Source organism: Haladaptatus rarus (assembly GCF_054177585.1).
Map to the genome: position 1 here is coordinate 55679 of NZ_JBPEHG010000015.1, position 57671 is coordinate 113349.

General features: G+C 59.0%; 52 protein-coding genes (2 of these 52 running past the window's edge). 19 read left to right on the plus strand and 33 right to left on the minus strand.

Annotated elements, in window-relative coordinates:
* On the minus strand, positions 1-2540 hold the 5' portion of the coding sequence (locus tag ACR3FE_RS22575) for a PAS domain S-box protein (protein ID WP_458209991.1). 1459 nt of this gene lie to the left of the window's left edge; only the first 2540 of its 3999 coding nucleotides appear in the window; its start codon is at positions 2538-2540; the stop codon falls past the left edge of the window.
* A gap of 1274 nt (positions 2541-3814) precedes the next feature.
* Here ACR3FE_RS22575 and ACR3FE_RS22580 point away from each other — a divergent pair.
* Positions 3815-5851: a bacterio-opsin activator domain-containing protein gene (locus ACR3FE_RS22580; RefSeq protein WP_458209993.1), complete on the plus strand. Its 2037-nt coding sequence runs from the start codon at positions 3815-3817 to the stop codon at positions 5849-5851.
* 57 nt (positions 5852-5908) lie between these two features.
* Here ACR3FE_RS22580 and ACR3FE_RS22585 read toward each other — a convergent pair whose 3' ends face one another.
* The gene (locus tag ACR3FE_RS22585) at positions 5909-6247 is read right to left on the minus strand and encodes a DUF8159 domain-containing protein (protein ID WP_458209994.1); all 339 of its coding nucleotides are present in this window, start codon (positions 6245-6247) and stop codon (positions 5909-5911) included.
* A 132-nt stretch (positions 6248-6379) separates the two neighbouring features.
* On the opposite strand from ACR3FE_RS22585, the gene ACR3FE_RS22590 reads away from it, so the two are divergent.
* A complete protein-coding gene (locus tag ACR3FE_RS22590; RefSeq protein WP_458209995.1) occupies positions 6380-6781 on the plus strand; it encodes a BTB/POZ domain-containing protein in 402 nt (133 codons plus the stop codon).
* Between the two features lie 53 nt (positions 6782-6834).
* Here ACR3FE_RS22590 and ACR3FE_RS22595 read toward each other — a convergent pair whose 3' ends face one another.
* The 4 genes from ACR3FE_RS22595 to ACR3FE_RS22610 all read right to left on the minus strand — a co-directional run bounded on the left by ACR3FE_RS22595 (position 6835) and on the right by ACR3FE_RS22610 (position 12291).
* A complete protein-coding gene (locus ACR3FE_RS22595) occupies positions 6835-7851 on the minus strand; it encodes a cytochrome b/b6 domain-containing protein (protein WP_458209996.1) in 1017 nt (338 codons plus the stop codon).
* The gene (locus ACR3FE_RS22600; RefSeq protein WP_458209997.1) at positions 7848-8315 is read right to left on the minus strand and encodes a hypothetical protein; all 468 of its coding nucleotides are present in this window, start codon (positions 8313-8315) and stop codon (positions 7848-7850) included. The genes ACR3FE_RS22595 and ACR3FE_RS22600 overlap by 4 nt, the downstream gene beginning before the upstream one ends.
* Positions 8312-8962 (minus strand): 4Fe-4S dicluster domain-containing protein, encoded by a 651-nt coding sequence (locus ACR3FE_RS22605; RefSeq protein WP_458210084.1) that lies wholly within the window; start codon positions 8960-8962, stop codon positions 8312-8314. Before ACR3FE_RS22605 ends, ACR3FE_RS22600 begins: the two co-directional genes overlap by 4 nt.
* A gap of 65 nt (positions 8963-9027) precedes the next feature.
* Complete coding sequence (locus ACR3FE_RS22610; RefSeq protein ID WP_458209999.1) at positions 9028-12291, minus strand: molybdopterin-dependent oxidoreductase; 3264 nt, start codon at positions 12289-12291, stop codon at positions 9028-9030.
* Between the two features lie 254 nt (positions 12292-12545).
* On the opposite strand from ACR3FE_RS22610, the gene ACR3FE_RS22615 reads away from it, so the two are divergent.
* The gene (locus ACR3FE_RS22615) at positions 12546-14669 is read left to right on the plus strand and encodes a hydrogenase iron-sulfur subunit (RefSeq protein ID WP_458210000.1); all 2124 of its coding nucleotides are present in this window, start codon (positions 12546-12548) and stop codon (positions 14667-14669) included.
* 6 nt (positions 14670-14675) lie between these two features.
* Positions 14676-15308, plus strand: coding sequence for a TorD/DmsD family molecular chaperone (locus ACR3FE_RS22620; protein ID WP_458210001.1), 633 nt, complete (start codon positions 14676-14678; stop codon positions 15306-15308).
* Positions 15309-15332: 24 nt separating this feature from the next.
* Here the strand turns inward: ACR3FE_RS22620 and ACR3FE_RS22625 are convergent, their stop codons facing one another.
* From ACR3FE_RS22625 to ACR3FE_RS22635, 3 genes are read right to left on the minus strand one after another with little or no spacing between them, the layout of a single operon-like run.
* The gene (locus ACR3FE_RS22625) at positions 15333-15566 is read right to left on the minus strand and encodes a hypothetical protein (RefSeq protein ID WP_458210002.1); all 234 of its coding nucleotides are present in this window, start codon (positions 15564-15566) and stop codon (positions 15333-15335) included.
* On the minus strand, positions 15559-15843 hold the full coding sequence (locus ACR3FE_RS22630; RefSeq protein ID WP_458210003.1) for a hypothetical protein: 285 nt from the start codon (positions 15841-15843) through the stop codon (positions 15559-15561). The genes ACR3FE_RS22625 and ACR3FE_RS22630 overlap by 8 nt, the downstream gene beginning before the upstream one ends.
* Positions 15840-15989: a hypothetical protein gene (locus ACR3FE_RS22635; protein ID WP_458210005.1), complete on the minus strand. Its 150-nt coding sequence runs from the start codon at positions 15987-15989 to the stop codon at positions 15840-15842. Before ACR3FE_RS22635 ends, ACR3FE_RS22630 begins: the two co-directional genes overlap by 4 nt.
* 188 nt (positions 15990-16177) lie before the next feature.
* Between ACR3FE_RS22635 and ACR3FE_RS22640 the strand changes: the two genes are divergently transcribed.
* Positions 16178-17410, plus strand: a complete 1233-nt coding sequence (locus ACR3FE_RS22640; protein WP_458210007.1) for a DUF7405 family protein — start codon at positions 16178-16180, stop codon at positions 17408-17410.
* Here ACR3FE_RS22640 and ACR3FE_RS22645 read toward each other — a convergent pair.
* The 6 genes from ACR3FE_RS22645 to ACR3FE_RS22670 are packed head-to-tail and all read right to left on the minus strand — an operon-like array spanning position 17407 to position 20948.
* Positions 17407-17565 (minus strand): hypothetical protein, encoded by a 159-nt coding sequence (locus ACR3FE_RS22645; protein ID WP_458210009.1) that lies wholly within the window; start codon positions 17563-17565, stop codon positions 17407-17409. The genes ACR3FE_RS22640 and ACR3FE_RS22645 overlap by 4 nt on opposite strands.
* A gap of 47 nt (positions 17566-17612) precedes the next feature.
* Entirely contained in the window at positions 17613-17951 is a 339-nt protein-coding gene (locus ACR3FE_RS22650) for a hypothetical protein (protein ID WP_458210010.1), read from the minus strand.
* Positions 17948-18091, minus strand: coding sequence for a hypothetical protein (locus ACR3FE_RS22655; protein ID WP_458210012.1), 144 nt, complete (start codon positions 18089-18091; stop codon positions 17948-17950). The genes ACR3FE_RS22650 and ACR3FE_RS22655 overlap by 4 nt, the downstream gene beginning before the upstream one ends.
* Positions 18088-18351, minus strand: coding sequence for a hypothetical protein (locus tag ACR3FE_RS22660; protein ID WP_458210014.1), 264 nt, complete (start codon positions 18349-18351; stop codon positions 18088-18090). Before ACR3FE_RS22660 ends, ACR3FE_RS22655 begins: the two co-directional genes overlap by 4 nt.
* Before the next feature lie 45 nt (positions 18352-18396).
* Positions 18397-19164 (minus strand): DUF7124 domain-containing protein, encoded by a 768-nt coding sequence (locus ACR3FE_RS22665; RefSeq protein ID WP_458210016.1) that lies wholly within the window; start codon positions 19162-19164, stop codon positions 18397-18399.
* On the minus strand, positions 19161-20948 hold the full coding sequence (locus tag ACR3FE_RS22670) for an aldehyde ferredoxin oxidoreductase family protein (protein WP_458210018.1): 1788 nt from the start codon (positions 20946-20948) through the stop codon (positions 19161-19163). Before ACR3FE_RS22670 ends, ACR3FE_RS22665 begins: the two co-directional genes overlap by 4 nt.
* 124 nt (positions 20949-21072) lie before the next feature.
* On the opposite strand from ACR3FE_RS22670, the gene ACR3FE_RS22675 reads away from it, so the two are divergent.
* Both ACR3FE_RS22675 and ACR3FE_RS22680 read left to right on the plus strand, forming a co-directional pair.
* Positions 21073-22323: a M20 family metallopeptidase gene (locus ACR3FE_RS22675; protein ID WP_458210020.1), complete on the plus strand. Its 1251-nt coding sequence runs from the start codon at positions 21073-21075 to the stop codon at positions 22321-22323.
* Between the two features lie 241 nt (positions 22324-22564).
* Positions 22565-22861 carry a hypothetical protein gene (locus tag ACR3FE_RS22680; protein ID WP_458210022.1) on the plus strand — a complete coding sequence of 99 codons (297 nt, stop codon included), beginning with the start codon at positions 22565-22567 and terminating at the stop codon, positions 22859-22861.
* Positions 22862-22911: 50 nt separating this feature from the next.
* Here the strand turns inward: ACR3FE_RS22680 and ACR3FE_RS22685 are convergent, their stop codons facing one another.
* The gene (locus ACR3FE_RS22685) at positions 22912-23397 is read right to left on the minus strand and encodes a protein-tyrosine phosphatase family protein (protein WP_458210023.1); all 486 of its coding nucleotides are present in this window, start codon (positions 23395-23397) and stop codon (positions 22912-22914) included.
* A 26-nt stretch (positions 23398-23423) separates the two neighbouring features.
* Positions 23424-23894 carry a DoxX family protein gene (locus ACR3FE_RS22690; RefSeq protein ID WP_458210025.1) on the minus strand — a complete coding sequence of 157 codons (471 nt, stop codon included), beginning with the start codon at positions 23892-23894 and terminating at the stop codon, positions 23424-23426.
* A gap of 163 nt (positions 23895-24057) precedes the next feature.
* Here ACR3FE_RS22690 and ACR3FE_RS22695 point away from each other — a divergent pair, with 163 nt between their 5' ends.
* Positions 24058-25251 (plus strand): acyl-CoA dehydrogenase family protein, encoded by a 1194-nt coding sequence (locus ACR3FE_RS22695; protein WP_458210027.1) that lies wholly within the window; start codon positions 24058-24060, stop codon positions 25249-25251.
* 54 nt (positions 25252-25305) lie between these two features.
* Here the strand turns inward: ACR3FE_RS22695 and ACR3FE_RS22700 are convergent, their stop codons facing one another.
* Entirely contained in the window at positions 25306-27270 is a 1965-nt protein-coding gene (locus ACR3FE_RS22700; RefSeq protein ID WP_458210029.1) for a 3-hydroxyacyl-CoA dehydrogenase/enoyl-CoA hydratase family protein, read from the minus strand.
* Positions 27271-27895: 625 nt separating this feature from the next.
* On the opposite strand from ACR3FE_RS22700, the gene tbsP reads away from it, so the two are divergent.
* The 3 genes from tbsP (at position 27896) to ACR3FE_RS22715 (ending at position 29486) form a co-directional block, all read left to right on the plus strand.
* Entirely contained in the window at positions 27896-28717 is an 822-nt protein-coding gene (gene tbsP, locus ACR3FE_RS22705) for a transcriptional regulator TbsP (protein WP_458210030.1), read from the plus strand.
* 105 nt (positions 28718-28822) lie between these two features.
* Complete coding sequence (locus tag ACR3FE_RS22710; RefSeq protein ID WP_458210032.1) at positions 28823-29134, plus strand: hypothetical protein; 312 nt, start codon at positions 28823-28825, stop codon at positions 29132-29134.
* A 67-nt stretch (positions 29135-29201) separates the two neighbouring features.
* The gene (locus tag ACR3FE_RS22715; RefSeq protein WP_458210033.1) at positions 29202-29486 is read left to right on the plus strand and encodes a hypothetical protein; all 285 of its coding nucleotides are present in this window, start codon (positions 29202-29204) and stop codon (positions 29484-29486) included.
* Between the two features lie 769 nt (positions 29487-30255).
* On the opposite strand, the gene ACR3FE_RS22720 is transcribed toward ACR3FE_RS22715, so the two are convergent.
* Complete coding sequence (locus ACR3FE_RS22720) at positions 30256-30381, minus strand: hypothetical protein (RefSeq protein WP_458210034.1); 126 nt, start codon at positions 30379-30381, stop codon at positions 30256-30258.
* 152 nt (positions 30382-30533) lie between these two features.
* The gene (locus tag ACR3FE_RS22725; RefSeq protein WP_458210035.1) at positions 30534-31694 is read right to left on the minus strand and encodes a CaiB/BaiF CoA transferase family protein; all 1161 of its coding nucleotides are present in this window, start codon (positions 31692-31694) and stop codon (positions 30534-30536) included.
* A gap of 77 nt (positions 31695-31771) precedes the next feature.
* Between ACR3FE_RS22725 and ACR3FE_RS22730 the strand changes: the two genes are divergently transcribed.
* The 3 genes from ACR3FE_RS22730 (at position 31772) to ACR3FE_RS22740 (ending at position 34915) form a co-directional block, all read left to right on the plus strand.
* Positions 31772-32608, plus strand: coding sequence for an amidohydrolase family protein (locus ACR3FE_RS22730; RefSeq protein ID WP_458210037.1), 837 nt, complete (start codon positions 31772-31774; stop codon positions 32606-32608).
* A gap of 135 nt (positions 32609-32743) precedes the next feature.
* Positions 32744-33187: an ester cyclase gene (locus ACR3FE_RS22735; RefSeq protein WP_458210039.1), complete on the plus strand. Its 444-nt coding sequence runs from the start codon at positions 32744-32746 to the stop codon at positions 33185-33187.
* A 129-nt stretch (positions 33188-33316) separates the two neighbouring features.
* Entirely contained in the window at positions 33317-34915 is a 1599-nt protein-coding gene (locus ACR3FE_RS22740) for a class I adenylate-forming enzyme family protein (protein WP_458210040.1), read from the plus strand.
* 59 nt (positions 34916-34974) lie between these two features.
* Here ACR3FE_RS22740 and ACR3FE_RS22745 read toward each other — a convergent pair whose 3' ends face one another.
* The 3 genes from ACR3FE_RS22745 to ACR3FE_RS22755 form a co-directional block, all read right to left on the minus strand.
* Complete coding sequence (locus ACR3FE_RS22745) at positions 34975-35784, minus strand: twin-arginine translocation signal domain-containing protein (protein WP_458210041.1); 810 nt, start codon at positions 35782-35784, stop codon at positions 34975-34977.
* Positions 35785-36330: 546 nt separating this feature from the next.
* A complete protein-coding gene (locus tag ACR3FE_RS22750) occupies positions 36331-37212 on the minus strand; it encodes a universal stress protein (RefSeq protein ID WP_458210043.1) in 882 nt (293 codons plus the stop codon).
* Positions 37213-37330: 118 nt separating this feature from the next.
* Positions 37331-38656: a sodium:calcium antiporter gene (locus ACR3FE_RS22755; protein WP_458210045.1), complete on the minus strand. Its 1326-nt coding sequence runs from the start codon at positions 38654-38656 to the stop codon at positions 37331-37333.
* 333 nt (positions 38657-38989) lie between these two features.
* Here ACR3FE_RS22755 and ACR3FE_RS22760 point away from each other — a divergent pair, with 333 nt between their 5' ends.
* Both ACR3FE_RS22760 and ACR3FE_RS22765 read left to right on the plus strand, forming a co-directional pair.
* Positions 38990-39925 carry an NAD-dependent epimerase/dehydratase family protein gene (locus ACR3FE_RS22760; protein ID WP_458210047.1) on the plus strand — a complete coding sequence of 312 codons (936 nt, stop codon included), beginning with the start codon at positions 38990-38992 and terminating at the stop codon, positions 39923-39925.
* Positions 39926-40186: 261 nt separating this feature from the next.
* Positions 40187-40639 (plus strand): hypothetical protein, encoded by a 453-nt coding sequence (locus ACR3FE_RS22765; RefSeq protein WP_458210049.1) that lies wholly within the window; start codon positions 40187-40189, stop codon positions 40637-40639.
* Between the two features lie 470 nt (positions 40640-41109).
* On the opposite strand, the gene ACR3FE_RS22770 is transcribed toward ACR3FE_RS22765, so the two are convergent.
* The 7 genes from ACR3FE_RS22770 to ACR3FE_RS22800 all read right to left on the minus strand — a co-directional run bounded on the left by ACR3FE_RS22770 (position 41110) and on the right by ACR3FE_RS22800 (position 50413).
* Complete coding sequence (locus ACR3FE_RS22770) at positions 41110-42513, minus strand: glucoamylase (protein ID WP_458210051.1); 1404 nt, start codon at positions 42511-42513, stop codon at positions 41110-41112.
* Positions 42514-42666: 153 nt separating this feature from the next.
* Positions 42667-44220, minus strand: coding sequence for a SagB/ThcOx family dehydrogenase (locus tag ACR3FE_RS22775; RefSeq protein ID WP_458210052.1), 1554 nt, complete (start codon positions 44218-44220; stop codon positions 42667-42669).
* A gap of 72 nt (positions 44221-44292) precedes the next feature.
* Positions 44293-44691, minus strand: coding sequence for a DUF488 domain-containing protein (locus ACR3FE_RS22780; protein ID WP_458210054.1), 399 nt, complete (start codon positions 44689-44691; stop codon positions 44293-44295).
* Between the two features lie 101 nt (positions 44692-44792).
* On the minus strand, positions 44793-46238 hold the full coding sequence (locus ACR3FE_RS22785; RefSeq protein ID WP_458210056.1) for an MATE family efflux transporter: 1446 nt from the start codon (positions 46236-46238) through the stop codon (positions 44793-44795).
* A 113-nt stretch (positions 46239-46351) separates the two neighbouring features.
* Positions 46352-46651 carry a hypothetical protein gene (locus ACR3FE_RS22790; protein ID WP_458210057.1) on the minus strand — a complete coding sequence of 100 codons (300 nt, stop codon included), beginning with the start codon at positions 46649-46651 and terminating at the stop codon, positions 46352-46354.
* Between the two features lie 240 nt (positions 46652-46891).
* A complete protein-coding gene (locus ACR3FE_RS22795) occupies positions 46892-48181 on the minus strand; it encodes a polysaccharide deacetylase family protein (RefSeq protein ID WP_458210058.1) in 1290 nt (429 codons plus the stop codon).
* Positions 48182-48703: 522 nt separating this feature from the next.
* Complete coding sequence (locus ACR3FE_RS22800; protein ID WP_458210060.1) at positions 48704-50413, minus strand: formate--tetrahydrofolate ligase; 1710 nt, start codon at positions 50411-50413, stop codon at positions 48704-48706.
* Positions 50414-50557: 144 nt separating this feature from the next.
* On the opposite strand from ACR3FE_RS22800, the gene ACR3FE_RS22805 reads away from it, so the two are divergent.
* Entirely contained in the window at positions 50558-50845 is a 288-nt protein-coding gene (locus ACR3FE_RS22805; RefSeq protein WP_458210061.1) for a hypothetical protein, read from the plus strand.
* A gap of 33 nt (positions 50846-50878) precedes the next feature.
* On the opposite strand, the gene ACR3FE_RS22810 is transcribed toward ACR3FE_RS22805, so the two are convergent.
* Together ACR3FE_RS22810 and ACR3FE_RS22815 are read right to left on the minus strand one after the other, a co-directional pair.
* A complete protein-coding gene (locus ACR3FE_RS22810; protein ID WP_458210063.1) occupies positions 50879-51643 on the minus strand; it encodes a geranylgeranylglyceryl/heptaprenylglyceryl phosphate synthase in 765 nt (254 codons plus the stop codon).
* Between the two features lie 181 nt (positions 51644-51824).
* Entirely contained in the window at positions 51825-52547 is a 723-nt protein-coding gene (locus ACR3FE_RS22815) for a fumarylacetoacetate hydrolase family protein (RefSeq protein WP_458210065.1), read from the minus strand.
* Between the two features lie 131 nt (positions 52548-52678).
* On the opposite strand from ACR3FE_RS22815, the gene ACR3FE_RS22820 reads away from it, so the two are divergent.
* Entirely contained in the window at positions 52679-53845 is a 1167-nt protein-coding gene (locus tag ACR3FE_RS22820) for an NAD(P)/FAD-dependent oxidoreductase (protein ID WP_458210067.1), read from the plus strand.
* A gap of 14 nt (positions 53846-53859) precedes the next feature.
* On the opposite strand, the gene ACR3FE_RS22825 is transcribed toward ACR3FE_RS22820, so the two are convergent.
* Positions 53860-55998, minus strand: coding sequence for an outer membrane protein assembly factor BamB family protein (locus ACR3FE_RS22825; RefSeq protein ID WP_458210069.1), 2139 nt, complete (start codon positions 55996-55998; stop codon positions 53860-53862).
* Positions 55999-56135: 137 nt separating this feature from the next.
* On the opposite strand from ACR3FE_RS22825, the gene ACR3FE_RS22830 reads away from it, so the two are divergent.
* Positions 56136-57671, plus strand: the 5' portion of a protein-coding gene (locus ACR3FE_RS22830; RefSeq protein WP_458210071.1) for a flippase activity-associated protein Agl23. It continues 261 nt past the right edge of the window; only the first 1536 of its 1797 coding nucleotides appear in the window; the start codon lies at positions 56136-56138; its stop codon lies off the right edge, out of view.

Genomic DNA, 57671 nt, shown 5'->3' on the forward strand with positions numbered 1-57671 from the left:
TCTCCAGTGGCGAACACCTGCCAGGTAATGCTTTTGCCTGCCGCGAACGGTGTCGGGGTTCCTACGAGCGTTGGTATCTCGTCCGAGTGTGCCGCTGGACGGAGCGTGTTCGTCTCCTCATCGTAGAGGTAGACGACCACACCGGGGAGGTCGAGTACTGACCCACCTGCATCGACGGCGATCTGTGCGACTGCATCCGTCGACTTGGCGTTCAACATCTCCTGCGTTTGGGTATGCAGTGCCGTGAGCGCCTGTTCGTGGCGCATTCGTTCGGTGACGTCCATCGAGACGCCGATGACACCCGTTACCTCGTCGCTCGTATCACGCACCGGCTGATACCACGTTTCGAAAAACGAATCGTGTATCTCGTGGGTGGCACGGAACGTTTCGCCCGCGAGCGCCCGTCGCACGTCCGAGAGAGCATCCGGATAGTCTGCCAACCAGTCGAAAATTGACTCACCGATGGCCTCACCAGGCTCTGCATCGAGTGTCGACAGGCCGCGTCCCTCGGAGAGCGTGAACGTCCCTTCGTCGTCGATGGCGAACAGGATAACCGGGACGTTTTCGACCACGGTTCGAAGCCGTTCTTCGTTCTCACGGAGCGCTCGTTGCCGTTCCTTACGGTCGGTTATATCACGAACGATGCCGATATACCGTTCTGGTCCCTCTACATCGTTATACTCTGTTCCCATCGCTTCGACCCACCGCTTGGCCTTATCTTTGCGATAGATGCGATATTCGATATTTTCTCCCCAGTTCATCTGCTCGATTTGGGAGACATCTTCGGGGTGAACACGCTCTAAAAACGCTTCGTAGGTTCCCTCGAACGCTCCGGGTTCGAGACCGAAGATTCGTTCGACCGTCTGGTCCCATATCACCTCGCTGGTTTTGGCGTTCCACTCCCAGACGCCGGTCTCTGTTCCTTTCAGTGCGAGTTCAAGTCGGGTCTTCGTTTCTTCTAGTTCACGCTCCCGTTCGATGCGCTCGGAGATGTCACGGACGACCCCGACGGTGCCTTGATCATGGGAACTATCATCCGAGGGGATAGACTTGAAGCGAATCTCGACAGGTATTTCGTCCTCATCGGCTGCGTAGAGACTCGTCGTGTACGTCTCTGCCTCGACATCACCAGCCAACACGTTCTCGCGTAACGTCGTCGATTCTTCGAGCCCCACTTCGTCGGAGATCAGCGCGGGTGTCCGTCCCAGCAGTTCGTCACGGTCGTATCCGGTCAGTTCGACGAAGGCGTCGTTGACGGTGGAGAACTGGAACTGATCGTCGGTCGTATAGATGCCGTCTCCCACCGTCTGGACGATGGTCTCGTAGCGTTCGAGTTCCTGTTCGCGTTCTTTCCGTCCGGTGATATCGGTATAGACGACGTAGTACTCCTCGCTGGATTCGCCGAGCCGGGTCGGGATCGGTCGCAGGAGGAAATCACGGACCCCGTACGCTGTATTTCGTTTGACCTCGGCTTCGAGATATTCGCCCGCCCGTGCCCGCCGATTGATCTCGGCTGCTTCGTCCGTGAACGCCGATGGGACGACCACGTCGTCGACTGGCCGTCCAACCACTTCGTCTGCCGTGAATCCGAAGATATCCTCGAACGCGGGGTTCACCTGCTCGATTATCGGCACGTCGCCGTCGGACTCGCAGTACACTATCGCATCACCCGAGTTCTCGAACAACGCGGCTACCCGGTCACGCTCGATCTGGAGTTTCCTGTCGCGATCGATCCGCTCGGAGATGTCGCGCATGACGCCAGCCGTTCCGTAGAACGTCCCGACTTCGTCGTAGAGTGCGGTGAACCGGACTTCGATTGGAACCGTCTCACCGTCGGCCCGTTCGATGATGATGTCGTACTCACCGACGTCGATATCCCCCGCTATAAGACGTTCTCGTTGGGCGAGCGCTTCGTTCACCGTTTCTTCGTCTGTGATGAGTGAGCCATGTGCCCCGACGAGTTCGTCCCGAGAGTACCCCGTCAACTCCGCCATCTCCTCATTGACGGAGACGAACCGGAACTGGTCGTCCAGCGTGTAGATGCCGTCTCCCACCGTCTGGACGATGGTCTCGTAGCGTTCGAGCTCCTGCTCACGAGCAGTCTGCTTCGGGCTGTCGGCTGGTTCACGATTCGTTTCGGTGATGACCGCAAAGAGAAGGTTGCTTTCCGAGATTCGAATCAGTCGACAGTCACACGTCCGACGATGTTCGTCGCCCGTCGAGAGGGTCACGGAGATGGATGTTTCGCCGTCTTCAAGCGCCGTCTGCACCTCGGCGTCGAATCGGTTCCGGTCGGTGTCGGCGACGAGTTCGACGGCTCGTTTCGATCGAAGGTCTGCGTCGCTGAATCCGGTCAGCTCGGCCACCCGGCCGGTCCACCACGCGAGTGGCTCGGAACGTTCGAACGCGAATGCCGGTATCGTGTCGTCTAACGCCGAAAACAGCAGCGGAAGTGACTGTGACTCCTCACACAGCCACGACGCGATGGCGTCGAATCCGCCACCGTCCGGCGAATCCTGCTTTTTCGGAAATGGTGTCATATTGGCACCTCCGTGCAGTTCACAGAAGTCGTGCGTGAGGATGTGTTGAACGATGATTAAGTTTACGCGAAATGTTCGGATGCTCTGTGGTTCTATTCGTCTCTCGTTCCACTTGCTACTGGACCTCCTCCCACGCCCGAAGACGGAGGTATGCGCTATCGGTCTGTATCATAACTGGTGGTCGTGTTCCGTCTTCACCAACGTCGAAACGGTGTTCTGTATCTGCAAGTTTGACTGATGACACAGTCTGACCGATAGTACTGAACAGTATTACTAATCGGTCGTTAGTGCGTCGACCGTTCGACGTGGCGAATCCACTGCTTTTAGCGGTCTCTCCGACGAACCTTCAAAGAGATGTGAACCGAGGCTGGTGCAAGGAACCGAACAACGAGAGGGGGTGCAGGGAGAGCGTCAACGAGTGGGGAAGTGCAGACCGCATGAGCGCTTGTTGATTTTTGTCGATGTCATCCCCCTGCAATCATAGGTTGTAACCATATTTTAAAATACCTTGTTGCTACATAACAATGCAAAAATCGGCAGACGGCGGTGAAGAGCTAATACACATAAATCGCACTGGATCACAGAATCGGTTTCCGGACGAGGAGACAACTCTCAGAAAACGTGGGAGGATCGTCAGATCGACTACGAACGAATCATCGCCAGTCTCGTTGAACGTTCATTGTGTAGAACGTTATGGATATTCCGGACTTTTATAAACAAATTCGCATACACGACAGCAACTATTAAGTGTTGTTGTGAAAATCGCATTTGCAGGGAGATTCGTAGCTAGAGGGTCCCACACGCACTCGACGACATCCATGGTAGGAACATCGAAGGCGCCTCGTGGCGACCCCTCCCTGCCTATCGGCTCACATCCTACCGTGACCCGTCTCATTTCCAATCGGTGCTCTGGTCGCCGGTCGATGTAAAGGAAGTCAGAGACAGTGACGAGGAGGGGGTCAGGGTGATGGCGCCAGACCCGGCCTCATCCCAGGGAGCAGGGCTCTCGTCACACGTAGTGTGTTCATCGGATTCGGCAAATGCTTTGTGGGTAGCTACCACGCACAGAGAAGGGGTCGGTCTCGGTCGGTCATCGGACGAGTGGTGTTTCGCGTCGCCTGATGTCAACGTCGTCAGTGTCCACCGCATCGATTCCTCCCGAGATCGCGAGCATCTGTCGTCACAAGAACGCGAATATCTATAGTACCGAGAACAAGAACACCTATAATGTAGTCGTGCGTGACACTGTACAACTCGTAACTCGCGAGAGAACGATGGAGAAACCAAATACAACACGAGATCGCGATGGTGTCTCTCCAGATCTGGCATCCGAAAGCGCGATTTTTTACGACGTTCTGGATGACTCGGAGATCGGGATGTTCATTCTCGATCGGGATTTCACCGTTGCGTGGGCGAACGAGACCATCGGAGATTATTTCGGATTCGATGTGACCGACAGCATCGGCATGGATAAGCGGTCGCTTATCCAGGATTCGTTTCAGGACATCTTCGAGAGGGGTGACGAATTCGTTCGGAGGGTGCTGGCGACGTACGACGATAACTCGCACACCGAGCGTTTCGAATGTCACGTTCTGGGAGACGAACGACGTGACGAGCGATATCTGGAACATCGCAGCAAGCCGATCACGGAGGGTGTCTACGCTGGGGGGAGAGTCGAACTCTACTACGACATCACGTCTCAGAAGGAACGTGAAGTTCGATTAGAATCGTACGAATCCGTCGTCGAGGTCGCTCGTGACCCGATCTGTGTCTTGAATCTCGATTTCGAGTTCGAGATCGTCAACGAGGCGTTCGTCGATTTCATCAACCTCGAACGGGACACACTGATCGGCAACCACATCTCGGTCGTCGTGGATGAGGGCATCGTCAGCCGAGAGACCTTAGCGCAAGGGGGAGAAGCGCTCGAACGATTGCTCGAAGATGGCGAAGAGCGGAGCCAGTTAGTGGTCACTGAGCCGTCGGATGATGGTGAGATCATCTTCGATAGTAGTTTCTCGCTGATAACGCACGATGGAGAACCGATCGGTATCGTCAGTGTCGGTCGAGATATCACCGAACGAGCACACCGGGAGCAAATGCTCGCAACGCAGCGCAACGAACTCGAGACGCTCGACCGTGTCAACTCCATCATTCGGGGCGTGAACCAGAAGCTCGTGAAGGCAACGACCATCGACGAGATCGCACAAGCAGTATGCGACGAACTCGCCTCCTCTGACCTGTATCAGGCGGCCGTGCTCATGGAACAGGACGAGTCGGAGGCGGAACCCATTCCACGCGGCATCGCTGGTATCGAAGAAGAGATCTTGCAGCCGGTATTCGCATCCGAGGAGGTGTTTCGGCGCGAGACACCTGCATGGCGAGCTTTTCATACGGGCGAGCTCGAATTCGTCCCGAACATCTTTGACGTACCGAAACTTCCAGACGAGATCAAAACGGTGGCGAAAGAACGGAACTTTCGTTCGCTCGTCATCACTCCTGTTCCTGTCGGATCGACGATGTTCGGTGTACTGATCGTCCAGGCTGGTCGATCAGATGCGTTCAGCGACCACGAGCAAGCCGTCTTCGAAGAACTCGGTGAAATTATCGGCGATGCGATCGATGCTGCCGAACAGCGGAGATTGCTACATGCAGATTCGGTTCTCGAACTCGAATTTCGAACGACTGACAATCGTACCATCGTCGGGAAGGTGTCTGAAGCTCTCGAATGCACGTTCCGACTCGAAGAGATCATCCCTACGTCAAAAGGGTCTGTCGTAGAATACATCTCCGTCGAGGGAATCCCAGCAGAGGCTGTTCTAGAACGAGCCGCCGCCGACTTCACCGGTACCTCCGCACGAATCATCGAATCAAATGCCGATGGTGGACTGTTCGAACTCAATCTGGAGGATGGCTCCCTCGCGAAAGCGCTCCTCGAACAAGGTGCGCGGTTGCGAGACGGGGTCGCTATCGACGGCGTCGTCCAACTTACCGTCGAGGTCGCGCCAGATGTGAACGTTCGCTCTTTCACTGAGCAGTTGCAGCGTGATTTCCCTGAACTCGAATTGATGCGAAAGACGACCGTCGAACGGCCGGTCCAGTCCGTGCGAGAGTTCCGACAGTCCATCGATGATTCGCTCACCGATCAACAGCGAATCGCGTTACGAACCGCCTATCTCGCGGGGTACTACGACTGGCCACGTGACAGCACCGCCGAAGAGGTCGCTTCTGTCCTCGATGTTTCGCCACCGACGTTCCATCAACACCTCCGAAAAGCGCAGCAGAAAGTGTTCTCCCATCTTTACGAAAGCTGACCCAGTCGTCAGGCCGTTTTCGTGGTTTTCGGAGTGTTCTGTTCGTCTTCGGAGCAGTCAAGCCACCTGAATCGTCTCGATAACCCGTTGTGAGAAGTCGACTTCGGAAAGCGAATCTTCTTCGAGCGCGCGAAGCCACTCGGCTTCGACGTACCAACTCCCGATCTGCTCGCCATCGAGGTCGGCCACCGTTCCTCGAATGGCTATCGGCGACGTGGTCAGGTCGCGGACGACGTTGATGACGCGCCCGACCTCACGATGTGGAACTGCACCCGTTTGCCCGGCATTGATCGATTCGTACGCGACTTTCAGTCGTTCTTCGTCTGTCTCGACCGACGTGGTGTAGACACCGTGGCTCATCAGTCGTGCTTCGAGTTGGTCGGTGTCGATATCCATACCTGGTAGCATATCCGCCAATCGTATAGGAGTTCCGAGAAGAGCCGTTTGGGAGGTGGGCGTCTCCTGTCTTCCAGACATGGAAACGCTACCGACACAAGGGTAATGGCAACTCACGTGTATGTTATTCTCATGCGCATGGAGTTGCGGGTCTGTAAACAGTGCTACGAGGGAACCCACGGAAACCCGGAGAAAACCGCCATCACACGCGATATGGTCTCGTGTGCGGAAGCGATCCGGGAGTACAAAGATCTCATCAGTCTCGATTCACTGTACATCACTCGCGTTGCAGAGGGTGATCCAGGGGGTGAAGAGACGCTCCCTGCTGTCGTTGCGAGTATCGAGAACGACCAGATCTCCCTGACCGACACCCAACTGGTGATGGAAGATGACCAACAGAACATGCTTGTCTATCCGGATCCCAAGGACATCCTCGAAGTTCTCACGCGAAACATCGACCAGATCAACGAGCGTACCCGACAGGACGTGACGATCGACCTCTCTCCAGAATCGGCGGAGTTACTGACGACCTGAGAATACCGCACCGCGACGAAGCAGAAATCTCGTGCTGCAAAAACAATCGAGTATCAGTCGTTCCCTGAACTCCCACCGTCGGTCGTCGCTCGCGCCTGTGTAGGTTCTTCTCGGATTTGGCGCTCGTAACGTCGACGAAGAACATTGCCGTACATCGAGAGCACCAACCCGATGAAGAGGACGAGAATCCCGACGTTGATGCCGATAGTCAACAACACATTTGCCGGGCCACCGCCGACGGTGAGTTCGCGCGGCACGGGATAGCCTTCATCGAAGATACTCCCGACGACGAAGCTGACGATGCCGATCACGACGAGTCCGCCCATCAGATTGCTCGCCCATCCCCAACTCGGTGAGAGCGAAAGTGCTTCGATACCAGTTCCGTCCGGCCTTTCGGACTCGTCAGCGTGGTACTCCGGCGTGATATCCTTGGGGATGAACGCCTTGAGTTCGACCGGGAAGAAGGCGGGATGGAACCCGTGCTCGAAGATGTGGAACATCACCCCCATAACCATGATGATGCCGAGGAGTCCGTGGAACGTGACGAACGCGATTGCAGCCGTCTTCGTCGCGAACAGCTGGATCAATCCGGGCTTGCTCCAGATGAGAAGCCCGGAGATCATCAACAACAGCAGTTCGATGGAGAAGATCCAGACGACCCCTTTGCCGATGTACGACAGAAGCGGGACTTCGTCGGCGGTGTAACCGGCGAACTGGCGCGCATGCGGATGTCGTTCCTCAGCTTGACCCAAAGCAAATTTGATATCTTGGATGAACGCCGCCGTATCTTGTCGTAGATCCGGAATAACCGCCTTGATACCGCGTCTTCCCCCTGGTGTGAGTATCGCCAGCGAAACCCAGAATGCGGTCAATACGATGAGTGCGATCCCGGCGAGTCGATGGACAGCAAGGACGCCGGTGTTGCCACCCATGACCGAAACCAACCACCAGAGCTCGTCGTTGAACATAACGGCGTACCCCGTGAAGAACAGGGCGAATACGTCGAGCGCGAGCAGCGAATGGAAGAGCGTCGTCACCCCACTGAACTTGCCGTGGTCGAGATTCGTCATCCGGAATCACCGCCCTTCTCCCGCATCTCTTGCTCAGTCGCTCCGGAATCATCGCCTGCAGTTCCACTACCATCCGCCGCTACGGTACCACCGGCTTCTTCACGACCTGGGTGGCGCATGCGAGTCGCCAGTCGCCGGAACGACGCCCAGTGGATGAATACCATGATCAGGATGAAGACGCCCATGATCACGTCTGCGGCGTGGACGAGTGCGATCAGTGCGTCGAGCCACGGAATCGTATTCCCGGCGAGCCAGTCTGAACCGACACCCCCACCGGAGACGGTCGGTTGGATGCGGAACAACTCCTCGAAGAAGATCTCCGTCCCGCCAGCCCAGCCACCGACCCACCAGTAGGCGAGTGCCGCGACTACGAGTCCGACGACTGCACTGATGCCAACGGCGGCACTCTCCGAGAGTCCCCCACCTCCACCTGCTGTTTCGGCCTCCCGTGAGGCTTCGCTCATCCTCTGAACACCTCCGCGTCGTCCCTCCCGAAGATGATCTCCATCGCGGCCTGATTGAAGAACGGTTCGCTCCCACGGCGGTCGAGTTCGTCGGCGATCTGTTCGGACGTCCCGACGAGGATTGCATCCGTACTGCACTCTTCCGCGCAGGCCGGTCCTTTTCCGGTTGCGGCCTGTCGCTCTTCGCACATCGTACACTTGTCCATGACGTTGCCGTTCCCGAAGATTTGTGCACTTCCGTCGTCGGATTCGGGGAACTGCGGAGCGCCGAACGGACACGCGGACAAACAGTACTGGCAGCCGATACAGAGGTCGTCCCGAACTTCGACGAAGCCATCGTCTTTCTTGATGAGCGAGTCCGTTGGACAGACGGAGACACATGGAGCATTCTCACAGTGGTAACACTGCATCGGGATGCTGGTCTCACCCGGACTCTTCCCCTGCTGGAGCGCCTTTGCACTGCTCGCGTTGAGGCCTGCTGCAGCCTCTTCGCCCTCCATCATCGTCGAGATGCTGATGCGCTGTTCTTCACGAGGGATATCCCACGTCCGCTTGCAGGCGACCACACAGCCTCCACAGTCGATACACGCTTCGACGTCTGGGAAGATGCGCGTCCCCTCGCCCGTGCTCATCACCCCCTGTCGCATGACCTCTTTGTCGGTGGCGGGTCGGTTCTGTTGTCCTGGTTTATCTGTTGACATCGTCTCTCACCTCATTGGACCGATTCGTGATCGCGGACGTCGAAGTCCTTCTGCGTCCCGATGCCGTCACGGTCTTGTGGGAACTCGACGTCGAATCCGACCATCTTCCCTTGTTCGTACATGTTCAGTTCTTTCAACAGCGACTCGGTCGCAGGTTGCACTTTCACCATCGCCGCTTTCGTCTCCTGCATCTGCGTCTCAGCGTCGTAGCCACGCGACGTGATGATGTTCACGCTGTCCCCGATGGCGTACGGCACGAGTCCATCCGGATAGCGGTCTTCGAGGCTCTTCCCTCGATAGACGCCGCCCCAGTGGAACGGTAAGAACACCTCCTGCTCGTTGGGACGGTTGGTCACGCGCGCCTTGACAAGAATCGACCCACGGTCGGTCGTCGAGACGACGACGAGGTCGCCACCGTCGATACCCATCTGGTCGGCCATCGACGGGTCGATCTCGGCGTACATGTGTGGCTGCAAGTCGGCAAGGAAGATGTTCGACCGTGACTCCGACCCACCTCCCTGGTGTTCTACCTGTCTACCGGTCGTCATGATCGTGTTCATTCCCTGCTTTTGGGCCTGCTTCGTCGCTCGCTGTTGGATCACCGCGTTGTTCTGATCGAGCCGATAGAAGTTCTTCTGGAGACCGTTCGCAGGCCATTTTTGGGCAAGGTCGGGTCGCGGACTCTCGATCGGTTCGCGGTGAACCGGTACGGTGTCGAGGAAGTTCCACGTGACCGCCCGCGCCTTCCCTCGACCAGTCGGCGCGTCAGGCTGCTTGTGGTCGAACTGTTTGTAATCCTGCGGCTTTATCCCTGAAACAGCGCCCTTCGGTTGGAGTTGTCCGTTGTTCGCGAGCTCCTCGAGTTTCTTTGCGGTGTCGAACACTGACTTGTCCGCTCGCAGGGCGTACTCGTAGGGTATCGAGAGCTTGTCCGGGTTCTCGATATCCTGTGGCCACACCGTCGAGAATCCGGGATACTCCGGGACGCCCTGTATCTTCCCCTGTCCGGACCACCAATCGGGGTTGTACGGAGCACGTAACAGCTCGAGACCCTTCTGCCCCTGTTCGTTGACTGTCGCTTTGAATGGATACTCCTTCTGAGACGGCGCTCCCCCCGTCTTGACGAGTTCGTTCCATTCTTTCCGCGTCGGTGCTTTCGTACCCCAGCGCGCGCGGAAGTCCTGCCCTCCCTGCCGCGGGTCGAGGTCGTCGCGCCAGATGATCGGCGTTCCGGGATGTCCTTCACCCCAGCACGGCCACGGAAGTTGCCAGTACTCGCCTTCGACCGGCCCTGCCTTCGCTTCCAGATCTTCTGTGCTGAACGCCCAATCGTACTCGTACTGTCGCTGGAGCCGTTCCGGCGATTGCTGGTAACCGATCGTCCGGACGCCGAGGTTGATCTCCCGGAGACAATCTTCGTAGGTGCTCTGGCCGCTGAACAGTTCCGGCCCTTTGCCCCAGTCGAAGTGCTCACCGAAGCCGAGCGTGTTCGCCATCTCCTGGATGATCTGCATATCCGGCTTGGAGTTATGACTCGGCTTGCGGACGGGATTTCGCCACTGAACCGACCGATGGGAGTTGGTCACCGTGCCGTGGTGTTCGTACTGGCTCGATGCAGGCAGGAGGATGACGCCGTCGGAACGGTCGTGGAAGACTGATGCCAGCGACGGGAACAGGTCGATGACGACGAGGAGGTCGAGATTCTCGACCGCCTCTTTCTGCTTCCCCATCTCGCTGATGGAGTTGACCGAATGGCCGTGGAAGACGGCCCCTCGAAGCTGTGTCGGCTGGTACAGTGTCGCGTTGTTGAGCCGCTTTTCCTTTGGGAGTGCCGCCTCGAACCATCTGGCGACCGTCAGTCCCTTCTGGAACATCATCGACCGGTTACTGATGTCGACGCCGCCCGTGTTCTCGAAGGCCGAAGTGGCTTCGGCAGACTGATCCTGGTACTTCTGCTTCGACATCTGGTCGTACCGGTTGTACAGGTCTTTGAACGAGGTGCTCCCGCTCGTCCAGGGGCTCCTGTTCCAGACGTCGGCCCAGTACGCCCAGGAACCGGGTGACGTGACGCTGTAGTAGCCGGGCAAGATGTGGCTGTTCGGTCCGAGGTCGGTCGCTCCCTGTACGTTCGAGTGCCCGCGCATGACCTGAAGCCCACCGCCACTCCGCGCAGCAGAGCCGGATGCGAGGCTCAGGAGAGCGTACGAACGGATGTTCTGCGTGCCGTTGTTGTGCTGGGTGCCACCCATCGCCCATTCGATCTGGACGTTGGGTTTGTTCTCGATGACGAGGTCGCCGAGTTGCTGGAGGTCAGCTTTGTCGATCCAGGTGATGTCGGCGACCGTATCGAGATCGTATTCGTCGAGTTCCGACTCGACATCCGGCCATCCCTGGACGCGCTGGCCCAACATCTGCTGGTCGAGTTCTCCCTGGTCGCGGAGGTACCAGAGGAGCCCCATCATCAGGGCCACGTCGGTACCCGGTCGGATACGGTAGAAGTGGTCGGCGTGGGCCGAGGTCTTGGTGTACCGGGCATCGACGGAGGCGATGGTTCCACCGCGACGCTGTCCTTCGAGGATGTGTTGCATCGCGATTGGATGCGCTTCTGCCGGATTCTGCCCGATGATGATGTCGAGATCGTAGTTGCGGTAGTCGTTGATCGTGTTCGTCATCGCGCCGTAGCCCCACGTGTTCGCGAGGCCAGCGACCGTGGTCGAGTGACAGATACGGGCCTGGTGGTCGACGTTCGTCGTTCCGAAGAACGCCGCAAGCTTACGGAATGCGTACGCCTCCTCGTTGCTGTGATGGGCGCTTCCGAGCCACATCACGCTGTCCGGGCCGTTCTCCTTCTGATATTGCTTGAACTTCGAGCCGATCTCCGACCACGCTTCTTCCCACGATATCTTCTTCCACTCGCCCCCTTCGAGCCGCATCGGATGTTTGAGTCGCTTCGGTGTGTGCTCGCTGTCGTAGATGCCAGCACCTTTCGAACAGAGCGAGCCGTTGTTGACCGGGTGTTCGTGCCAGGGTTCCTGACCGACGAAGGCGTCCCCTTTCCGCTCACCCTTGAACCCACAGCCGACGGCACAGAAGTTACAGATCGTCTTGACGGTTTCCGTCTCCCCGAGCGCTCCTTCTGGTTCGTCTTCACCTCCCTCGTCCTGCGCGAGAACTTGCCCGCCGATACCCCCTCCGAGTGAGACCGCGCCCGCCAATGCGCTCGCTTTCATGAACGACCGACGGTCGAGGTCCAGTGAAACTGGTTCTGTACTCATGGCGTCCCCCATCGAACACGTTCGTGTTCCGTGCTAACTTTCCCCGTCCGAAAAACGTTCAACAGTGACAGTGATTAAGGTTCGGGTCATAAAATATATTACAGAAACTTATCAGTAAATCTCGAACTTTCCTCACTTGGTGGAAGGAAAAGAGAAATGAAATCTCTCAAAATTGGAGACGATGGTGTATAAACTACGTCGCGTGCTAACTGTGCGCAACAACTATACCCGAGACGACGGTATTGTTACGTCGCATGAAAACGGGGGCGTTCGTCTGTTCGTGTGGCGAAACGAGTGAATTCGACCTCGAACAGGTTCGGGAGGGGGTGAACGATGTCGACGTCGTCGCCAGTTCGAGTCTCCTCTGTCGAGATGGGATCTCGTCGATGGGACGCGTCATCGACGAGTACGAACTGAACCAGATCATCATCACTGCACCCGATTCGGGGTGTCGAGGCCGGTTCAGACAACTTGCGAGCGATGCGGGGATTCATCCAGAGGCGGTCGTATTCGTCGACCACCGCGAGATGGCTGCGTGGGTTCACGACGACGCGGCTGCCACTGCAAAGACCGCGCGGCTCGTCAATGCGACCTACGCCGGGCTTCAGGCCGAATCGGCATCACGGACGGTTTCGCGCGAGACCGGCGATGCCATCGTCGTCGTTGGTGATGCGGAGACCGCGGCCGCACTGGCAGATACCGCTACGGTCTCACTCGTCGCGGATGGAAACGAGTATGCCGACGCCGATATCGACCTCGACGACGTTACTATCGAACGTGGTCGTGTCGTCGATGTCGACGGACAGTACGGTGACTTCGAACTTCGAATACACGCCCGAGTGACGGAGGACTGCATCTCCTGTATGAAGTGCGTCCACGACGGACCAGACGGGATGATAACACGCTCTCCCGTCGATATCGACCCGGACGCTGCGGACGGAGAGTGGGTCGACTGCTGTCCGACGGATGCCATAGAGCTGGACGGTGTCGAACGGACAATCACCGCAGACCAGGTCGTCTTTCCAGATGGGGGTCCGCAGAGCCACGGTGGTCGCATCGGCTTCTACACCGGCCCTGTCGATGCGAGCACGATCGCCTCGGTCGAGCGTCTCCTCGGCGGAACCGTGAAACCCGACCATCTCGACATCGACATGTCGGTCTGTGCATCCGGTGCTTCGAGTCAGCAGGGATGTAACGCCTGTGTTGATGCGTGTCCCCACGACGCGGTCGAACGACCTCGTATCGACGAGGTCGAGTTCGACAAGATCGCGTGTCAGGACTGTGGTGCCTGTACGAGTGCGTGTCCAACCGGTGCGGTACAACTTCGAGAGCCATCGAACAGGCGTCTTGCGCGCGAAGTCGAAGCCGTCCTCGAACCGCCGGAGACGGGTGGTTGGCTGTTCGGTGGTGACGACCCGATTCCCACCCAAGTCGTCGCGTTCGTCTGCGCAGAGCGAGCCGAACGCGCACTCCGCGAGTATGGTCGTCGCGCTGCAAAAGGGGACGATATCGAATATCCACCGATCCTCCCGGTAAAAGTGAACTGTGCCGACACAGTCGGCGAACCCCACGTCATGCACGCCCTCGCGGCAGGTGCTGACGGCGTCGTCCTGCTTGGCTGTGCAGATGACTGTCTCCATTCGGGGTCGGATCCGAAAGCCGAACTAGTCGAACGAATGAACACCGCGACCACCGACCTCGGTCTCGGCGACCGGGTGACGTTTCTCTCCCCATCGCTGGACGACACAGACGAATTCGTCTCGTCCTTGTCTGCGTTCGTCGACGACCTCGAATTGTCGCCGGTTCCCGCTGGCGACTACGAAGCCGACGGGGTTCTTTCGACCGATGCCGAACGACCGAACCCGGCGTTCGACAGCCACGGCTGGACGCTCGAAAGCGTCCGTGCGATTGGAGAACACGTCGAACCGTCGAGAGACGTCATCCGTGGCCTGAAAGATTTCGGCTGGATGGAGGTGTCCGATGCGTGTGTTCTGACGCCGACGTGTTCGAATCTCTGTCCGACAGATGCTATCCGTAGACCACCGGAAGAGGGCGTCCTCCAGTTCAATCACGAACGCTGTGTCAACTGCGGCCTCTGCGAAGAAGGATGCCCAGAAACCGCGATTACCATGCAGGACGGCCTCGATCTCTCGTTGCTTCCCGAGAACCGTGAGGGTGACGACCCGGCGTGGCACACCGTCTTCGAAGGTGAGATGCAAGAGTGTGTCCGCTGTGGAACGCCATTCGCCAGTAAGGCGACCGCCGAGAAGATCGAAGCCGAGGTCGGCGATCAGGTCGCTGGCCTCGCACCCGACTCGGAACACAGCGTCTTCGAATACTGCGGCGATTGCCGGGCAAAGATGGTGTTTCAGGGGTAGATTAGTATGGACGACATAGACATCTACGACGCTCGAATGGAACTGCTCGACTACTGCATCGACGTCTTCTGGGATACCCCGACAGAATCCTTCTTGGAGCAGTTCCTTCACGGTGACATCACGATTCCTTCCACCGAGGTCGATCCGACGCTCGACGAAGGATTCTCCCAACTCGAATCGTTCATCGAAACGAACGATGGCAGAGACGTACCGTCGGTTCAAGACGAATTAGCGGCTGAGTACTCCCGCGTGTTCGTTGGGCCTCGACCTCCTGTCGTCGCTCACGAAACGTACTACCGTGACGATACGGATTTCATGGGCAAGGGACTCGCGGCGGTACAGGCGAGCTACGACGCCGCAGAATGGTCTCCGCCCGAAGAGTATCCAGAGGAAGACGACTTCATCGCGGTCGAATTGGCCTTTCTGCGCATCCTCGTCGAGCGCCAACGTAACGGCGTCGTCGAAGCGTTCGGGTTCGAGCGCGTCTTTCTCGACGAACACCTCCTCGAATGGATCGATGACTTCGCCGAGGAGACGATCGAAGAAACTGACGAACCGTTCTATCAGGCGGGCGCCCGCATCGTCGCTGGAACGATCGCGTTCGAGGACGAACTCGTCGCCCAGATGGTCAGCGGATAATACTGTTTGGTTCCGGGCTGGCTGTCACTCTCGGCCAGCAAGTACGACGAGCGAAGCCAGGCCGACAAGCGAGGCAGTGAGGAGTCCCATCGCGATCGGGGTCGCCGCTGTTATCGTCTGTTCCATCCGAAAGTACCACTGCCAATTCGCCTGCGTCTCTGCGACGAACGCGACCAGACCGACGGCAACGACGACGACCAGCAACAATACGGTAGAAAGGGCCGTCCCGAATCGAACCGTTCTCGTGAGTCTAGACATCGTTCCACCGCCAGCGGACGACGACGAAGATGCCGAACAGGGGTATCAGCACCAGCAACAGATAGCTGATGAGTATTCCACCGTAGCTGATAGTCGATTCGAGATGGATCGACCAATGCCACGTCCCCTTTATCTCAGCGATAATGGCGACTGTTCCGATGGCGAGCAAGGCGAGCCCAAGGAGGCCTGTGAGCGCGTAGACTGTCCCCCGAAGTGCTACCAGTACGGCGCGACGAGTAGGAAGTTGCCAACGGGAGGTGGCCTGCTCCTGTTTCATCCGAAATCACTCCAGTAGGTGCGGTACGCATCGTACACGATGATTGCGAAGACGAACACACCGACTCCACAGATGAGCAACGCCGTCGCTAGCGACAGCGGAAGATGCCCTCCACCAGTGTGAAATGCCGCGGTAAATGTGAACACAATACACCATCTCTGGAGATGCAGTTCTATAACAGTTGTTGGCAACGCCTCTTTCTTCATTGACGAAGGCGATCACATCTCTCCTGAAGCGTGTCAAGATGACTTCCTTGATATCATTTTCCATTGTCACGAGAAACGTTTTTGCTCGTGCCAACACTACGGACTACGATTACCAGTATCCCCGACCGATGAGTTCACGACGCCGTCTCCTCCGGAAATTCGCGGGGGTTGCCGGTGGTGTCGGGCTTGCGGGTTGTCTCGATTCGTTCCGAAAAGCGGATCGGTCGACCGCACTCGATCTTCCACCGAACCCCCATGCGAGCCGCCTCCCAGAGCGTCAGCACACTCAAAACGAATTTTTACGGACGGACGCGGCAGGGAACGCACTTCTCCCCCGTCATCACACCGTCCTGTTGCTCGATCTCGACACTGCTCCATCTGTCGATGCCGCACGAACGGTCGAACGAGCCATGCGAACCCTCGAAGATGCGTTCGACTGGCGCTCCGACGGCCTCTTGCATATGCTCGCGTGGGGAACTCGATACTTCGGTCGGCTCGACGCACTGGACGATGCTCCCATCCGACCGCCGCAGGTCTTATCGCGCACCGACGACCCAGAACTGTTGGCGTTCGACGCCGCGCTCGTCCTTTCGAGCGACACCCCCTCACATCTCCGTGCCGCCGAAAACGCGATGTTCCGCGATACTGCATCGGTCAACGGGGTGTCCAACCAACATCGGTTAGGGGACGTGTTCACGATACGTCAGCGTCGAACCGGCTTCGTTGGACAGGGACTCCCCGTTCGGCATACCACTGCCGAGGGACTTCCCGATAACCCGCCACTGACCGAACAGGATCGATTCTTCATGGGGTTCAACTCCGGCTTTCGGGGAACCCAGGCGAGCGAACAGCGTGTCACCATCGATTCGGGAACGTTCGAAGGTGGGACGACGATGCACGTAAGCCATCTTCGACAGACGCTCGACGAGTGGTTCGAGTCGCTCGACGAACCCGGTCGCGTCGCCCGGATGTTCTCGCCCGAGTTCTCTCCACGAGACGTCGCTGGATTCACCGACGACGTTCCATTCAGTGACGCTGTTCGTGACCACGCCGCCACGAAGGGTGTCGTCGGTCATCACGAGAAGGTCGCACAGGCCAGACGGAAGGGGAAACCGGTCATCCTACGGCGCGATTTCAACACCGTCGATGGCGGCCACGCAGGAGTCCATTTCCTCGCTCTTCAGCGGTCACTCTCGGATTTCGAGCGAACGCGTAAGGCGATGAACGGCTGGTACATAAGAGACGACAACTCCCAGATAACGGAGACCGAGAACAACGGCATCCTGGAGTTCATCACCGTCATCTCGCGAGCCAACTTCTACGTCCCGCCACGAGCGAATCGATCGTTTCCGCTCCTCTAATCTTCGACTTCGAGATCGTCGTCATCGAACGACACGTCGCCGTCGACCTCGCCATCGTTTATCTCGTGTGGGCCGATCCCGTGATCCCAGAGTTCGAACCCCGCATACGTCTCCAGACCGACGTCGGGACGCCAGCCCCCATCCTTGTGAGACATACTCTGACTATCTACGTGCGTTCCCTTATGCATTCCCCCGGTTGGATTCACTCCGGTGGTGCGTTCGGCGGCCGAGTCGCGTCGTCCTGACGAAATGCCCTGGCGAACAGGTCGACGTGTAACCCGAGTACCTCGGCTTCCGAGAGGCCGGTGTCCGTTGCCTGTTCGGTGAGGTACGAACGAAGTTGCTCACTTGGTTCGTGTCTGACCGTTCGACCGTCGATGGCAAACTCGACCTCGGTCGCTCCCGAGACGAGATGTTCGATCTCGAGGAGTGCCTGTTCGGCTTTCGTTTCGAACGCCTGCTCGTCGTCCATGAGACGCCTGTCACCCCACTCCGTGGCCGCTTCGAGAAACCGATTGCTCACCTCGAACGCGAGCGTCAAAACGAAACCCCCTCGTCTGTGAATGCGAGCGTCCACAGCGTCTGTTCGTCACAGATAGGACACCGTTGTCGCATCTGCGACTGCTCCATCCCGACGATATCGGCCAACTGTCCACAGCCCTCACATTCGTACCGTGTCATCGTTCAGGTGGAAAACGATTCGGTACCGGCCCCGATTCGGAGAGTGCCCCTGTCAGTCCGACGATCAGGGCGAACAGGACGGCCAGCACGAGCAATCCGACGAGACCGCTGAACACGGTTTGTCCGACACCTGCTTCGCCTCCCCAGATCGGCGGCATAGTGTTGTAGACGTGCAGCGCACTCAGGATGACCCATCCGCCTATCACGATCACTGCGGCCACCAGAAGCGGTGACTGTCGTTCCGCGGTTCGTAGACTCATTGTTTCCCCACCTTGTCACGCGGTACCACTCCAAGGAGTAAAAAACTATTCCGTCAGCTTCCAGTCCGCTTTCGTTGCCGCGTCCGAAAGGGGGACGAACTCCCAGCCAGCAGCGTCAGCGATCGCTTCGTCTTGACCCTCGACGCCGACGACCACCATCCGGTCGGCGAAGAACATCGAGTGGTGATCGATCTGCGCGAGTCGCTCGCCTGGTTCGGTTCCAGTTCCGTTGAAGAAATCGAGATCGATCTGGTGGTCGCGCTGGAACTTGTTCAAGACGTGTGCCGGAACCGGGCCAACGATACCGAGCCAGTCCGCCCAGTTGGCGGCGTCGACGAACACCTGCCTCGGATTCGTGAGTCGTTTCGCTGCCTCGTAGGTGAGTGCCATCGTCATGGCATCGGCACCACCGCCATGCGGCCCCGACGCTTCCATCGGGTGCTCTCTGGCTTCCTGGTCCCCAGCCTCCCCACTATCCTGGCCTCCTCTTTCAGCACTGCGGTCGTCTTGTTCGCCGTTTTCGCTCCCCATCTCGTCTTGTCCTGCTGGGGTGCCTCCCGCACCACCGGTATCGACAGGGACGCCGACAGGTTTGTCCCGATCCGGGTGCGGGACGTGCGGAATCGGCTGTGCGGCATCGCTTTCGTCTTGTCCTTCCGCCGCTTCTGTAATTTCTGCTTCGTCGTCTCTATCGGCTGCCGAGTCGTCGGGAATCTCTCCTTCGTTCTTCCAGAACCAGTCGGCATCGTTCCCTGATTCCATCGATTCGTCCTCTTCCGTGTCGAATTCGTCGAGATCGATTCGGTCGGTCATCGTCCTGGATGGGTTGCTGGTCGTTCCGCGAGTGGTGTTTCGTCGTCCACGATGTCCCGGAGATCGAGTCGTTCGAGCAGTGACTGCGTCGGGATTCCGTCACGGCTCCACTCACGCCGAGCGTAGTACTGCTGTAAGAGCGTGTCGAACGATGTCGCGTCGATGGTTGCCCCTGTGGCCGGGCCCCCATCGAGCGGCGTCGAGAACACCTCCGGTAGTTCGTCGTCCTCCCGTCCGAACCCTTCTCGAACGTTGAAAAGACGGGTCACCGTCCAGATTCGCTCGCCAGCGGTCTGCGGCTCCGTGTCGGAAGCAGGATGTCCGATCGCTTCGAGCCACTTCTTACCCAGGTCGTCCAGCACGTCGCCCGTGAAGTCGTCAGCGATGAGACTCCAGAGCACGGATCGGGTATCCTGCTCTTCTACCACGGTTTCGACCCGATCTTCGTCACTCCACTCACTCCGTCGAAGTGCCTCCGTCTCGACCGGTCGGGCACGGCGGTGACAGCCTCCTCTGTCGCTCGTAGCGTACGCGAGCGCCATTCCGGTCGCTCCGCGAGGGTCGTACGCAGGTAGCTCCATCGCCTTGACCGTCGGGACGAGTTCCTCACCTCCGTACTGGGTCGCAGCGGTATCGACACCGTCTGCGAGAGCGTCACCCAGTGGGGACGACCGTGCTGCGATCTCTTCGATGAGGATTCGTGCGCTCTCGTGGTCGCTGAACGAGAAACTCCGGTCGATGACTCCTGCCTCGCTCGCGCGGATCGCCCACGCGACGACGTTGCCTGCGCTGATGACGTCCAGCCCCAGTCGGTCGCACGTGTGTCCGAGAACCGAGACGGCGTCGAAGTCGTCGATACCGAGGCCAGCACCGAGGCTCATCGCGGTCGCGCCACGAGGAACGTACGTCCCGTCCTCGGTTTCGATTCGGAAGCCGCCCGGAATCGAATCCTCGTCGTTTTCGCGCTCGGCTGCCGCCGCCCGTGCCGCCTCGATACCGATGTCGTCCGCTCCCTCGAAGGTTCCTTCCTTCCACCCACGAGTCGAGAGCACACCGACTTCGTTCGCAAAATCGACGGTTTCGAGGGTCTCGCTCGCCGCCTGCCACTTGCCGACGTCGCTGTCTTCGTACCGAGTCGTGTATTCGGCTTCGAGCGCATCGATTCCATCGGGTGGCTCACCACGGGCGACGAGAGCCTTGACGTGTTTGGAACCGAGGACGGCACCCGAACCCCCTCGTCCGGCGTGGTGGTCGGCTTCGTCCGATGCGATGGTCGCATACGAGACGAGTCGTTCACCTGCCGGGCCGATACACGCGACATCGGCGTCGGGATACTGTCGACACGTTTCGTCAGCATCCATCCCCCAGAGGTCATCGGCGGCGGAGAGTTCGATGTCGCCGTCTTCCAGTTCGATGACGACCGGTCGGTCAGCACGTCCGGTGACGAGGACGCCGAGATGAGATCCGAGCGCACCTGCGAACGTCGCGGCGAACGCACCGCCGCAGTACGAATCCAGAAACGTCCCTGTGAGCGGTGATTTCGTCACGGCAGCGTACCGCGATTCACCCGGCAGCAGGCCCGAAAGTGGCCCGGTCATGAACAGCAGTGCGTTCTGCGGCCCGAGCGGGTCGATATCTGGGTCGAGCTCTTCGTACAGGTATCGAGCACCGAGTCCTTTCCCCCCGATGAAGTGACGCAGCCAGCGACGAGGAACGTGTTCACTCTCGACCGTCTCTGTCGAGAGGTTCACCCGAAGTATGCGACCGGGTGTGTCATCTGCCATCGAACAGTAGTAAACCGCTGTCGGTGATAAGGATTATCCCCTACCCAGATCGGGAATCGACCGAAAACAGGCCCGATTCTCCGATTCCTTCTGTATTATGACCGATCATCACCATTGTCGACACATGGACGAGACAGTTCCACCCGTCGACTTTCTCGATGGGAAGGGGGACGCCGTGGTGGAGACGGCACTCGATTGCGTGGCGTTCGATACTCAGAATCCGCCGGGGCAGACGAGCGAACTCGTCCACCGAATCGAGGAGTACGTCGTCTCGCTCGGCCTCGAACCGGAACTGTTCGCAGTCGACCCGGCGAAGCCGAATCTTCTCGTGACCATCCCCGGAGAGCGCGACGAAACGCTTCTCTACAACGGCCATCTCGATTCCGTCCCGTTCGACCGAGATGAGTGGACCAGAGACCCACTCGGCGAGCGCGACGGTAACCGCATCTACGGTCGCGGTGCGACGGACATGAAGGGTGCTGTGGCGGCGATGCTCGAAACGATCCGGGCGTTCGCCGAGACGAACACGACCCCACCCGTCACGCTCGAATTCGCGTTCGTGAGCGACGAGGAGACGGGTGGAGAAGCGGGTCTCGCCGCACTGCTCGACGCCGACAAACTCGACGCAGATGGCTGTGTCATCGGCGAAACCACATGCGAGCAGGGCCGTCACTCGGTGACGGTCGGAGACAAGGGAAGTATCTGGTTGACACTCACAGCGACGGGCGACGCAGCACACGGGTCGCGCCCGATGCTCGGAAAGAATGCCATCGACTGCCTGTACGACGCGATAACTGAACTACGGGAACGATTCGGAACGCGGCCGCTCTCTATCGACGACGAGTTAGAACCCATCATCGAGGAATCCGTCGCGTACTACGAACCGATGCTGGGGCGAGAGACGGCCCGCGACCTGTTCGACTATCCGACGATCAACCTCGGCACGCTCTCGGGTGGTGAAGCGATCAACAGCGTTCCGGTGACGGCGACTGCGGAGATCGACATCCGGTTGACGCCGGGTATCCACACTCCCGACGTACTCTCGGCCGTCCGCGACTGCGTTGGTGGCTGCGAGGGAGTGACGATAACCGACGTCTCGTGGAGCGTCGGCACCTACGAAGCCATCGACAGCCCGCTCGTCGAGGCAGTGGCGGGCACCGCCGAAGCCGTCACAGAAGAACACGTCTATCGTCGAAGCGCGACCGGTGGCGGTGATGCGAAGAAGCTCCGAAATGCCGGTATCCCGACCGTCGAATTCGGCCTCGGAACCGACACGGTTCATGCCGTCGACGAGTATACGACGGTCGGTGCGCTGGTCGACAATAGCCGAATCTACGCGACTCTTCCCTACACATACGCCGACCAATTCGACTGATTGTGCTGTGTCTCTCGACCGATGGCTCTCTTCTGAGTCTGTTTTGGTTTGGAACAGAATTTCTGGTCGTATTGTGGGAGTATTCCCACGTAGCTCTCTCGATTAATGGACTACTCTCGCTCAACGGTGAGGCATTTTTCGGCCACTCGTGAATGAACTAGCCAATCGACGTTTTCCGTGTAGGATCTGTTTTGTCAGATGAAAGTTGAACTGATAAGCGGAAATTGTAATCGAACATGGAGTGAACTACAAAGATATCGACTGGTGTACGCGGGTTGGGCGTACCGATGCGCCCAGAATGGAGGTTGTGAAAATGAAAGCAACAACAGTACTTCGAGTAGCTGTAGCAGTCGCCGTCCTGTTCGCTCTCACGATCGGTGGTTCGGGCGGCGCTGTAGTGGCGCAAAGTCAGGGCGATGACTGCCCGAACGGAATCGCCAAGAACCAACCACCTGCGAACGATGACGACAAACAGGACGACAAGAAGAAGTGGCAGGACAAGTGCAACGGCGTGAATAAAGATAAAAAGAAAAACTAAAAATAGCGCTCATTTTTCCGTAACTCATTTTGTTCGCGTCTCTCCCTGCTTCAGCTTCGAGCGGCGAGATACACGACCGCTAACTCGTGGAGTGCTGGATGCGGAACTGCGTGTGGACGGGCCTCCTGGACAAGTGCGAGTGCATCTATGAACGACCGGTCTTCTTCGACAGAGAGCCTCGTCGCGATGAGCGTACTGCTGCGTGAGATACCAGCCTTGCAATGAATCAGTGTCGGACGCTCCGTCCGGTAAAGCGTTCGTGCAGTATCGACAGCGCGTTCGAACGAAGCCCAGTCGTTGTCCGGGCCGTCGATGAGTGGCCGATGGTGGGTCGTCAGTGGCTGTTCGTCGTGAGTCGCCGAGAGGACGTACTCGAACTGGTGGGAATGCTGCGTGCCCTCGGCTGCAAGTAGGTTCCCGAGATACAATTCACGGTCGCCGATACGGCGAACGACCGGTCGGTCTTCGACGTATCCAACCGGTCGAACGGGAGGTCGTGACGACTGTTCCCGCCCTGTCGGGTCGTCGAAATTCACCTTTGACCTGTCTACTCCCGTTCCCTTTACTTCTTTGACGAGGCGGAGGTCTTGTCACGGCGTCGTTCTGGTCGCATCGACCGAAGCGTCACTCCGAACGCGAACAGGGTCAATCCGATGTCTCGGATGAGCACGTCCACGAACTGGCCGGTCTGTAGCGCACCGATGATGAGGTTAACGACGACGCCCGCGAGCGAGAGCGCCGTTATCCCCGCAACGAGCGGCGTATAGAATCGGACGAGCAGCGCAACACCGAACACCATCTCCACGACACCGTTCAGAACCATCGAGAGACCCAGCGGGAACGGCCAGAGGGCGGCGATGACGGGTGCGGTGTAGCGCGCCCAGACCATCGGTTCGAACAGTTTGTCGAGACCGGCGATGAAGATGAGGATTCCCAGTCCGACCCGAAGCACGGCACCATCAGCCCGAGCGTACGGTTCGAGGAAGCGACGATATGAATCGTACAGGTCGGTCGTTCGGCTGGTCGAGTCCATACCAGAAGCGTCGCTGCCGAATCCCAAATCTGTTGGGCGATCAGGCGGTTCCGACGGCGTGCCGGTCGAGTGAGGTTTTATCTGCTCCGTGGACACAGATACCGATATCCATGACAGTTGTTTTGACGACAACCGCAGTCCCCGCTACGGAGTGCGGTTTCTGATGATCGAGTTCGCGCTCGACGAGGAGACTCGCCTCGTCCTCGATAGCTTCGGAACATTCCTCGACCGGGAGGTCGTCCCCATCGAAGACGAACTGGGTGACACGTACTCGAATCCACGCAAACGCCGAAGAGTCGACGGTCGTCCCGTCGAGGATGTGGTGGAGGCGATTCAGGAGATACGGCGACTGAGTGCGGACGCTGGCTTCTACGCGATGAATCTCCCCGAGGAGTCAGGCGGTGAGGGTGTCTCGCTCGTGACGTGGTACGAAGCGAAGAAGGCTGCAGCGGCGCACGAAAGCGAGTTGGCTGGCTGGGCACTGGCAGGCCCCGAGGGGCCGAAACCGCTGTTGCTCGATGCTGACGCCGACCAGCACGAGGAGTACGTCGAACCGGTCGTTCGCGGTGAGAAATCAACGGCGTTCGCCCAGACCGAACCCGGCGTCGGGTCGGACTCCCCGAATATGACCACGACTGCCGAGAAAGACGGCGATCAGTGGGTCATCGACGGGACGAAACAGTGGATCACGAATGCACCGTTCTGTGACTTCGTCCAGGTGTTCGCGCGAACCGCGCCGATAGAGGAGGCAGGCCGGTACGGCGGCATCACCTGTTTCATCGTCGAACGCGACGAGTTCGAACTCGGATCCATAAACAACGTCATCGGTGTCGGTGGGTGGCAGGGGGAGATCCGACTCGATGGTGTTCGCGTCCCCGACGACCGGGTTCTCGGCGAGGTCGGCCACGCGTTCTACGACGCCATGGAGTTCCTATCGCTCGGTCGGCTCGAACTCGGGGCCGAGTCCGTCGGCCACGCCAACCGACTGCTGGACGATGGCTTCGCCTACGCGAAAGATCGCGAGGCGTTCGGCCAGCCGATCGGTTCGTTCCAGCAGGTCTCCTCGAAGTTGGCGAAAGGTCGTGCGAAGGCGTCTGCGGCCGATGCGCTAGGTCTGCAGTGTGCGTGGCAGATGGCGAACGACGAGGACGCGATCGAGGAGACGTCGATGTTCAAATGGTTCGCCACCGACGCTCTCTGGGAGATTGCGGACGACGTGGTTCAGATCCACGGCGCGACCGGGGTCGCTGAAGACGCCGCGTATGCCCGACTCATGGAACGCGCCAGAGTGCTCCGCGTCGTCGAAGGTACCGACGAGATCCAGCTGAACACCATTGCGCGCCAGAACGGTCTCTGAGAAGGGTCGTCAGGTCGCATTTTTGCAGTCGTGACGGAACAATGGCGTTCGTCGTCATTTCTTCCAGGGTGGCCCCTCCCGATTCAGGAAGGCTTCGAGGCCTCGCTGCCCTTCCTCCGTCTGGGTTTGCTGGACGAGTCGTTCGCCCGCGTTCCTGAGCCACGCGGAGAAGAGCGAATCCTCCATGCCCGACCACAGTTCCTTCATCGCAGCGACGGACCCGGGGGCGGTAGCAGTCGTCTCACGAGCCAGTTCGCGGGCCACGTCCTGCACCTGCCCGTCGCTCACGCTGAAGTTCACGATGCCGTACGCTTCGGCCTCGGTCGCGTTGAGGCGGTTCCCGGTGAGCGAGAGTTCGAGAACGTCTTTCTTGCCGAGACTCAGCGCACCGTAGGTCAACCCGATGGGTGGCAGCGCACCGATACGCGCTTCCGGGAGTCCGAACTCGCTTCCGTCGGCTGCGACACCGAGGTCACAGAGCAGGACGATCTCACACCCGCCGCCGGTGGCAACTCCATCGATCTCCGCGATGGTCGGCTTGGGATGTGTGCGAAGCGCCTCTGCCGCCGGGAGGAGGGTTTCGTGGACGAGTGCTTCGGCCTCCTCCACCGAGTCCAGGTCGTGCATCTCGCCGATGTCGTCCCCTGCACAGAACGCCCGGCCAGCGCCGCGGATGATCGTCGCCCGCACGTCGTCGTCATCGGCAGCGCGTTCGAGCGCGCGCTTGAGGCCAGTCCAACTCTCCATCGTCATCGCGTTCAGCTTCTCCGGGCGGTTCAGCGTGACGTACGCGACGAATTCGCGACGCTCGTACTCTATCGGGCCGAAGTTCGTCGCGTCGTGCGACCACTCGTAGAATCCCTCGCCGGTCTGCATGCCGAGCCTCCCATTCGCGACCATCGTTTCGAGTCGCTGGTGGGGACGATACTCCTCCCAGCCGGTTTCGGCGTGGAGTTCGGCCAATCGCTCGACGATGCGGTCGATACCGTACTCGTCGGCGAATTCGAGGAGGCCGCGTGGCCAGTTCATCCCGACCTCGACGGCGCGGTCGATATCCGTTTTCGTCGCGACGTCGTTGTCCAACAGCCACGCCGCCTCGTTGACCGCTGGCGCCATCGTGGTGAGTGGGTCGAACTCGTACCGTCGCTCGCGCGGAACGTCGACCCGTGAGTACTCGCCTGCTTCGGGATACTCGTAGAACCCGCTCCCGGTCTTCATGCCGAACGCTTCGGCGTCGTACTTCTCCTCGACCACGTCCGGTACGTGGATGTCGACGTCGCGTTCTCGCATCGAGTGTGCCGCGAGGCGGAAGACGTCGATACCGCTGAAATCGAGGAGTTCGAACGGTCCCATCCTGAACCCGAGTCGGCGGATCGCGGCGTCGATGACCGCTTTCTCGTGGTTGCCGGTGTCGTACTGGCGAAGCGCCTCGGTCCAGAACCGGAGGTTGATCCGGTTCAGGAGGAATCCTGGAACGTCCCGTTCGACGAGGATCGGTGTCTTTCCGAGTTGTTCGCCGAGTTCCTGGGTCAGTTCGAACGTCGAACCGTCGGTTCGTTCGCCGCGGATGATCTCGACGACTGCCATCAGCTGGACCGGATTCGAGAAGTGCATCCCGACGACCTGTTCGGGGCGGTTCGTCGCCGCAGCGATCTCGGTGATCGGGAGGGTGCTGGTGTTGGTCGCCAACACCGCGTGGGATGGCGCGTGTTCGTCCGCCGCCTGAAACACCTCCCGTTTGATATCGATGTTCTCGGGAACGGCTTCGACGACGAAGTCGGTCTGCTCGAATGCCGACTGCTGGTCGGTCGTCAGTCGAAGGTGGTCGAAGATGGTCGTAACGTCGATGTCGAGGCGTTCGACACTCGCCTCTATCTTCCGTTTCGCACGGTCGAGGACGTCCCTGTCTACGTCCACCAGTGAGACTTCGTAGCCACTTGCCGCGAACACCTGCGCGATGCCGTGACCCATCGTTCCCGCGCCGACGACGGTCACTCGCTGGACGTCTTCACCATCCATGGCCGACACCTGCGTTCGAACGGAAATCCGTCGTCCCCTGTACGCGGTACTGCAACGTCACCATCGAATGTTTGGTATCAGCCACCATGTATCTCGTTTCCACATCACGAGTACTCAGCAAAACGCTTTCCCAACCAGTCGAAACCGCTCGCGAGTTTTTCCCCCGACGGCGATCATATCAGATATCAGTCGGGCGTGTTCGGTACAGTTCGGTATCTGGTGGGGGTGTACTGATTTACACTGATTTGTACTGAAATGTACTATTTATCTGCGACAGATGATTTCCGACTGTGTACTATTTTCATCGACTAAACACATTTGTAATCTCAAACCAGGCATTCCTCGTGGGACAATCCCCCGTGCGGCTTCGACATCCTCGACCCTACGCGGCGACATTTCGCCGTAATCGTTCCATACTGAATGTTTTCTTACCAGTAGTTGATTCATCGTGTGCCGTGGTGGCGGAAGCGGGGGTTCGTGAATTGAAGAGAAAAATAAGCTCGGGTTCGTAGTTGGCGAATCGTTCAGTCGTAGGATGAGCTTTCCAGAAGATGAACCAAACAATCGCGTATTTCCCTAAATTAACTAACCCAATACTAAGTACGTCGCGTCTCTCTACACATCCATGTCGACAGTGGACTTACTCGACCGGGAGATGGGGGATATCTTCGAAGAACTGTTCGAAGAAACATCGGAGCCAGTGCTGTTCGTCAACCCGTCCGATTCACAGCTGGAAGCAGCGATCATCACCGCGAGTGAATTCGAGGGCGACCTTCCGGAGCTCCGGATCATCGGCTCGCCGGAGATATTCAAGACGATGGTCGAGGACTTCCTGATCGCCAGCGAAGCTGCCGACCTTCTTCATCAGGAGATGTTGTCCATGCGGACGGCAGACGAAGTACACCGGAGTTCGATGGTGGTACTCGCAGATCGGCTGGTGACGCTCGTCCAGTTCGACGACCGAATCGACGGGTTGCTGTCCGACGATGCCGACCTCGTAGATACCGCGCGGCAGTCGTTGATGGGCGCGTGGGAGGAGGGGGACGAGTTCACGGTTCGGGCACCACCCATCTCGCGGGTACGTGAAACCCTGCGAGACGAGATCGATCCAGCGGTCGAAGAGGACTTCACGATGGTTCTCAACTCGCTCGACGAGATTCGTGGAGCCGGTGGGCTGGACGAAGTTGCGATCAGCCTCCTGGTCGCGGCTCGCAACAACATCCTGCTCTACGACATCAGCAAGTGGGGCGAGGACGTCGGTCTCGCCAGCAAAGCGACGTTCTCACGGACGAAAACCAGACTCGAGGACCTCGGGATTCTGGACACCGAGAAGGTGCCGATCGACGTCGGACGCCCACGCCTGCGCCTGAAGCTCGCTGACGAATCGATGGCCGATATGCCCGCCGACGAGATGATCGACCAGCTGGAAGGCGAGATTCGAGCGTAGAAGACCGCCCATCGAGAGTTCATTTTGGTGGCGTCGGCAGTCTCCACCAGACCGATCTATTAATAGTGTATAGTTAACATATCTGGAGCTGTCGTTTTGCAGTAGATGACGGGCACGAGAACCAACGCTATCAGATGGCCGACTGTCGTGGCTACCGTCGTACTTCTCGGGGTGTTGACGTGGTATCTCGGCCAGCCGGGGTATCGCCATACACGGCTTCTACTGTTCGCAGCCATCGGCGGTTTCGCCGTCGTGGGCGCGGTCGGTGTGGTATTCGATTTTGAACGACTGATCGTTGTCGGCGCTGTGGGCCTTCTGGTATTGGGGTTCTGGCAGGCGGTGCTCTGGCTGTACGTCTATCCCGTCGTCGGCCTGCTCGTTCTGTCTTTTCTGGTCGGTAACGATGAAGAAAACTGAGCTCGATCGTGCTGATGGATGTGTGTTTAATAGCATTTGTGCTGTACTCGTTGTGGGGGAGGGGAATATGGCATACATACTCATCAGACACACTGTCGAGGAGTACGACGAGTGGAAACCGACGTTCGACGACCACGCTCAGACCCGAGAGTCGATGGGCTCACGAGGTGGTCACCTGTTCCGGACGACCGAAGACCCGAACGATCTCGTCATACTCTTCGAGTGGGACTCGCTCGACAACGCCCGTGAGTTCGCGGAATCCGACGACTTACGCGAGACGATGCAGCGGGCAGGCGTCACGGACCAGCCAGAGATCGCGTACGTCGAGAAGAGAGAAGACGTCGACGCCTGAACACGACCCATCGCTCTCTGTATTCATCGCGAGGCGGTTGACTCGGCCAATCGATGACCCGACCGGTTCACTCGGTGTCCTACTCTCAGTTGCAAGATCTTCTCGTCGATGACGACTGTGCATCTCATCTTGAAGACCGTGGGAAGTGTGTTTCGCCGTGGAAAACCGGTTTCTTTAACGAGACGGGCGCAACCTCGCAAGTAATGTATCGTTAGTAAGTATTAATAGTGATAGACTCGTCGTCAGAATTGCATCCCATGTACAAGATATTGTGTGAAACCTGTGGCCAGATCGGCTTCCATGCGTCCCGCATCGGCGCAGAATCACGGGCGGAATCGCACATCGACGATACCGCCCATACCTGTACCGTCGAAGTTATGGAAACAGCATAGGCAGGTCGATTCGAGAACGAGACGTGCACGTTTCTCGGTGGTCGATTCGAACGGTAGCGACGACCCCTTCGGTGCGCACTGATTCCCGTCCGTCACCGTGTCTCTCGGCTAAAACGCTTCTCACCGCATTCGGGCCACCGTGCAATCGAACGCCGCGCTTGCGTATTTCGGACAGAAAACTTATTCCGACGGCGTCGTACGTCTCACGATAGAGTAGGGAATCCGAACATATCACGATAGCCATGGTGTGCCGGATCGACGATTCCCTACTCGAACTCCTGCTCTTCGAAACTCCCGACGAACAGCTGTATGCGGACAGTAGCAGCGATAAGACGAAAGAATGCAGCGCCTATCGGGGCTGCGGCTGGTGACTGTGATTATCTTCGGGACGCCGTCGGTGATGGGTCGTCTCCGCCGTTCAAAATCCGGTCGACCAGGTCGTCGATGTCGGGTACGCTTTCGTCGTCAGTTTCGTCCGACGGATAGTGTGGAACCGGTGCCATTGCTATCGCCTCCGACTGCTTCTCGTGTCTGATGATAGTTAACGATTGGGTCGCCCATCGTGAGCGCGTGTCCGAATCTATCACAGTCGCCTGACGGCAGATGAACGACTACTTGTCGATGAGATACCGGCGGACAGCGAGATTCCGCACGTTCACTGGCTGCTGTCGTCAGCCAACCGGTGCACGACGTCGGAATCGATGCCAGCCTCACGGAGAACGGTATCTGTATGCTCGCCGTGAGCAGGAACCGTCATCGGAACCGACTCCACCGCCTCGCTGCGAGCAGGGAATCCGAGACGAGGCGCCGTCTCACTTCCGGTCACGACCATCCCGCGACGCTTCGTCTGGGGGTGTGAGAGTGCCTCTGTGATGGTGCGGACGCCACCGACCGCCGTGTCCACCTCCTCGAACTCGTCGAGCCACGCATCGAGTGGTTTCGAGGCAAAGATCTCTTCGAGCGTCTGTCGGACTGCCGTCCGAACGGCAGGATCATCGCTCATGTGGTTCTTGACGAGTTCGGGACGTTCGAGCGCGGCACAGAGTTCCTGCCAGAACTTGGGTTCGAGCGCGGCGAGCGTGAGATGTCGTCCGTCTGCAGTGCGGTAGATGTCGTAACACGGGAACTTCCCCGTCAGCATCGTCTCCCCCGGTTCGGGCGTTTCGCCAGCGAGTGCTTGCCCGGCGAAAATCTGGGAGAACGACAGCATCACGTCCGTCATGGCGATATCGACGGACGTTCCTCCCGCCCCCATCTCCCGAGCGAGTACCGCGCTGACGATGCTGAACGCGGAAAAGAGGCCACTGGCCATATCCACCATCGGGTAGCCGGGAATCGTCGGTTTCGAGTCGGGTTCCGAGCGAGTCATATCGAGGAGTCCGGCGATACCGGCGTAGTTCAGGTCGTGTCCAGCCCGATCTGCATACGGACTCTCCTGCCCGTACCCCGAGAGGGAGACGTAGATCAGCTCGTCGTTGTACTCCGAGAGCGTCTCGTGGTCGACACCGAGACGCTCGGTGACGCCGGGACGGAAGGTTTCGAAGACGACGTCTGCCTCTGCGACCAGTTCGTAGAACGCGTCGCGTGCAGTCTCGTCTTTGAGATCCAGGGCAACACTCTGTTTGCCTCGATTCACTGCCTCGAAGATCTGACCGGTGCCACTCTCGCCGATCGACCCCATGTATCGAGCGTAGTCGCCGCGGGCCGGGTCTTCGATCTTGACCACCGTCGCGCCGAGGTCTGCGAGAAGTTGCGTCGCGTACGGGCCGGGTAGGAGTCGGGAGAGGTCGAGGACACACATGTCGTCGAGTCGCATGCAAGGAGACTGGTGGAGGAGAACAAAATCGTTCGGGTGCCATACCTTTCAAGCGAGTTGGGTTGTAAAGGTCACGTATGGTCGTTTCGGGAATTACCGACGCACACGTCCACCTGATGCCACGCCGATTGATGGCGGCGATACGCGATTCGCTCTCCCGTGAGGCCGGGTGGACGTTCGACCACCCTGTCGAGCGAGACGCGATGGAAATCGCGCTACGATCGGCAGGTGTCGAGCGCTACTTCGCGCTCCCGTACGCACACCGAGCGGGAATGGCCGCAGACTTGAACGAGTGGGTGCTCGGCGAGGCTGCAGACTCCAACATGGCGGTTCCATTCGCAACCGTCCATGGCGACGATGACGTGGAAACCGTCGTCCGGGAGGCGTTCGAGGCGGGCGCATGCGGGCTGAAGTTCCAGTGTCCTGTGCAGGAGTGTGGCCCAGAAGACCCTCGGTTAACGCCCGCGTTCGAACTCGCCGCCGAGTACGACCGGCCGATCCTGTTTCACGCCGGAACCGCACCGATGTTCGAGGAGAGCCCACACGTCGGTGCCGACCAGTTCGCCCAGTTCGTCGCGTCGTTCCCGGAGGTTCGTGCGTGTGCGGCGCACATGGGTACGTACGAGACGACCGAGTTTCTCGAATTCGCGCGACAGCACGACCAGGTCTTCCTCGATACGACGATGGCGCTCTCACCGCGGACGAACGAGGTGATGGGATTCGATCCGGCGACGATATCGAACGAGGAGTTGACGTCGCTTTCGTCCTCCATCATGTTCGGTTCCGACTTCCCGAACATCCCGTATCCGTACGCTGACGAACGACGTGGGCTACTCGACCGCGACCTCTCGGACGCGACGTATCGGGACCTTTTCCACCAGACTGCGAAACGATTCCTCGGCGAGAAACAGTAGTTGGACGCTCTTTATCGACCGACACAGTTCGCCTACCTGATTGCAACCTCTGATTCTCAGCGGGCGAGAAATGAAGGCAGAACTGTATATTTAACCGACGTATCTACAGATGCCACTTCGGTGGGGGGAGTAGCTATGTCACAAACCACAGCAACAGAAGTCAAAGAACGGATGCGTAGGGGAATGAACACCATCTGGAACGACCGGAACCTCCGATACATCGACGACCAGTACGCCGAGGACTTCGTCATGCACGACATCGCTGAGGGGCAGGACATCGAAGGCAAGGACGCCTACAAGGAGTACGTGACGGACATCCTCACGGCGTTTTCGGACTTCGAAGTCTGGCCCGAGGACATCATCATCGGAGACGAGAACAAGGCCGTCGTTCGATACACGTGGCGGGGAACGCACACGGGACCATTCGATGGCATCGAGCCGACGGGACGAACGGTCGAGACGAGCGGCGTGGCAGTGTTCCGCTCTGAAGGAGAGGAACTGGCCGAAGCGTGGTTCTACGACGACATGTTCGGCATATTCCGCCAACTCGGTCTTCTCCCCGAAGAGTTCGACCAGTAATCGAATTTCCGATACCTTTTTCGATCAGCCGAATCGCGTGCGATTCGCCACCGAGCCGAACCTATGCGAAATGGTAACAAAAGGCGAAATATTTACGCCGTCCGATAAAGTTGACTCGAACGTCCATACATGAAGGTGGAAATGACGACGCTGGACTTCCTCGACCGCGCCGTCGATCTCTACGATGATGTGGTTGGTGTCATCGCAGACGACGGCACGGAATACACGTACGCAGAGTTCAACGACCGGGTAAATCAGCTGTCGAACGCATTGGCCGATTTCGGTATCGAACAGGGAGACCGCGTGGCGATGCTCGCCTCGAACACGCACTACTTCCTCGAAGCATTGTACGCGACCAACCAACTCGGTGCGGTCTACGTCCCGATGAACTACCGGCTCGTCCCAGACGACTACGAGTACATCCTCTCGGACTGTGAGGCATCGGTCGTCATCGCCGACTACGACTTCGCCGACAAGGTCGAACAGGTGCGTGACTCGATTCCAGCGGAGCACTTCGTCGGCTACGAGGCCGACCGAATCGATGGGGATTGGGTCGACTACATGACCCTCGTCGACGAAGCCTCTCCGGAACCGCCGGAACGACCGACCATCTCGGAGGACGACGACGCTAGCATCAACTACACCTCGGGGACGACCGGCGACCCGAAGGGTGTGGTCCGAACCCACAGAACCGAACACTGGCACGCACTCGTGCTCAACCAGCACATGGAGATCCGTGACGACGACACGTATCTGTGGACGCTCCCGATGTTCCACTGCAACGGCTGGGGGCATACGTACGCGATCACGGGCACCGGCGGGACACACGTCTGCCTGCGGCAGTTCACCCCGGAACGAACCGTAGAGAAGGTTCGTGAGTACGACGTCTCGTTCATGTGTGGCGCACCGACGGTTCTCAATCGCGTCATCGCGCATTACGAGAACGACCCGGATATCGAGACGACGGGCGACCGCGAGGTTCGCATCGCCACTGCAGGAAGCGCCCCCGCCACGGCGACCATCGAGACCATCGAAGACGATATCGACTGGCGCATCATCCACATCTACGGCCTGACCGAAACCGCGCCCATCATCACGACGTCGAACTCACCTCGCCGACTCGCCGAGCGTGGACGCTCGCTCAAGGTGAATCAGGGCAGCGAGACGCTCTGTACCGACGTTCGCGTCGTCGACGACGAGGGTAACGACGTCACCCCCGATGGCGAGTCGATGGGCGAGATCGTGGTCAAGGGCAACCAGGTGATGGATCGGTATCTCAACAAGCCCGAGGCGACCGAAGAGGCGTTCAACGACCGTCTGCCTGGCTACTTCCACACGGGCGACCTCGCCACCATCGACGAGGACGGGATGGTCTCTATCCAGGACAGGAAGAAAGACATCATCATCTCCGGCGGTGAGAACGTCTCCTCGATCGAGGTCGAAGACGTTCTCTACGACCACTCGGACATCGCCAAGGCGGCGGTCATCCCGACGCCGAGCGAGGAGTGGGGAGAGATGGTGACGGCCATCGTCGTCCCGAAACCGGATGCCGACGTATCGAAAGACGACGTAGAGGCGTTTTGCCGCGAGCGACTGGCCGGATACAAGATTCCGCGCCAGATTCTGATAGAGGACGACCTCCCCGAGACCGCGACCGGCAAGGTGCAAAAATACCAGCTCCGAGAAGAGTTCTGGGAGGACGAAGAGCGACTCATCGGTCAGGGATGAGTCGCTGAACTGGCGTCGAGCGCATCGTCACGGGTGCCCGATACACCCGCTCTCGTCCTTCATCGTCCCGCAAGACCGGGTGCGGTGAGCGCGATATCGTCGTAGTAGTACTGTTGGTCGACACCAGCGTTTCGACTGTTCACGATCACTTCCAGCAGCTGTGTGGACGCAGTGTACTCGCCGATAGTCTCGTCTGTCGTGAGGTGGAGGTCGTTGACGCTCCACTTCAGTTTGGCATCGTGCGTGCCGCCGACGAGCGCGGCTTCGACGTCGACCCAGCCACCTTCGGTCGGATTGATTCCGAGATCTTCCGGCAGGCCGAGCCAGCGCCATTCGCCGCCGTTCGATTGTACGAACAGTCGGAACCCGGCTTCGTCGGTGGCGCTCGCATCGCTGTCTTGGTATTCCATGACGGAGTACGCGGAGATGTCTCCGGTATCGTCTCCAGGGACGAGCCAGACTCCTGTTTGCTGCGCTACCGCATCGGTCTCCCACGATGGGTCGATGTAGAAGCGGTAGCTGAGACGTGAACCGTGACCTGCGCACCAGTCGTCACCGTCCGCAGCCTGGTACTTCTTACCCTGGTAGGCGTAGAAGCCGCTCGTCGGACCGCTCTCGTCGATGTCGATGTGAAGCCGATCGTCGCCATCGAACATGTTGGCCGCCCACATCTCCGGGGCGTAGCGGTCTAGTGTCCACCCGGGAGAGCTCGCGGTCATGGATGCCACGTCCGTGGGAGTGCTGAAATCGAGGTTGAACATCGAGTTCGGGGACGGTTTCGCGCTGACGACCGGAGTAACGAACCCAGCGAGTAGGGTCGCGCCGCTCATCTTGAGGAAGGTACGTCGAGTGTTGTTTATCTGAGTCATAACTGCACTTTAAAATTGGATGTTACACAATATAAATGTGTATCCTGTTAATATTATCTTACCGCATTTATAAACGTACTGATTAATTGCCAATGTCATGTGGTATCTAGCAACGAGAATGACCGCTCCTCCTCGTACCACTTAAAAATCGCCTCGCATCCCCACCGGAAACTGTTCTATTTTAGTTCCACTTTCTTTTAACGCAGGGAGAACGGTCACATTCGCCACCCAGAGACTGGACATCGTGCAAAGTGCTCATGACATGCCACACTTTCCTCCCTGCTCTGATCCTTCGAATCGCATCTCGTGTTCGGAGTTGAATCAACCCTATCCTTCGAGAAGGTGATCGATCACGTGGATTCTGATCCCTTATAAATCGCTTCTCATCCCCACCACCAGCTATTCGATTATCTCGTCCCATCTCGTGTATGCAGGGGGAAGATACAAACTCCCACCAGAGACCGTCGTGGTGTGCTGGCATTAACGACATCACGACACCACTCGTCTCCCTGCTTCCGCACCGACGATATCTTAGATCGGACAGTTCTAACGTTCTTGCTCACCAGTTACGACCAGTACAGGAACGTCGACAGTTCGGAGGATGCGCCCCGTGACGCTCCCGAGGTGCTGACCCGCGAGGTTCGACTGCCCTTCCGAAGCCATGACCACGAGGTCGATATCGTTCTCGTCGATATACTCCTGGATGGCGGTGTGGGTCATTCCCTGCACGACAGCCGACTGGATGTCGTCGCCCGTCTCCCCGATACGGTCTGCAAATCGGTCGGTCGCTTCGTGGCCCTGTTCTTCGCACCATTCGATGTACTCTCTCGACACGCCACCGGCATCGAACACTCCTGCCATCGCCTGCACGTCCACGACGTTGAGGATGTGGATCGGTGCACCGTACTGTCGGGCGATATCGCGTGCGAACGGCGCCGACCACTCTGCTGCCTTGCTCCCGTCGGTCGTGACGAGAATCTGTTCGTACGTCCTTCCCGTTTCGGCTTCGACATCTCCTTCGGGAATGGTCAGTACTGGCACGTCGGCTCGCCGTAGTACTCGCCCGGTGACGCTTCCGAGAAGTCGCGCTCCGAGTCCAGCGATACCCTGGCGTCCCATCACGATGAGGTCAGCATCGCGATCGTCTGCGAAGTCGGTGATCACCTTGGACGGTTTTCCTTCGATCAGGTGCCGCTCGCCGGTGACATCGAGACCGGTCGTGAACTCCATCACCTCGTCGAGGAGCTTCTCTCCGTGTTCGCTCGCAGCACGCATCGCTGCATCCTTGTTCCGCAGGAATGCCCCACCCTGGAGGACGTGGAGCATGTCGACGGACGCATCGGTGGCATTCGCGAGTTCGATGCCGAACTTCGCGGCACGCTTCGCACAATCACTGTCGTCTACCGCGACGAGAACTCGTTCGAACATTCTGGAGACTACCTCTATCTAGACCTTTTGCGTGCATCCGGATAAACGTAGTACGTCGATTTGAACAGCCCACCGAAATCCGATGGCTCGAATCTGGTCGCTGAGACAGATCGGGCGATCAGTCGGCGCGCTGTGGTCGTTCGTCGCTCGAAACTGCGTTGCTGACCGTCCCGACTGTTCGGCGGAGGAGGCGGCGGAAGGCCGTCCGTCGGAAGAAAAACAGCCCCAGACCGAGCACGATGTAGATGGCGCTGAAGGCGAGCAGGAGTTCGTAGGTCGAGAGCGGGAATGCGATGATCTCACGGATGATGAAGAATTCGAGGATCACCTGCGAGAGGAACAACACCAGCAACATGACCGCCTCACGACCCGATATCTCGAAGTTGACGAGGATGGACAGGGCGAAGAATGACTGTGCCGCAGTCAGCCATATCTCACCTGCTTGCTTCTGGTCGAACGCGAGCGTCCCGTACTGCCCGAGTGCGATGGAGTAGACGACGACGAGCGTCCCGATGAGGAGCGTCCACTGGTTCAGCTTCGAGGAGATGAGCGCGTTGAAGCCCGCCGTCGAGCGCGCTTTATTCACCAGATAGGCGACGACGATGAGTTCGGGTGACTCCGAGGCGAGTGGCGCGATCCACTGGATCATGAAGAAGGAGGGAACCCCGATGGATTTCCCGAGTTCTTCGAGCCCGTGAGCGAACGGCTCGACCGCGGTAAAGATCATCAGCCCAGAGTAGGCGAACAGGCCGATGACGACAGCGATGCGGCGTGGTCTCGGGAACGTTTGAAGGTACGCGGGCACACCGACGTGTGCTTCGCTATGTTCGACGTCACCGCGAAGGACGATACCGATGTACGCGACGTAGAGTCCGACGAGGAATATCGTATCGAAGATGTCGATCCCACCGTTCAGAGGAACGAAGAACGCCCACAGGGTCGCGGCGAACAGGAACGTGATCTCCAGAGACAGGTCGGGCTGGAGTGTAACAGCATCGGCGAGGAATCCATCCCGTTGTTTGACAGCTGTGTCCGATTTCGCTCGATGTCGATAGAGGGTGAACAGGGCGATCCCCGACCAGCCGATACCGATGAGGATCCGGTTGGCACCTGTCATGTTGGCAACCGCGAGATTACCTGCTTCGATGCCACGAGCAGTCCCAGAGAACTGGCCAGCGTTCCAGGCGTAAAGGGCGTCAACAGCGTATTCGGGGGCCACAGCGAGCACCGCTAGCACGGCGATTGCGAACGCGCGGGGAACGTCTTTTTCCGCGGTTTCAGCACCCCACGCAAGCAGGAAGGATGCGCCGAGAACAGCGATTCCACTCACGGCCACCGTCACGAGGGTACTGAAACCGTGCGTTGCGTTAGTTCCCCAGACGGCTACCCAGGGGGCTGTCAGGGCGAGAGCGACTGCGATAGCACCGAGTGATTGTCGTTTCATATATGTTCTCCACCTATCGTCAGTTCGTCAGTAGTGGTGTTTTGTTCATTCATATTACTATCGGTTGATGCGAGTAACCAATCGTACGAATCTGTCCCATGGTACTTGCTCGGAGCAGTTAAACCACAAGATAATCTCTTTTCAGCTGAATCTGCAGGAGAGACGGGCTAAGAGCGTCACATTCCGTTTTCGGCGGTAAATCACGATTTCCTCGTTTCACGCTCCTACGGTAGAGATTTCACCGCTCTGACGGTCAACGAGGTAGCGGGAGACCCCGTGGTAGACCACAATAGCAACGACCCTGCAGTCACCATCTGTTCGTGGTGACAGTAGATGGAACGTGAGAGCGACTCCCGCCTCGACTCCGAGACGAGCGTCTACTTGACCGGTGGGACTGGATTCATCGGCTCGCATTTTCGGAACACACTCGCCGAGCGCGACGTCACGGTCACTATACTGGCTCGCCCGGAGCGAACGCTCGATACGCGCCCGAACGAGCAGGTAGAGTGCGGTGACGTGACCGACCCGGATAGTTTCACCGTCGAAGGGCACGATGTCGTCGTCCACCTCGCAGGCGTGACGAACGTCGACGATGCCGTGTCGAATCCCCGCGAATCGTGGGCAGTCAACGCAGACGGAACCCTGAACGTCCTCGAATCGGCTCGGCGGAGTGAGGTCGACCGATTCTGCTACGCCAGTACTGCGAGTATCTACGGTTCACCGGAGTACCTGCCGATCGACGAAGCTCACCCGACGAACCCGACCGACCCCTACGGAGCGAGCAAGGGAGCCGGCGATGCGCTCGTCCGGTCGTATTCCTCGACGTACGGAATGGAAACCATCGTCGGTCGGATCTTCAACGCCTTCGGGCCAGGCCAGTCAGAAGCCAACGTCATCCCTACCATCGTCACGCAAGCGCGCACCGACGATTCGGTACGACTCGGTAATCTCTCGCCCTCACGGGATTTCATCTTCGTCGAAGACGTCGTCGATGCACTGATTACGTCGATCGAGAACGGCGATGCAGGGACGGCGTACAACATCGGTCGCGGGGAAGCGAGCACGATCGAGACGGTCGCTGAGACGGTCATCGGCCTTCTCGACCGTGACGTTTCGCTCGTCTCCACCGCGGAGCGTCAACGGTCGAAGAACGTCGAGATACCGCGACACGTCGCCGACATCAGTCGGCTTCAGGAGTTGGGCTGGTCTCCGGAGCACGATCTCACGTATGGCCTCCAGAAGATGATCGACCACTCGGCCACTGACTGATCGCGATTTCTGTAGTGGAACCCTCTGGCCATAGTAACGATCCGAATAAATCGGATGGGTGCTACGAGCAACAGGGAGACGGGGGAAGGATGTTTCACGAAACGAGTGGAGCACGGGGCACCATCCGATACCGTGGGTTCTCCCTGCATCACTGGATTTCGGTAGAGAATTTGAATAGATACTGGTCATCAGAACCATTTTTTCCTGTCAGTCTTCCGTCTGACGGGCTTTGAAGACAGCCTCTCACCAACGTGTGAGTGGATGTTGCGACGGACTCGTCATCGCCGGGAGTCGCTCGCACAGTGCTACGAGTCGACCCCGATATCGACACCGATACTGCCGACCATCGGTCTCGACGACCTGCGGTGGTTCGCCGTCACTCGTTCCCCGATCCATTTCGAAGATGGAGATATGCGACGAGACTACGGCTGGACGCGTGCCTTCCTCACCGCCGCGGTGGTCGTCGGTGCCCTCGCCGTCAGCGTCCGGCTGTTGCTGACCGGACTGTTCGTCACGTTCGTCACGTCAGATCTGCTCCTGGTCGCACTTTTCAACCTCTGTCTGAGCGTCTTCGTCGGCCGGTGGTTGCTGGTGCAGAAACTGTGCGGTCCAGCGAATCCGATTCCATCCGATTTCGGATGGGGTCGGTACAGAACGATCCTCCGGACGAATCGCCCCACCCGTCGGTCGTCGACCACTAACGACCGACTGTGATGACCTCGCTTTTCATTTCGTTCCGCTTTCCGACCGCGAGCGAGAGCTATTGTCGAACCTCGACGGTTGTATCCGCCATCAACCACTGGGTATCACTGTCGGCAGGATTTCGTATCTCGACCCAACCAGTCTCACAGAACAACATTTCACATTCTGCTTTTCGGGACATCACGCACCCCCGTTGGAGTCGAGTGCGGCCGTTCCATTCGTGGACAGCAACCGAACTGGGGTTTTCGTCAGGCTGGTCATGGGAATTTCTTCGAACGAACAGACACCGCAAACTGAGTTTGTAATGACCCGCCATCCGGAGAGTAAACACCGCCTACTACGGTTCACCTCCGTCCTCAGATTCGATTCTAGCGCAGGTTCGAAACCGCTATGAAAGACCGTTGCAGTCGGAACTAACGTCATGCAGTCAGACGATTTAACGAATCGTTAAGTGCCCTCGAAACGAGGCGTGGCCGTTTCTCCTACGATTGAGTGGCTTCGTCACCGTCGAGCGCTGCTCGTCGGCGAATCGATGCCGTGAGAAACTCGGCGTGGCACCACGCCAGCGGATTTGCAAAGGAGACGACGTTCGCCGTCTCGATCTCGTCGGCGATGGCGTCGTACGAGTTTTTCATGTGACTCAGTTCCTCGACGACCCGGTCGAAGGGGATATCCCGAAGAACGGCGTCGTCGAACTCCTTTTCGTAATCCAGTCCGGTCTGCCACTCCTTTTCGACGAACGATTCGAATCGTTCTGCGGTCGTGAGATGTTCGGGAATGTACCCTCGCTCGTCGGCGTGGCCAGCAATCGTCGCAAGGATGGCGTCACCCCGGTCGACCTCTCCCTGTTCGAACCGGTACTGAGCTTGCCACGCGGTGTACTGCATCCACGGGCCGTTTCCACCGTGCTGATGAACGTCGAAGTCCCCGTACAGTCCCTGAAATCGCTGGAGACCGCCGAGCTCTGGGTCGGTGAGTGACGATACAGCACGCTCGACAGCGTGCGCGACACTGTCACCGAACAGGTCGTCGAGGCCGAAGTAGGAGGGTGCGAACAGGGTGATATCGGGACGCTCGTCGAGGTTTCCGTCCGGCGTGTACCGCCGGGGAACGGTCGTCCTCCCGGCAAACGCGCGTTCGACCCCCTGTTCGAGGGTCGGGCGGAACGACTCGACAGCCGTACGAAGTGCTCCCGAATCGGGAAGCGAATCGGCCACGTCCAGCGCCGCTCTGAGTGCGGCGACGAACACACAGTTGACCCAGAGCGTGTAGCCGGACTCGATTCGCCCTTCGTGGATGCTCGTGGTACTTTCGACGAGGTGGGCGTTCGGGTCGTACAGCACTTCGTGAGTGTGCTCGACCGCATCGGTCAGGGCATCGCGGATCGCCAGCAGGAACGATTCGTCCACAGTGTCGAGTGCGTCGGTTTCGGTGAGCGCCACGATGGCGTGACACAGGATTCGAATCCCGTGGCCGACGTTGTCCTCCTGATGGTAGAGCGCCCGCTCGGTTCCGTCGAGCGCATACCGCTGGTACCACTGCCGGTCGTCCTGTGCGGCGAGCATGAACCTCGCAGCGTCCACGATACGGGACCGACACTCGTCGGGACGAATACCTGCTTCGAGTGCTGCCAGCCACGCACGCGTGATGGACGCGATATCTCGCGGATAGGCATAGGGATATCTGTTATCCGGAAAGCTGGCAAGAGGTACCGCACCATCGCACTCTGCTTCGGAGACGAGGTCGTCTACTATGTCGAGATGAAACGCCGGATCGTCGAAGTCGTCCGGTCGGTCTGTCGCTGCCGAGTTCTGCGAACCATGATCACTGCTCGTCTTGCTGGATTCGTGTGACTCCCTCTGTTCGTCTGAGTCGTTCGTTGTCATACTTCGTCGAGATCGTTTACTGTCATCGTCGTTCACTGGAGTTAGTTGCGTTCTGGTGACCGCGTCGGTCGAGTCGAACGAGTTCGTCTGTGTGTCGAAGCAGGTCAAAGGCTCTGGCCGTCTCGCGACGACCCCTCGTGCCGAATGCTAGTCTCAGGCTGGACGACCGAGGGTGTAGAGGAACATCGGCGTCTGTCCGGCAGCACGAGGTGAGAGGAACTCGGTGACGAGGTCGTCGTAGAATGTCAGCCCGGTACCACCGAGGTCGCGGTGAGCGTAGGTGCCAAGATAGAGCTTGCCAGCGGTGAGTGCAGCTTCGAGTTGAGCGACGCGGTATCCTCGGTTGCCGAATCGGTCTGTAATCGCGTCCACGTCTGCCAGAAAGTAGGCGCAAACCGCTGCATCTGCACCGAGTCGCTGGTCGAGCGCGAGGTGTCCAGCCTCCTTTCGGCACGAGCCTGTTCGAAGCTGTTCGAGTTCGCCAGCGTCCGGGTGGTAGTGGTACGCGCCGGACTCGACCCCGTCGATACCGTTGACCAGCAAGTAACAATCGGTGTACTGGAGCGCGGGGCCATCGTCACTTCGAACGTCGAGTTGCACCCCACTCACGGCCTGGTCGAGGATGGTAGATACCTTCCGGAAGTTCAACTCGTCACGGACGAACTCCCGACAGGAACCACGTCGGGTTATCGTCTCGTGGAGGGGAACTTTGGAGGCTCGTTCGGGGCCGACGGGTGCAAGTGATACTCGTTCGCCGTCTCCAGCAGGGCGGGTCAGTGACTCCTCAGCCTCGTGGTTGCGCCAGTCTTCGACTGCACCACCGTCCGGGAGTGAGGAGCCGACGTATGCCTCGTGGATGAGTGGGTGGTCGACGACGTGATCCGAGAGCGGTTCGGTTGCGGGGTCGATCGCAGAGACCGACGACGACTCGGGAGCGGATGCCCCAGTTCCGATAGGAACGAGTTCCAGTGGTGCTTCTTCAGCGGTATCGAGCCCGAGTAGTGTGGCCACCTGCTCGTCTGCGAAGCCAGTGACGACCGTGGTCGGGAGTTCGAGCGCGTGGGAGACCGTCGTAAGATTGGACAATACGGTTCCGGAGTCCCAGAAGGCGTGGCGATAGGTTCTGTCACCGTACTTCCAGGCGTTTCGCCACCACGTCGAGGTGGCGACGATAGTGACTGGCGCGTCGGTAACGTGCGGTTCGTCTCCACTCGCTTCGGCGAGGACTCCTCGGAAATCGCCTTCACGGAGGATATCGAGTGAGAGCGTTCTCGGATCGAAGTGATACACGCCAGCATCGAGTCCGCCCACATCCCCGCCGACGACGGGATAGAGGTCGATATGATAGAGCTTTCCGGTGCACGAGGCTGCTCGGTACAGCGCCTTGTCACGTCGAAGGGGGGAGCGTCCCGGAATCGGAAGTTCCCGCGTGATCCCTGCCGAATAGTAACAGAGCTGGGTGAGGATTTCGCGGTCGATGGGCAGCGTCACTAACCCCGCTTCGTCCGAGACTGCCCACCGGAGGGCTGTGAGCGTCGGCATCTGCGGTGGTCGAACCGTGTGTTCGAGGTCGACTCGGGGGAGATCGGTGTACGTCTTGTACGGCGTCGGTTTATTCTCCCAATCCAGTTGACCACCACCTCGCACACTCCTCGGTGAATGTTTCGTCCGTTCGTGATACTCGTCCGCACCGACTCCGTGAGACATGGGGTAGGATAGCATCGTCCGAGTAATAAGGGTCGGTGCTCGACCGACCCGACTACGCTCGAATTCCCGATATCACTCGTCGGTCAGTTCGTCGACGAGCAGCGTTCGGTGACAGCGTTTCTGTTCGATATTCTCGTAACAGACGAGATAGATCGGTCGGTTCCGGGCTTCGTCTCGAAGGTCGTCCATCACTGCTTTCGCTTCGTCGCTCGTCCGAAGGTGGTCACGATATCGACGCTCGAATCCGAGATCGTCCCACGCTCGCTCGTGTCCGACCTGGTCGGCCAGTTCTTTGAACTCGTCGAGAAGCGATTCCGGCGGGGCGACCGCCGGAAGATTGTCGTCGATCTCGCCCCACAACCACGGAAGCGGTTTTCTCACCACCCCGTAGACGACCGCGTTTTCGGGAACGGTAACGTGGTCGTGTTGGAGGGCGGCGAGATACGTGTGGTGCAGGTCGAGTTCGCTCATCGGTTCGGGCTCGTGGATTCCGGTACGTGTGCCGAGAATTGTCGTCACATGCCTTCAATCTGTGCTATCACCTATCGCTTCGTACTGACCAGACTCCCATCCTAATCGTCGGCGACGGCGTCACCAGGCCGGAACTCCCGACTGATGGTTTTCCACTTGCCGGTCGAGAACCGGTGATAGTTGATGACCGCCGGGACGGTCGTCTCGGCGAGGAAGGACAGATACAATCCCACGATTCCGAGCGATGTCGTCGCACCGAGATACGCGACCGGTATCGCACAGCCGAACATCCCGATCACCTGGCTGTAGAACGGCCAATGTGTGTCCCCGCTAGCGTCGAGTGGCCCTGCGGCAGCTCCCTTGATGCCCTGTGTTACGACGGCCGCACACGCTGCGTAGACGAGGGCAATCGCAATCGGTACCGAGGGGTCTGTCGACTCGCCGACGAACAAAAGAACCGCTGGTTTCGCCAGCAAGAACACGACGACTGCCGCGACGGCGTGTGTCGCCACCGAGAAGACGATGACGTCGCGTGCGTATCTTTCAGCAGCGAGTTCGTCACCGCCCCCGAGTTCTTGACCTACCAGACTGCTCGACGCGAGTCCGAAGCCCCACCCCGGCGTGTTCATCAATCCCCAGATACGGCGACTGATGACGTAGGCTGCGACCACGGTCGGGCCGAACAGTGCGACGATGGCGAGCATCGGGAACTTGGCGACTGTCCACACCAGATTCCGCCCGACGACCGGCAGTCCGATACGGACGAGATGGCGTATCGTCTCGATGTCGACGTACGAATCGAAGAGCCGCATTTGAATCGGCAGCTCGCCTGCCCACGGAAGCCGACCCACCACGAGCCCGGTGGCGAACACACCTGTCACGAGCACGTTCGCGAGAACCGTCCCCAGTGCAGCGCCGGCGACTCCCATCTCGAATCCGAAGACGAACACGGCGCTGAGAACGATGTTCGTGAGGGCACCTCCTGCACGCACCAGCATCGGCGTCCACGCGTCGTCGGCACCGATGTAGATACGGCTGCCGATGAGATTGAGTCCGGCAAACGGGACGCCGAATGCGAGTATCCGAAGGTACGACGCGCCGAATTCGATCGCTGCCGTATCGTCGGTCATCACGGAGACGAGTGTCGCCGGAAAGAGTCCGAAGATAGCCGCAACGGGAACGGATACTGCGATCACGAGGGCCACGCTCGACCGAACCGCCTGTCCGAGTTCGTCGTCCGCATTCGCGCCGAATCGCTGCGAGACGAGCGCGATGGTGCCACCAGCGATGCCACCACCGAGTGAGAACGCGATTCCCCAGTACGGTGTTGCGAACCCGACGCCAGCGATGGCGACCGGCCCCAGGGCGATGCCGACGAAGGCAACGTCGACCGCATTTTTCGACATGCGCGCCAGTCCGGTGACGATGCGCGGCCACGCGAGGTCGGTCGTTCGACGAACGCTCTTCTGGCCGATGAGACCAACGCGGGAGAGCGAAAGCCCGATGGCCAGGATGAGAAGCCGGACGGGATTCGGGAATCGGGGCACGAGCCTACATGTTTCGAATCGAAAGTATAGTCCTTTCGATATTCACTAGCTGAGGATAGAAAGTCGTCTATCGAAGTTCAGATTCGAAGACGGATTTAACAGTTCGAGGACGGTCAGGGTGACGACGTTTCCACGAGCGAGGTGAACGTCGTCGGATCCTCCCACAGTTCACGCAACGTCGCTGCCGCCAGATATCGGGTCGGGGCGGCAACCCACTCGGTCGTCGAGCGACTGTCTGCTGGAGGCGCGGACGGCTGGAACCACCAGGCGACGTACCGACCATCGGCCAATCTTGCGGTCGGAAACATCTGGTCTTTCACGGAAACGTCGACGCGGGAGTCCGGGTCGACGGTCGGCGCGTCCTCGGGCGAGTCTGCTACCAACACCTCGATGTGGACTGCCCGGTCGGACAACTCGGTTCACCTCCGTTTTTCGACCCGGTTTCCGTGATTCGAGGGAGGGTCGTGGATTCCATACGATGGCAATCAGTACACTGGTACATGAATGTCCGTCAGACACGTGCCCGACGATCACCGAGTAGTGATTCTCGACACTGGCCGTTTCACCACGAAAAACGCGCCGATTCTGTGAGTGAGAGTGGCGCTTCCTCGAGGATTGTGTCCGAAAAATGAAGATTCGACCCACTTTATGGACTAAACCAGTAGTCCATTCTCTTTCAGATCGGAGATACTGACGACATCGACGTTGCTCTTTTTGATGTAATCCAGGACGGATTTGAACTTCTGTTTCGGGAATCCGTCGCCGCCGATCTCGTGGAACAACAACACCGATAGCTGGTTGTACCGAGCGGCGTGGTCAATCGCGTTCTTCGTCATCTGCATGTCGCTATCGCCGTAGATGCGTGAGATGAGGGTGTCCTTCTGGATAGCCGGGAGGGCGTTCGGGGACGCTCCGAACGTGAGCGACAGGTCGAAATGTTTCTGTGCGAGGTCGAACGTGTTCTTTCCGACGACGTTCTTCGGGACGGCCATGTACTTGTGGCCCGAGTAGCCGTACTTCTTCAGCCAACTCTTCGCATCCGTCATCAGCTTCTCCTGCTCTTTCGGTGGGCGCTGGTCTAACGGTGTCGCACGGGTGTTCGGATGGGCGATCATATCCCATCCGTTCTGCGTCATCTTCCGCATCTGGGTTTGCGTGAGGAAGCCATCCTGATAGACCGCGTCGGTGATGATCGCCTCCACGCCGGGGTATCCGTACCCCTTCATCATCTTGTATGCGTTCGTGAAGTGGGATTCGAGGCCATCGTCGAACGAGAGCATCACTTTTCCTTTCTTCGGCGTGGGTACCGTCTTCAGGTCGTCGACGTAGAACTCGATGGGTTTGGTCGAGTTGGTGTCCACCGGACGACCCGTGATGCGGATCTCGTACACTTTCGATAGATCGATGGTCTTCGGGCGCTGGTCGCTCGTGACACCGAGGTTGATACGCACCCACTTGCCTTTCGGTCCGTAGAGCGTGCGCTTCATCTCGACGATGTGACCTCGGTCGGGGGCGAACAACTGGAGGGAAATCTTGGAGTACTGATGCGACGTGCATTTGTACATGAGCGAGAAGTTCTTCCCGCTCAAATCGACCGGATTTCCGCCGAAGTTCGCGCGGAATATCTTGCCTTCCTTCGTCTGCTTGCTCCCGAGGATGTGGGCGGCTTTCGACCCCTGGTAGGCTTTCGAACTCGATTTCAGGGTGCCTTGCCGGTCTATCGCGTGCCACTTTTTGAGTGTCTCGAAATCCTCGAAGGTCTGTGGTTCGGACGACCCGCCTTTCGTTTTCTTCTGGGTCGTCGAGGAGGGAGTCCCGTTCGAGGAGGTCCCTCCGGGTGTGGTGGAGGTTTCGGATCGACTCGAAGGAGTGAGTTCGGTACAGCCAGCAACACCGGCCACACCGACGGTCGCGAGGAACGTTCTCCGAGTTTGTCGTTTCATCGCACGTGAATGGATATCGTCCTACGTACTTTCCTATGGAGAGCCTAAAGCCCGGTCTTGGAGGAAATTGACAACGTGTTTCTCGTTTTTTCCGTCGAGTTGAAAGTAGTGAGAGGCGGGCCGAGACGGCCCTCTTGGTCAGTATCGATTGTGTAGCCCCCCTTCCGACCTTCCTTCCATCCAACTCGAAGCTGTTTCTCCACGACGCTCGGCCACCGCGGTGAGTGGAACTGTCGCACGGTTCGCGTATCAAAGAAGGAGTCGATCCGATCAAAAATGTGGACAGATAGAGGCGGACTGCGCACTATCCGTGGATGTGGGCACCACAGACCGGACAGGCTCGGCTCTCGTCGAGATCGCTTCCCGTCCCTGTCCACCCGCATTCCGGGCATTGATGTGGATTCGTCATCCTATTTGGCCACTTGCAACCCTACCCAGTTAACGTTATTCCCGGCCTCAGAGAGATATCGCAACGTATGGCGAAACGGAAACAGATAGAAGTGAGGAACGTTCAGTGTTCGTTCAGAACAGACCGTGGACGGTTCCGTCTTCGTCCACGTCGACTGCCTCTGCCGCCGGTTCCGAGGGGAGACCGGGCATCGTCAGCACGTTCCCGGTGAGTGCAACGACGAATCCCGCTCCAGCGGACGGATAGAGTTCGCGCACCGTCAGCGTCCAGTCGGTGGGCGCACCTTTCTTCGCGGCATCGTCGGTCACCGAATGTGGCGTCTTCGAGATGCAGACCGGAAGGTCGCCGAGATCGATGGACTCGATGTGCTCGATGTCCTTTCGCGCGTCGGTCGTGTACTCGACGCCGCTTGCACCGTAGACCTGGGTCGCGACGGTCTCGATTTTCTCCTCCAGCGACTGGTCGAGATCGTAAATCGGCGCGTAGTCCGACCCTTCTTTCGCCTGTTCCCGAACGGTTCGGGCCAGTTCGAGACCACCCTCGCCTCCGCGGGCGTGAACGTCGGAGATGGCGACTGGGTACCCACGCGACTCGCAGCCATCGATGATCGCGTCGATCTCGTCCGAGTCGTCGTCGGCGAAGTGATTGATGGCGACGACGAAGGGGACGCCGAAGGTTTCGATGGTCTGGACGTGCCGGTCGAGATTCTCGAATCCGGCTTCGAGTTCCTCGATACCGGCATCCTCGATCGCGTCGTAATCGACCGGCCACTGGCCGAGACCGTGGTATTTCAGGTCGCGGGCCGAGACCACGAGAACCGCCACGTCGGGTGCGATTGCCTCGTCAGCTCGGGCGACGATGTCGGCGAACTTTTCGAAGCCAAGATCGGCACCGAAGCCAGCTTCGGTGACGAGGAAGTCGCTCGACGCCAGTGCGATGTCGTCGGCGATCCGCGTGTTGGTTCCAGTTGCGATGTTGGCGAAGGGGCCACCGTGAACGAACGCTGGCGATCCCTCGATGGTCTGGACGAGATTCGGGCGAAGCGCATCTTTCAGGAGTGTCGCCATCGCTCCGGCGGCGTTCAGGTCGCCTGCGGTGACGGGATGGCCGGTTTCGTCGTAGGCGACGATGACGCGGCGAAGTCGGTCTTTCAGGTCGCCGAGATCCTCGGCGAGACAGAGGATCGCCATCAGTTCGGAGGCCGCGGTGATGACGTGGCCATCCTCACGCGGTGGCCCGTTCGCGCTCCCGCCGAGACCGACCGTCGTCTCGCGCAGGGCTCGGTCGTTCATGTCCACCGTTCGCGGCCACGACACCGACGAAACGTCGATGTTCAGTTCGTTTCCGTGATGGATGTGTGCGTCGAGCATCGCGGAGAGGAGGTTGTGCGCGGCCGATATCGCCGGAATATCGCCAGTGAACTGGAGGTTGATGTCCTCCATCGGAAGCACCTGCGAATAGCCACCGCCAGCCGCACCGCCCTTGATACCGAACACGGGACCCAGCGACGGCTCGCGGACGGCGACACTGGTGTCTTCTCCGAGTCGGTGCAATGCCTGAGCTAACCCGACGGTCGTGACGGTTTTGCCCGCGCCTTTCGGTGTGGGTGTCATCGCGGTTACGACGACCGTCGTTCCGCGTTCGTCCGCGCGGAGCAGCCGATGGGTCGCTTCGAGTGTGAGTTTGGCTTTGGTGTCGCCATACAGTTCGATATCGTCGCGTGAAAGGCCGATATCGGCCGCTACGTCGTCGATGGCGCGGAGAGTACTCTCTCTCGCGATTTCGAGGTCACTCGGTACTTTCATCGTTAGTTCCTGGCTCATGATGCTCTCTGATAGAATTTAGTGCCGCTAGCAGTATCAATCGCTCCCGCGATTCCCGATCGGTGAGAATTTCTCAGATCGATGGTTCTCATCAGGTTCACCCATAGACTTTTCATTCGATTCCCCAGTAATCGTGGTAAAGCCGTGAGAATCGTAGATATCCAACACTACGCCGCGAAGGTCGCCGTGTATGCGACAGTGGCGACGATACTCCTCTTCGGTGGCGGCGGAATCCACTATCTATCGACCACGAAGAACCTCACAGAGCCTGGGTCGCTCGCTATCTTCGGTTGGGCCAGAGTCACGTTCGCCGTGACGCTCCTCTCGCTCGCCATCTACCTCGGCACCAAATTATACTACTACTGGCAGGAGAAGCGTTCACCCACAGAATCACGGTCGATAACCAAATTTCGGGAAAACGGCCCGCGATGATCTGTTGGTGACTATCCTCTGTCGAATCCGAGATTACGAAGGAATCGTCTCCAGGAATCGCTCGGGGTCGTCGTGGAAGCAGTCTCCCACGACGACGGCGTCCGCCCCTGCGTCCAAGATCTCCTTCGTTCGCCGTTTGCTGTCGATGCCACCGCCGTAGAGGAACACCGTGTCGTCGAGGTGTTTCGCCGCCGCTGCAACGTCCTCGGGGCCGCCGTAGATTCCGGAGTATTCGAGATAGAAGACGGGAAAGCCGTAGAAGGACTCGGTCGCCAACGCCGCACCAGCTACCTCCTTGCTCGAATAAGGCTCCTCAACGCCGGAGACCTTCGCAGCTGTCGATTCTACGTTCTGGATCACGTACCCTTCGCCGACGATCTTGTCCGCCATTCGTGAGACAGCATCGAGACCTTTCGCCGCGATCAAATCACCGAGGATGGGTACACCTGTTCCGAGGAGTTCGTCCGGTTTGTTTCCGACTTCGGTGAAGAGGCTCACGTGCTTTCCGACGAAATGCTCTCTGTCACCGTTGTAGACCGCCGGAATGGCGAGATGATCCGACGCTTCTATCGTGTCTTTCGATACGTGGTTCGACCGATACGGTTCCTGCAAGACCGGCTTCTCCGGAAAACGTCGCTTTATCGTCTGAATCGTATCGAGCGTATTCTTTGCAGTAACCCCGTCGGAGCCCCCGACGATCACCGCGTCCGTCCGTTCGAGGATTCCCAGATTCGAAGGCAACTCCTTCGCTGGGTCGGCCTTCGTGACGTGAGTGATATCGTCCCAGTGTAGTTTCATATGTATTCCAGTGAGAGAACTGATTAAATATTTTATATCTCGTAACTGATCCCGATGTCGACGCGGACGTATCATAACTCCCTCACGATCGTTCTCTATCGCTCGACTCCGTTTCGTCGGTTCCAGGGAAATAGGTGTCTATCCCCCCCACTCGGTGGTCTATCTGCCCGTCTTTACCCGATCACTCCTTCTCGTCGGTGATCGTATTCCGCAGGGTTCCGATCCCTTCGTACCATATCGCTACGTCCTGACCGGGACGAACGAGACCGGGGTTAGCTGGACTTCCGAACGAGACGACGTCGCCCGGTTGGAACGTGTACCGTTCCGAGAGAAAGGAGACGACCTCACGCGGGGAAAAGATCATCTGCGAGGTGTTCGCTTCCTGTCGGCGCTCGCCGCCGACGTGCGTCGTCATATCGAGGTCATCCGGTTCGAGGTTCGTTTCGATCCACGGGCCCAGCGGTCCCGAGCCGTCGAACGCTTTCCGGGCGGTTCGCCCGTCCTGGTCGAGTGCGTCGAGGTCGTTCAGAATGGTGTAGCCACGAACAGCGTCGTCGACCTCGTCGATAGCGAGGTTCGAACACCGTTCGTCGACGACGGCGGCGAGTTCGCCAGCGTACGTCAGTTCCTCCGTCCACGACGGGTATGGTATCGTCGCCTCGTGCGGACGAACCGAGACGGGGGGTTTGATGAACCAGTCGGGGCGCTCCGGTCGGTCGTACCCCATCTGGTCGTTCGTCGCCGCGTAGTTTCGACCGACGCAGTACATCGCCGACGGTTCGCAGGGGGCGAGTAGTTCCGCGTCGTCGCCGACGGTGTACGATTCGCCGTCGATATCCACCGTTCCGTCCTCGTATTCACCGGCCGCCACGCCATCCGCGGTTCGAATCCGTGCCAGACGCATACGTCGAGGGACTCGTAGCAGGTGTCTATCTCTTTCGATGGCGTCGACGCTTCGTTCTCCCTTCCCTGCGGTAGTACATTCTCCCACCCGTAGCGTTTTGTTCCACCTCTCCGAGTGTCCGAGTAGCATCCATGCCGACCAATACCGACCGCGTCGTCGTCGTGGGAGCGGGCGTCTCGGGCCTCGCTGTCGCCCGCGAACTCGCACCCGACCACGAGGTGATCGTTCTCGACAAAGGTGGTGTCGCCGCAGACACTTCCTCCCGTGCGTCCGGGATGATCTCGCTTTCGCTCGAACCGTTCCCGGAAGAGTGGGCTTCGTTCGCCTTATCGCAGTTCCGCGACCTCGACGGCCAGGGCGTCTTCTCGTTCAGAGACCGTGAGACGGTTCGCCTCGTCCCCGAGGCGAACGCCGATCTGTACACCGACCAGGCTCCCGAGGGAGGAGAGTTTCTCACCCGACCCGAACTGGAACGCAGATATCCCGACTCGTTCGGCGACCTCTCCGCCTACGGCGGTGGCCTCGTTTACGATGGTACCGGTTCCCTCGACGCGCTCGACTATGCGATGACGTTGAAATGGGCCGCAGAACGGGAGGGTGCTGGCGTCTTCCGCGACCACGAAGTCACTGGCATCCGAGTCGAAGACGGGTCAGTGGTCGGAGTCGAAACGGAGTACGGTCCTATCGACGCCGACTACGTCGTCTACGCAACAGGATGGAAGACCCGCGACCTCCTCGCCGACTACGTCGAACTGCCGGTGCGACCACTCCGCTGGAACGCTGTGGTCGTTGAACCGGACAACCCGCTCCCGGACGGTTGTCCGATGGGCTCCGAACCGACGATGCGGGTCTACTGGCGGACGACTCGCCGGGGTGACCTGCTCGTGGGTGGGAACGAACACCTCCTCGCCGACCCCGAAGGCACACCGATGGGCGTTCAGGAATCGTTCCGCGAACGTGTCGTGGAGGACGTCGAACCGCTGCTCGACGGGGTCGCTGGAGGAACCATCCGCCGGGAAGATTGTTGTCCGACTGCAGACTGCGCCTCACCCGACGGCCTTCCCATCATCGATGCCCCCAGGGAGACACCGGATGGACTCGTAGTCGTCACCGGGCTTCACGGGCGTGGCGTCATGCTCTCGCCTGTGACTGGTCGCGCAGTCCGATCGCTGGTCACCGGCGAGGAGCCACCGTTCCCGATGGAAGCGTTCCGACTCGACCGGTTCGACGACCGGTCGGCGGAGTTCGAATATCGGAGTCACTGGGGTGCAGGCGCGGGTGACTCATCGACTGAGTGAGAAGTCACTCCAAGCTACACTCGAAACATCGCCCACCGAAGCATATCGTCGAACTTCACGACCGACTGATACCGGTCGTCGGGGTCGTCGGCCATCGCTTTCGAGAGAACTGCCGCCAGTTCTGGTGAGCGATCCACGTCGATTTCGGTCGTCGGAGTCTCGTCGGATTCGTCTCCAGCGATTACGGTGGCGGCGATTGCACCCAATCGATACACATCTGTTCGCTCGTCCACCGTCCCGCCAGTGATCTGTTCGGGCGCGTCGAACGGTGACGGTGAACGATGCTCGGTGAGCATGGAACCGAGTTCCCAGTCGCTTACGCGGGCAGTATCGTCGTCGAGAAGGATCGATGCGGGTGTGAGTCCACCGTGGACGATTCCATCCTGGTGTGCCCGGTGAACCGTCATATTCGCGGCAGACAGTGCGTCGATTCGCTTTTCGAGTGACTTGTTGCACCCCGCGAGCGATCCATCCTCGCAATCCGGTAGTTCGACCCACTCGTCGCTGTGGTCGAGGACTGGAACGACGCCTCGCCGGTCACTCAGGTCGGCCCAGCGTTCGATTGCGGTCTGGAACTGTTCGGAGAGGCTTGGGTCGGTCAACCGCTTTTCGATGACGGTACGTGGGCCGTCGTCGGTACGTCGTCTGACGCGGCACGTTTCGGTGACTTCGTCGGCATCGAGGACTTCGAGGCGACCGTACTCCAACTCTGGTTCCGGTTCGGTAGCTGCTTCGATATCGGAATCTGGCTCGATATCTGATTCTGCGTCCGAATCAGCCTCGATGGCGGTCGGTTCCGCAGTTTCGTTCAGTTGCCGGTACACCGCCATCGCGCCGGTTCCAACGAGGATTCCGGAGAGGGCGAGACCAGTGCCTGAGGTGAGAAACCCGGCCGTCTCGTCGACGAATGTCGCGAGGGCCGACTTCGCGTGGTCGAACCCGTACAACGCTTTTTTAGAGCCCAGGACGACGTGTTTCTCACCCACCACCGCCGAAGTCATCTCCTCACTTGTCTCGTACGTCCAGCGGATACTGCCGTCGTCGGTGGAGAGCGCATAGAATCCGTCGTAACCGATGACGTACGCGACGTCATCCTTCACGTCTCCCCACCAGTGCATTCGACCACGGCCTGCGAACTCGCGTGACCATCGCTTCGACCCGTCGTCGAGATTCACAGCGTGGAAGACACCTTCAGCCGTTTTCACGAAGAATGCCCCATCTGTAACGACGGGAGATACTCCTCCCGACCCTGCTTCCCCGTACGTCCAGCGTGTCGTTCCATCGCGGATGTCGATCGCTCTGAGACGAGATTCGTCCCATAGATACAACGATTCCTCATCGAGAATGGGTTCTCCGTACCCTGATACCGAGGAAGACCACGCAATCCTGCCATCTGAAGTAGAGAGTGCGTATATCTGCGAACGAGTGATGTAGTATGCGTGCTCGTCGTCGGCCACCCTCACGAACCCTCGGTGGGATTCCTGCGGATTGATCCACCACGACTCCGTCCCCTTTTCGCTCGATAGCGCGTAGACGCCTTCTCTTGCGCTCACGTACACTGTCTCTCCGGCAGGAACGGGATGGGCAAATCTTTCGTCGTCCGTCGCAAACGTCCACGCTCGGTTCCCGGAAACGGCGTCGATAGCGACCAGTCCGGAGTCGTGGGGGAGAAACACCGTCCCATCTTCGATCCGTGGGAGCGGAAAATTGGTGGAGATTACCGATTCACGCCACAATTCCTTCCCGGTGGCTGCGTTGATTGCGATGAGATTCCACTGGTCGCTTCTCTCGTCGGTGTCAGTGTCGGCAATGACGTACAGTGTTCCGTCGACGACATCTCTCGGTAGTAGCGGCGTCGGAGCGTCGAACGACCATCGGATCTCACCGGACACCACGTCCAGTGCGTAGACCAAACCCTTCTGGCCCTCGATCGGGTCATGATCGGAAAATCCGGCGGCGAACACCGTTCCACGAGTGATCGAAACAGGCCGGAAATAGTGGCTGTTCGGCGGGTTCGTCGTCCACTTCGGCTCTGTCCCGCCCGTAACCGATTCGGTCGTTGACTTTACAGATCCGACGACCACGGACGAACCGACCGTTCCCGATGCGGTGAGGAAGCCACGTCTGGAGAGCGAGGAGAGCGAGAGCTTCATAACCACATCGACACCCGTGATTCATTTATATTTAACTACATGAATGAGTATCAGAAAGAATTTGTTCGCTCGGTTGACAATCGTCTATAACGCGATCAGTACTGCAAATCGACCACATCATTCCACCCCATCGTCTCATGCCCTCCGAAATCGAATCTCGATCGACACTCTCGGTCCCCGCCATCCGCGAATCCCTCACTGCATCCGCGAACCGCACCAAACTGACTGTCGTGGCCATCACGCTCCTCGCATTGCTCGTTCGCGTGGTTGCGCTCGATGCACGAGTCGCCCACGAGGACGAAGCCCGCGTCGCCTACTGGATCGCCCGCTACGCCGAAACCGGTATCTGGGAGTACCGACCGATAGTTCACGGGCCGTTTCTCGTTCACGTGAACTCGGTCGTCTTCAACCTGTTCGGTGCGAACGATTTCACGATGCGACTGCTCGTCGCCCTGCTGGGTGGCTGCCTCCCGCTCGGTGCCTTGCTCTTCCGCGAGCGACTCCGACCGACCGAGACGGTCGCACTCGCTGCACTGTTCGCCACGAATCCGGTCTTGCTATACTACTCGCGGTTCATGCGAAACGACGTGCCATTGGCCGCAGCGATGGTGTTCGCCTTCGGTTTCTTCGTCCGGTTTCTCGATACCAGAAGATCGCGATACCTCTTCGCAGGCGTCGCCTCGTTCGCGCTCGGGTTCACGATGAAAGAGAACGCATTGCTCTATCTCGTCTGCTGGGTTGGTGCGACGGTACTGCTGTACGACCAGCGACTCTTCCTCCGGCGCGTCGGAAACGAGGGTTTCGCCTCGGCGTTCCCACCGCTGGTGCTCGATGGGTTCCGCCGATTATGGAATCGAGATCTGACGGTCGTCACCGAGCATCTCCGGTGGGTTGGCGTCGCAGTTCTCGCAGTCGTGGAGTTTATCGCCATCATCGTCTTCTTCTACGCGCCGCGGTCAGTGTCCCGCCCCGGTCCCGGTCTCGGGAAATCGGTCTCACATCCCGAAATGGTTCCCGGTCTCATCATGACAGCGACCATCGGGACGTGGGAGAAGTTCATCGGGTGGACGAACCACTCCGACCACGCCTATCTCCCCTATCTCGGGGATTTCCTTCTGACACTCGAAGTCGGCGCACTGGCGCTCTGTCTCCTCGCCGTGGTCGGGTTCCTCGTCGACCGGTACTCCGGCGACCAGCCACGAGACGTGGTTTCGTTCGGATTCTACTGGGGCATCGCCAGCGTGCTCGGGTACCCCCTCGTCATGGACATCCCGGCAGGATGGGCGACGGTGCACGCCATCGTTCCGTTGGCGTTCCCTGCGGCGGTCGCTCTCGCCATAGTCTTTCGATGGGGAGTGGAGGGGTACGAGCGCCGGGACGACGTGAGCGTCGTCGCCACTGCTATCCTGCTCCTCCTCGTCACCGCGCAAGTCGGTGTCACGGCGTACGACACGAGCTACGAGAATCCTCAGAGTCCGGACAACCGACTCGTCCAGTACGCCCAACCGGCGAGTGAGATGAAACCGCTCATCACCGACCTCCAGCGAATCGCGGCGACGAACGAGGGGCCTGACGTACTCTTCTACGGGGCAGAACTATACTCGCCGAACGAATCGGCACACGAGGTTCCACCTGCCGGGAGGGGCTGGTTCGCTCGACTCCCCTTCGCGTGG

Excerpts from the sequence above, each read along its gene's own strand:
- ACR3FE_RS22580 (WP_458209993.1), top strand. The coding sequence starts at position 3,815 with ATGGAGAAACCAAATACAACACGAGATCGCGATGGTGTCTCTCCAGAT.
- ACR3FE_RS22585 (WP_458209994.1), bottom strand. The coding sequence starts at position 6,247 with ATGGATATCGACACCGACCAACTCGAAGCACGACTGATGAGCCACGGT.
- ACR3FE_RS22590 (WP_458209995.1), top strand. The coding sequence starts at position 6,380 with ATGCGCATGGAGTTGCGGGTCTGTAAACAGTGCTACGAGGGAACCCAC.
- ACR3FE_RS22595 (WP_458209996.1), bottom strand. The coding sequence starts at position 7,851 with ATGACGAATCTCGACCACGGCAAGTTCAGTGGGGTGACGACGCTCTTC.
- ACR3FE_RS22600 (WP_458209997.1), bottom strand. The coding sequence starts at position 8,315 with ATGAGCGAAGCCTCACGGGAGGCCGAAACAGCAGGTGGAGGTGGGGGA.
- ACR3FE_RS22605 (WP_458210084.1), bottom strand. The coding sequence starts at position 8,962 with ATGCGACAGGGGGTGATGAGCACGGGCGAGGGGACGCGCATCTTCCCA.
- ACR3FE_RS22610 (WP_458209999.1), bottom strand. The coding sequence starts at position 12,291 with ATGAGTACAGAACCAGTTTCACTGGACCTCGACCGTCGGTCGTTCATG.
- ACR3FE_RS22615 (WP_458210000.1), top strand. The coding sequence starts at position 12,546 with ATGAAAACGGGGGCGTTCGTCTGTTCGTGTGGCGAAACGAGTGAATTC.
- ACR3FE_RS22620 (WP_458210001.1), top strand. The coding sequence starts at position 14,676 with ATGGACGACATAGACATCTACGACGCTCGAATGGAACTGCTCGACTAC.
- ACR3FE_RS22625 (WP_458210002.1), bottom strand. The coding sequence starts at position 15,566 with ATGTCTAGACTCACGAGAACGGTTCGATTCGGGACGGCCCTTTCTACC.
- ACR3FE_RS22630 (WP_458210003.1), bottom strand. The coding sequence starts at position 15,843 with ATGAAACAGGAGCAGGCCACCTCCCGTTGGCAACTTCCTACTCGTCGC.
- ACR3FE_RS22640 (WP_458210007.1), top strand. The coding sequence starts at position 16,178 with ATGAGTTCACGACGCCGTCTCCTCCGGAAATTCGCGGGGGTTGCCGGT.
- ACR3FE_RS22645 (WP_458210009.1), bottom strand. The coding sequence starts at position 17,565 with ATGTCTCACAAGGATGGGGGCTGGCGTCCCGACGTCGGTCTGGAGACG.
- ACR3FE_RS22655 (WP_458210012.1), bottom strand. The coding sequence starts at position 18,091 with ATGACACGGTACGAATGTGAGGGCTGTGGACAGTTGGCCGATATCGTC.
- ACR3FE_RS22660 (WP_458210014.1), bottom strand. The coding sequence starts at position 18,351 with ATGAGTCTACGAACCGCGGAACGACAGTCACCGCTTCTGGTGGCCGCA.
- ACR3FE_RS22665 (WP_458210016.1), bottom strand. The coding sequence starts at position 19,164 with ATGACCGACCGAATCGATCTCGACGAATTCGACACGGAAGAGGACGAA.
- ACR3FE_RS22670 (WP_458210018.1), bottom strand. The coding sequence starts at position 20,948 with ATGGCAGATGACACACCCGGTCGCATACTTCGGGTGAACCTCTCGACA.
- ACR3FE_RS22675 (WP_458210020.1), top strand. The coding sequence starts at position 21,073 with ATGGACGAGACAGTTCCACCCGTCGACTTTCTCGATGGGAAGGGGGAC.
- ACR3FE_RS22690 (WP_458210025.1), bottom strand. The coding sequence starts at position 23,894 with ATGGACTCGACCAGCCGAACGACCGACCTGTACGATTCATATCGTCGC.
- ACR3FE_RS22695 (WP_458210027.1), top strand. The coding sequence starts at position 24,058 with ATGATCGAGTTCGCGCTCGACGAGGAGACTCGCCTCGTCCTCGATAGC.
- ACR3FE_RS22700 (WP_458210029.1), bottom strand. The coding sequence starts at position 27,270 with ATGGATGGTGAAGACGTCCAGCGAGTGACCGTCGTCGGCGCGGGAACG.
- tbsP (WP_458210030.1), top strand. The coding sequence starts at position 27,896 with ATGTCGACAGTGGACTTACTCGACCGGGAGATGGGGGATATCTTCGAA.
- ACR3FE_RS22710 (WP_458210032.1), top strand. The coding sequence starts at position 28,823 with ATGACGGGCACGAGAACCAACGCTATCAGATGGCCGACTGTCGTGGCT.
- ACR3FE_RS22715 (WP_458210033.1), top strand. The coding sequence starts at position 29,202 with ATGGCATACATACTCATCAGACACACTGTCGAGGAGTACGACGAGTGG.
- ACR3FE_RS22720 (WP_458210034.1), bottom strand. The coding sequence starts at position 30,381 with ATGGCACCGGTTCCACACTATCCGTCGGACGAAACTGACGACGAAAGC.
- ACR3FE_RS22725 (WP_458210035.1), bottom strand. The coding sequence starts at position 31,694 with ATGCGACTCGACGACATGTGTGTCCTCGACCTCTCCCGACTCCTACCC.
- ACR3FE_RS22730 (WP_458210037.1), top strand. The coding sequence starts at position 31,772 with ATGGTCGTTTCGGGAATTACCGACGCACACGTCCACCTGATGCCACGC.
- ACR3FE_RS22735 (WP_458210039.1), top strand. The coding sequence starts at position 32,744 with ATGTCACAAACCACAGCAACAGAAGTCAAAGAACGGATGCGTAGGGGA.
- ACR3FE_RS22740 (WP_458210040.1), top strand. The coding sequence starts at position 33,317 with ATGAAGGTGGAAATGACGACGCTGGACTTCCTCGACCGCGCCGTCGAT.
- ACR3FE_RS22745 (WP_458210041.1), bottom strand. The coding sequence starts at position 35,784 with ATGACTCAGATAAACAACACTCGACGTACCTTCCTCAAGATGAGCGGC.
- ACR3FE_RS22750 (WP_458210043.1), bottom strand. The coding sequence starts at position 37,212 with ATGTTCGAACGAGTTCTCGTCGCGGTAGACGACAGTGATTGTGCGAAG.
- ACR3FE_RS22755 (WP_458210045.1), bottom strand. The coding sequence starts at position 38,656 with ATGAAACGACAATCACTCGGTGCTATCGCAGTCGCTCTCGCCCTGACA.
- ACR3FE_RS22760 (WP_458210047.1), top strand. The coding sequence starts at position 38,990 with ATGGAACGTGAGAGCGACTCCCGCCTCGACTCCGAGACGAGCGTCTAC.
- ACR3FE_RS22765 (WP_458210049.1), top strand. The coding sequence starts at position 40,187 with ATGTTGCGACGGACTCGTCATCGCCGGGAGTCGCTCGCACAGTGCTAC.
- ACR3FE_RS22770 (WP_458210051.1), bottom strand. The coding sequence starts at position 42,513 with ATGACAACGAACGACTCAGACGAACAGAGGGAGTCACACGAATCCAGC.
- ACR3FE_RS22775 (WP_458210052.1), bottom strand. The coding sequence starts at position 44,220 with ATGTCTCACGGAGTCGGTGCGGACGAGTATCACGAACGGACGAAACAT.
- ACR3FE_RS22780 (WP_458210054.1), bottom strand. The coding sequence starts at position 44,691 with ATGAGCGAACTCGACCTGCACCACACGTATCTCGCCGCCCTCCAACAC.
- ACR3FE_RS22795 (WP_458210058.1), bottom strand. The coding sequence starts at position 48,181 with ATGAAACGACAAACTCGGAGAACGTTCCTCGCGACCGTCGGTGTGGCC.
- ACR3FE_RS22800 (WP_458210060.1), bottom strand. The coding sequence starts at position 50,413 with ATGAGCCAGGAACTAACGATGAAAGTACCGAGTGACCTCGAAATCGCG.
- ACR3FE_RS22810 (WP_458210063.1), bottom strand. The coding sequence starts at position 51,643 with ATGAAACTACACTGGGACGATATCACTCACGTCACGAAGGCCGACCCA.
- ACR3FE_RS22815 (WP_458210065.1), bottom strand. The coding sequence starts at position 52,547 with ATGCGTCTGGCACGGATTCGAACCGCGGATGGCGTGGCGGCCGGTGAA.
- ACR3FE_RS22820 (WP_458210067.1), top strand. The coding sequence starts at position 52,679 with ATGCCGACCAATACCGACCGCGTCGTCGTCGTGGGAGCGGGCGTCTCG.
- ACR3FE_RS22825 (WP_458210069.1), bottom strand. The coding sequence starts at position 55,998 with ATGAAGCTCTCGCTCTCCTCGCTCTCCAGACGTGGCTTCCTCACCGCA.